This window comes from Oleiphilus sp. HI0079 (assembly GCF_001635105.1).
The window spans coordinates 1-48425 of sequence record NZ_LWFT01000850.1 but is presented as its reverse complement, the minus strand read 5'-3'; the positions used below and the strand labels follow the sequence as shown (position 1 = coordinate 48425).

The 48425-nt window shown below is 48.1% G+C and carries 48 protein-coding genes and 2 pseudogenes; 23 read left to right on the top strand and 27 right to left on the bottom strand.

Features of this window, described 5'->3' with window-relative positions:
• Window positions 1-1991: polyphosphate kinase 1 (gene ppk1 / locus A3750_RS16030; RefSeq protein ID WP_156498646.1), on the top strand; the 1991-nt coding region annotated here is incomplete at its 5' end.
• On the opposite strand, the gene A3750_RS16025 is transcribed toward ppk1, so the two are convergent.
• A complete protein-coding gene (locus A3750_RS16025) occupies window positions 1937-2899 on the bottom strand; it encodes an acyl-CoA dehydrogenase family protein (protein ID WP_068451035.1) in 963 nt (320 codons plus the stop codon). The two genes, ppk1 and A3750_RS16025, sit on opposite strands and share 55 nt — an antisense overlap.
• An 11-nt stretch (window positions 2900-2910) precedes the next feature.
• Window positions 2911-3672, bottom strand: a complete 762-nt coding sequence (locus tag A3750_RS16020) for an SDR family NAD(P)-dependent oxidoreductase (RefSeq protein WP_068451038.1) — start codon at window positions 3670-3672, stop codon at window positions 2911-2913.
• A 206-nt stretch (window positions 3673-3878) separates the two neighbouring features.
• On the opposite strand from A3750_RS16020, the gene A3750_RS16015 reads away from it, so the two are divergent.
• Together A3750_RS16015 and A3750_RS16010 are read left to right on the top strand one after the other, a co-directional pair.
• The gene (locus A3750_RS16015) at window positions 3879-4274 is read left to right on the top strand and encodes a thiol-disulfide oxidoreductase DCC family protein (RefSeq protein WP_068451041.1); all 396 of its coding nucleotides are present in this window, start codon (window positions 3879-3881) and stop codon (window positions 4272-4274) included.
• A 50-nt stretch (window positions 4275-4324) separates the two neighbouring features.
• Window positions 4325-5086: an SDR family NAD(P)-dependent oxidoreductase gene (locus tag A3750_RS16010; protein WP_068451047.1), complete on the top strand. Its 762-nt coding sequence runs from the start codon at window positions 4325-4327 to the stop codon at window positions 5084-5086.
• A gap of 75 nt (window positions 5087-5161) precedes the next feature.
• On the opposite strand, the gene A3750_RS16005 is transcribed toward A3750_RS16010, so the two are convergent.
• Window positions 5162-8089 carry a transporter substrate-binding domain-containing protein gene (locus A3750_RS16005; protein ID WP_197475082.1) on the bottom strand — a complete coding sequence of 976 codons (2928 nt, stop codon included), beginning with the start codon at window positions 8087-8089 and terminating at the stop codon, window positions 5162-5164.
• A gap of 264 nt (window positions 8090-8353) precedes the next feature.
• On the opposite strand from A3750_RS16005, the gene A3750_RS16000 reads away from it, so the two are divergent.
• Window positions 8354-10120, top strand: coding sequence for an acyl-CoA dehydrogenase family protein (locus A3750_RS16000; RefSeq protein ID WP_156498644.1), 1767 nt, complete (start codon window positions 8354-8356; stop codon window positions 10118-10120).
• 127 nt (window positions 10121-10247) lie between these two features.
• Here the strand turns inward: A3750_RS16000 and A3750_RS15995 are convergent, their stop codons facing one another.
• From A3750_RS15995 to A3750_RS15970, 6 genes are all read right to left on the bottom strand, one after another.
• Window positions 10248-11012: an ATP-binding cassette domain-containing protein gene (locus A3750_RS15995; RefSeq protein ID WP_068451744.1), complete on the bottom strand. Its 765-nt coding sequence runs from the start codon at window positions 11010-11012 to the stop codon at window positions 10248-10250.
• Window positions 11013-11097: 85 nt separating this feature from the next.
• Window positions 11098-12117 carry a FecCD family ABC transporter permease gene (locus A3750_RS15990; protein ID WP_369819949.1) on the bottom strand — a complete coding sequence of 340 codons (1020 nt, stop codon included), beginning with the start codon at window positions 12115-12117 and terminating at the stop codon, window positions 11098-11100.
• Window positions 12118-12145: 28 nt separating this feature from the next.
• The gene (locus tag A3750_RS15985) at window positions 12146-13090 is read right to left on the bottom strand and encodes a hemin ABC transporter substrate-binding protein (RefSeq protein ID WP_068451740.1); all 945 of its coding nucleotides are present in this window, start codon (window positions 13088-13090) and stop codon (window positions 12146-12148) included.
• Complete coding sequence (locus A3750_RS15980) at window positions 13090-13506, bottom strand: biopolymer transporter ExbD (RefSeq protein WP_068451737.1); 417 nt, start codon at window positions 13504-13506, stop codon at window positions 13090-13092. Before A3750_RS15980 ends, A3750_RS15985 begins: the two co-directional genes overlap by 1 nt.
• A complete protein-coding gene (locus tag A3750_RS15975; RefSeq protein WP_068451733.1) occupies window positions 13503-14126 on the bottom strand; it encodes a MotA/TolQ/ExbB proton channel family protein in 624 nt (207 codons plus the stop codon). The genes A3750_RS15980 and A3750_RS15975 overlap by 4 nt, the downstream gene beginning before the upstream one ends.
• Before the next feature lie 20 nt (window positions 14127-14146).
• A complete protein-coding gene (locus tag A3750_RS15970) occupies window positions 14147-15085 on the bottom strand; it encodes an energy transducer TonB (RefSeq protein WP_068451729.1) in 939 nt (312 codons plus the stop codon).
• A gap of 217 nt (window positions 15086-15302) precedes the next feature.
• Between A3750_RS15970 and A3750_RS15965 the strand changes: the two genes are divergently transcribed.
• Genes A3750_RS15965 through A3750_RS15955 form a run of 3 tightly spaced genes read left to right on the top strand, consistent with a single transcriptional unit; the run spans window position 15303 to window position 18302 of the window.
• Complete coding sequence (locus tag A3750_RS15965) at window positions 15303-17348, top strand: TonB-dependent hemoglobin/transferrin/lactoferrin family receptor (protein WP_068466320.1); 2046 nt, start codon at window positions 15303-15305, stop codon at window positions 17346-17348.
• Window positions 17349-17359: 11 nt separating this feature from the next.
• Complete coding sequence (gene hutX / locus A3750_RS15960; RefSeq protein WP_068466321.1) at window positions 17360-17785, top strand: heme utilization cystosolic carrier protein HutX; 426 nt, start codon at window positions 17360-17362, stop codon at window positions 17783-17785.
• The gene (locus A3750_RS15955; protein WP_068466323.1) at window positions 17775-18302 is read left to right on the top strand and encodes a pyridoxamine 5'-phosphate oxidase family protein; all 528 of its coding nucleotides are present in this window, start codon (window positions 17775-17777) and stop codon (window positions 18300-18302) included. Before hutX ends, A3750_RS15955 begins: the two co-directional genes overlap by 11 nt.
• A 260-nt stretch (window positions 18303-18562) precedes the next feature.
• Here the strand turns inward: A3750_RS15955 and A3750_RS15950 are convergent, their stop codons facing one another.
• The 4 genes from A3750_RS15950 to A3750_RS15940 form a co-directional block, all read right to left on the bottom strand.
• Window positions 18563-20188 (bottom strand): methyl-accepting chemotaxis protein, encoded by a 1626-nt coding sequence (locus tag A3750_RS15950; protein ID WP_068466326.1) that lies wholly within the window; start codon window positions 20186-20188, stop codon window positions 18563-18565.
• Window positions 20189-20225: 37 nt separating this feature from the next.
• The gene (locus A3750_RS26225) at window positions 20226-20468 is read right to left on the bottom strand and encodes a hypothetical protein (RefSeq protein WP_197466328.1); all 243 of its coding nucleotides are present in this window, start codon (window positions 20466-20468) and stop codon (window positions 20226-20228) included.
• Window positions 20461-20784, bottom strand: coding sequence for a hypothetical protein (locus tag A3750_RS26220; protein ID WP_068544199.1), 324 nt, complete (start codon window positions 20782-20784; stop codon window positions 20461-20463). The genes A3750_RS26225 and A3750_RS26220 overlap by 8 nt, the downstream gene beginning before the upstream one ends.
• Window positions 20785-20875: 91 nt before the next feature.
• A complete protein-coding gene (locus A3750_RS15940) occupies window positions 20876-21388 on the bottom strand; it encodes a MarR family winged helix-turn-helix transcriptional regulator (protein ID WP_068456670.1) in 513 nt (170 codons plus the stop codon).
• Window positions 21389-21694: 306 nt separating this feature from the next.
• On the opposite strand from A3750_RS15940, the gene ectA reads away from it, so the two are divergent.
• The 6 genes from ectA to A3750_RS15910 all read left to right on the top strand — a co-directional run bounded on the left by ectA (window position 21695) and on the right by A3750_RS15910 (window position 27052).
• Window positions 21695-22237, top strand: coding sequence for a diaminobutyrate acetyltransferase (gene ectA, locus A3750_RS15935; RefSeq protein WP_068456673.1), 543 nt, complete (start codon window positions 21695-21697; stop codon window positions 22235-22237).
• 64 nt (window positions 22238-22301) lie between these two features.
• Window positions 22302-23609 carry a diaminobutyrate--2-oxoglutarate transaminase gene (ectB, locus tag A3750_RS15930; RefSeq protein ID WP_068456676.1) on the top strand — a complete coding sequence of 436 codons (1308 nt, stop codon included), beginning with the start codon at window positions 22302-22304 and terminating at the stop codon, window positions 23607-23609.
• Between the two features lie 105 nt (window positions 23610-23714).
• A complete protein-coding gene (locus A3750_RS15925; RefSeq protein ID WP_068456679.1) occupies window positions 23715-24134 on the top strand; it encodes an ectoine synthase in 420 nt (139 codons plus the stop codon).
• 144 nt (window positions 24135-24278) lie between these two features.
• Window positions 24279-24653: a hypothetical protein gene (locus A3750_RS15920; RefSeq protein ID WP_068490246.1), complete on the top strand. Its 375-nt coding sequence runs from the start codon at window positions 24279-24281 to the stop codon at window positions 24651-24653.
• The gene (locus tag A3750_RS15915) at window positions 24654-26123 is read left to right on the top strand and encodes an aspartate kinase (RefSeq protein ID WP_068456686.1); all 1470 of its coding nucleotides are present in this window, start codon (window positions 24654-24656) and stop codon (window positions 26121-26123) included. It begins immediately after the preceding gene.
• On the top strand, window positions 26108-27052 hold the full coding sequence (locus A3750_RS15910; RefSeq protein WP_197466329.1) for a hypothetical protein: 945 nt from the start codon (window positions 26108-26110) through the stop codon (window positions 27050-27052). Before A3750_RS15915 ends, A3750_RS15910 begins: the two co-directional genes overlap by 16 nt.
• Window positions 27053-27061: 9 nt before the next feature.
• Here the strand turns inward: A3750_RS15910 and folM are convergent, their stop codons facing one another.
• From folM to A3750_RS15890, 4 genes are read right to left on the bottom strand one after another with little or no spacing between them, the layout of a single operon-like run.
• A complete protein-coding gene (gene folM, locus A3750_RS15905; RefSeq protein WP_068457704.1) occupies window positions 27062-27778 on the bottom strand; it encodes a dihydromonapterin reductase in 717 nt (238 codons plus the stop codon).
• 14 nt (window positions 27779-27792) lie between these two features.
• Window positions 27793-28470, bottom strand: coding sequence for a GTP cyclohydrolase I FolE (folE, locus tag A3750_RS15900; RefSeq protein WP_082873320.1), 678 nt, complete (start codon window positions 28468-28470; stop codon window positions 27793-27795).
• A 21-nt stretch (window positions 28471-28491) separates the two neighbouring features.
• On the bottom strand, window positions 28492-28893 hold the full coding sequence (folX, locus tag A3750_RS15895; protein WP_068457705.1) for a dihydroneopterin triphosphate 2'-epimerase: 402 nt from the start codon (window positions 28891-28893) through the stop codon (window positions 28492-28494).
• Window positions 28894-28900: 7 nt separating this feature from the next.
• Window positions 28901-29467, bottom strand: coding sequence for a glutathione peroxidase (locus A3750_RS15890; protein WP_068520580.1), 567 nt, complete (start codon window positions 29465-29467; stop codon window positions 28901-28903).
• A gap of 141 nt (window positions 29468-29608) precedes the next feature.
• On the opposite strand from A3750_RS15890, the gene puuE reads away from it, so the two are divergent.
• The 3 genes from puuE to A3750_RS15875 all read left to right on the top strand — a co-directional run bounded on the left by puuE (window position 29609) and on the right by A3750_RS15875 (window position 34967).
• Window positions 29609-30517: an allantoinase PuuE gene (puuE, locus tag A3750_RS15885; RefSeq protein WP_068457735.1), complete on the top strand. Its 909-nt coding sequence runs from the start codon at window positions 29609-29611 to the stop codon at window positions 30515-30517.
• A gap of 432 nt (window positions 30518-30949) precedes the next feature.
• Window positions 30950-33700 (top strand): AAA domain-containing protein, encoded by a 2751-nt coding sequence (locus A3750_RS15880; protein ID WP_068457710.1) that lies wholly within the window; start codon window positions 30950-30952, stop codon window positions 33698-33700.
• Between the two features lie 490 nt (window positions 33701-34190).
• Window positions 34191-34967: a cyclopropane-fatty-acyl-phospholipid synthase family protein gene (locus A3750_RS15875; RefSeq protein WP_068457712.1), complete on the top strand. Its 777-nt coding sequence runs from the start codon at window positions 34191-34193 to the stop codon at window positions 34965-34967.
• A gap of 28 nt (window positions 34968-34995) precedes the next feature.
• Here the strand turns inward: A3750_RS15875 and A3750_RS15870 are convergent, their stop codons facing one another.
• Window positions 34996-35445 (bottom strand): DUF302 domain-containing protein, encoded by a 450-nt coding sequence (locus tag A3750_RS15870; protein WP_068457714.1) that lies wholly within the window; start codon window positions 35443-35445, stop codon window positions 34996-34998.
• Window positions 35446-35560: 115 nt separating this feature from the next.
• Here A3750_RS15870 and A3750_RS15865 point away from each other — a divergent pair, with 115 nt between their 5' ends.
• Window positions 35561-36088, top strand: a complete 528-nt coding sequence (locus A3750_RS15865) for a protein tyrosine phosphatase family protein (RefSeq protein WP_156492512.1) — start codon at window positions 35561-35563, stop codon at window positions 36086-36088.
• Window positions 36089-36139: 51 nt separating this feature from the next.
• Here the strand turns inward: A3750_RS15865 and A3750_RS15860 are convergent, their stop codons facing one another.
• A complete protein-coding gene (locus tag A3750_RS15860; protein ID WP_068457715.1) occupies window positions 36140-36682 on the bottom strand; it encodes a DUF4136 domain-containing protein in 543 nt (180 codons plus the stop codon).
• A 167-nt stretch (window positions 36683-36849) separates the two neighbouring features.
• Here A3750_RS15860 and A3750_RS15855 point away from each other — a divergent pair, with 167 nt between their 5' ends.
• A complete protein-coding gene (locus A3750_RS15855; RefSeq protein WP_068457717.1) occupies window positions 36850-37923 on the top strand; it encodes a hypothetical protein in 1074 nt (357 codons plus the stop codon).
• Window positions 37924-38050: 127 nt separating this feature from the next.
• Here A3750_RS15855 and A3750_RS15850 read toward each other — a convergent pair whose 3' ends face one another.
• From A3750_RS15850 to A3750_RS15840, 3 genes and pseudogenes are all read right to left on the bottom strand, one after another.
• A complete protein-coding gene (locus A3750_RS15850) occupies window positions 38051-38302 on the bottom strand; it encodes a YdcH family protein (RefSeq protein ID WP_068457718.1) in 252 nt (83 codons plus the stop codon).
• A 275-nt stretch (window positions 38303-38577) separates the two neighbouring features.
• Complete coding sequence (locus A3750_RS15845) at window positions 38578-39888, bottom strand: GAF domain-containing sensor histidine kinase (RefSeq protein WP_068457720.1); 1311 nt, start codon at window positions 39886-39888, stop codon at window positions 38578-38580.
• A gap of 9 nt (window positions 39889-39897) precedes the next feature.
• Window positions 39898-40122, bottom strand: a pseudogene (locus A3750_RS15840) (HD-GYP domain-containing protein); the annotation flags it as partial.
• Window positions 40123-40271: 149 nt separating this feature from the next.
• On the opposite strand from A3750_RS15840, the gene A3750_RS15835 reads away from it, so the two are divergent.
• The 5 genes from A3750_RS15835 to A3750_RS15815 all read left to right on the top strand — a co-directional run bounded on the left by A3750_RS15835 (window position 40272) and on the right by A3750_RS15815 (window position 45786).
• Window positions 40272-40928: a methyltransferase gene (locus tag A3750_RS15835; RefSeq protein WP_068457724.1), complete on the top strand. Its 657-nt coding sequence runs from the start codon at window positions 40272-40274 to the stop codon at window positions 40926-40928.
• An 88-nt stretch (window positions 40929-41016) separates the two neighbouring features.
• The gene (locus A3750_RS15830) at window positions 41017-41199 is read left to right on the top strand and encodes a DUF6435 family protein (RefSeq protein WP_068457727.1); all 183 of its coding nucleotides are present in this window, start codon (window positions 41017-41019) and stop codon (window positions 41197-41199) included.
• 299 nt (window positions 41200-41498) lie between these two features.
• Entirely contained in the window at window positions 41499-42125 is a 627-nt protein-coding gene (locus A3750_RS15825; protein ID WP_068457728.1) for a methylamine utilization protein, read from the top strand.
• Window positions 42115-44472: an EAL domain-containing protein gene (locus A3750_RS15820; protein ID WP_082873319.1), complete on the top strand. Its 2358-nt coding sequence runs from the start codon at window positions 42115-42117 to the stop codon at window positions 44470-44472. Before A3750_RS15825 ends, A3750_RS15820 begins: the two co-directional genes overlap by 11 nt.
• 15 nt (window positions 44473-44487) lie before the next feature.
• Window positions 44488-45786 (top strand): hypothetical protein, encoded by a 1299-nt coding sequence (locus tag A3750_RS15815; protein ID WP_068454912.1) that lies wholly within the window; start codon window positions 44488-44490, stop codon window positions 45784-45786.
• A gap of 49 nt (window positions 45787-45835) precedes the next feature.
• On the opposite strand, the gene A3750_RS15810 is transcribed toward A3750_RS15815, so the two are convergent.
• The 5 genes and pseudogenes from A3750_RS15810 to A3750_RS15790 all read right to left on the bottom strand — a co-directional run.
• Complete coding sequence (locus tag A3750_RS15810; RefSeq protein WP_068521039.1) at window positions 45836-46309, bottom strand: hypothetical protein; 474 nt, start codon at window positions 46307-46309, stop codon at window positions 45836-45838.
• 120 nt (window positions 46310-46429) lie between these two features.
• Window positions 46430-46774, bottom strand: a complete 345-nt coding sequence (locus A3750_RS15805) for a zinc ribbon domain-containing protein YjdM (protein ID WP_068521037.1) — start codon at window positions 46772-46774, stop codon at window positions 46430-46432.
• Between the two features lie 80 nt (window positions 46775-46854).
• Window positions 46855-47193, bottom strand: coding sequence for a cupin domain-containing protein (locus A3750_RS15800; RefSeq protein WP_068454920.1), 339 nt, complete (start codon window positions 47191-47193; stop codon window positions 46855-46857).
• A 164-nt stretch (window positions 47194-47357) separates the two neighbouring features.
• Window positions 47358-47972, bottom strand: coding sequence for a histidine phosphatase family protein (locus A3750_RS15795; protein WP_156498643.1), 615 nt, complete (start codon window positions 47970-47972; stop codon window positions 47358-47360).
• Window positions 47938-48425 (bottom strand): annotated as a pseudogene (locus tag A3750_RS15790) (MBL fold metallo-hydrolase); the annotation flags it as partial. The pseudogene A3750_RS15790 and the gene A3750_RS15795, both read right to left, overlap by 35 nt.

Sequence of the window (48425 nt, the reverse complement as noted above, 5' to 3'; positions counted from 1 at the left end):
ATCGTGAGCACTTGACGATGATTCAAGATTGCACACGGAAGCTACAAATACAGTTCGACAAAACCTATAAAGATGTATTGCGTGCGCTACGCCGCCGGAATATCTACATCATCACTGCCGAGCAGTTTGATGAAAAGCAAGGCGCTGAGGCGAAACGACTGTTTCAAGAGCAGCTTCTACCCGAGTTAGACCCACTTTTTTTGAAGAGTGACCGGCCCTTTCCAAAGATTCAGGATGGCATGATCTACCTGCTTGTTCGGGTAGTTAGTCAGGATGATCAGGAGCGATTTGCCGTGCTGGAGGTGCCAACAGATCGATTGTCTCGGTTTGTGCAGCTACCCCCGCGCACAGGACGAACTGCCAAGGTGTTTTCGGTATTGGAAGACATTATTCTGCATAACTTGCCGGATGTTTTTCGTGGCGTTATCGATATAAAAACGGCCGAGGCTTACGTGTTCAAGTTAACACGAGATGCAGAACTTGAGTTTGATGAAGCGATTAACCAGAGTTTGGTTGATCGCATGGCTAAATCGATTAAAAAACGCGCATCAGGGGAGCCTGAGCGCTTAGTGTATGACGGGGCAATGCCGGAATATATGCTGGTCCTGTTGAAGAAGCGGCTCGGCTTAAGTAAATACGACAGCTTAATGCCGGGTAGTCGTTACCATAACTCAAAAGACTTCATTGGTTTTCCAAGTGTTGGCCCCGCTTATATTGATATCAAACCTTTGCCGCCGGTGCCACACGCCTCACTGATCGGTAAAGAGGGTAACCTTTTTGATGTGGTACGTGAGCGCGATCTTATGCTGTATTACCCATACCACTCATTCGATACAGTGATCGATTTATTAAAGACAGCCGCGATTGACCCTGCCGTAAAATCGATCAAGATCTGTTTGTATCGTGCGGCCAAGCAATCCAGAATTGTCGATGCTTTGCTGTCGGCGAAAAGCAATTTCAAAGACGTGACTGCTGTGGTTGAGTTGCAAGCGCGCTTCGACGAGGCGAATAATATCGCTTGGGCGAATCAGCTCACCGATGGCGGAGTAAATGTTATCTTTGGTGTTCCGGGGCTGAAGGTGCATTCAAAGCTCATATCTATTACGCGGAAGGAAGAAGGAAAGCTCCGTTACTACTCACACATTGGTACCGGTAATTTCAACGAGAAAACGGCAACCTTGTATACAGATTTCAGCTTGATCACGCGGGATCAAGAGATCGGAAAAGATGTCGCGAATGTGTTTGATTTTATTAGCTATACCTATCGTCGACATGATTATAAGCACTTGCTGCTCTCTCCTTTGACTCAACGAATTGGTTTGACAGAGCTGATTCATCAGGAGATTCGCAATGCGGAAAAAGGTCTTCCTGCTGAAATCCAAATCAAATGCAACAATCTGGTCGATGAACCTCTCGTAAAACTGCTTTATGCGGCCTCGAATGCGGGCGTAAGAATCCGCATTATTTGTCGGGGTATGATGTCCTTAGTCGCAGGCGTAAAAGGGGTTTCTGAAAACATTGAGGCTATTAGTATCGTCGATCGTTTTCTAGAGCATCCGCGCGTATACGCATTCCACAACAATGGTGAACCAAAATATTTTATCTCATCAGCCGATTTGATGACGCGTAATATTGATTTCCGAGTTGAAGTGACAACGCCAATTTACGACAAATCTCTTCAGCAAATGGTTCAGGATGTTCTCGATATCCAATGGTGCGATAACGTGAAGGCACGCGTGTTGGACCGTGAGCAGAGCAACCAGTATCGAACGTTCAAAATAAATGGTCGGGTGCGGTCGCAAGAGCTGATTCATACTTACTTCAGCGAGGGCGAACTACCTGCTCGTATAAAATCTGCCAGAGACCGGATGCAGCGTGAGCTTCAAAAAGCGGCGAAGACGCGAGCAAAGAAAATTGCCCGTGTTCAATCAGCGGCTCAAAAGTCTCTACGCAAAGAGTCTTCGGCTAAAAAGCGGTCTGACAAAAAGTAATCCCAAGCGTGTTGGGTTCTTATCGACTGTGCTTTTTCAGCTATCGAAAGTAAGGCTTTGTCTCGTCGCCAAGCCGCTTGAAAAGCAGGCATCGACTGCGTAATCAGCGGTTCTTGCAAGGCAACGATGTCCTCGAAAGACGCTTTGACCCCTGCCAATTGTAAGTGGCACGACGGCGCGCTTCGGTCTGCCGTTTCGAGCCCTTTGATCGACGAGACCAGGCTTAGTAAACGCACCGCAATATCTGTTTGCTTCTGATCTAGCGCCACACGGAGTCTCTGGGCTGTGAGAGCGGCAAGGATATGGATATCCTCTTCACTTCGAAATGGCTTGATCATGTCCTTGTACCCATCTCCATCGACGATATCCTCATCGGATAGGGTGACTTGGTTGAGAGCGAGCGCTGCATGGCTTAGCTCGGGAACAAAGGGAAGGGTTGGCAAGGCCTTCGCGTTGATTCCTGTTCGCTTCGCGTCTAACTTTACAATACGCACATGGGCTTGTTCAGCATTTGTTGTTTCACGAAGATCGACAGCGCTAATGAAAAGTACTTCGGCGTCTGTACCACCCGATACAAAGGATTTACTGCCGTTTAGAACAGTTTTGCCCTTGTGGCATGTTAGCGTTGTTTGCATTTCACGCGGTTTTTTCACGCCTTTTTCTGTATGGCACAGTGCAGCGATTGCTTTTCCGTCTAAACGGAACATGGACTCCATTGCGGATTGATACGCAGATGCAAACGCAAAACTTGTTTGTCGGAAGCAAAAACCGCTTAAAAGCGCTTTGTCGATGCTGTTTTTAAGCTCATTGGTTACACATTGATGACGTTCAAACCAGTCGGTCATCGAATTGATATTTTCGCTTAGTGGATCTGACCGGCGAAGCAGCCGGTCGATGATGATGCTCAATTCTGCTCTCTCTATTTTGGCGCCATGCGCAGTGCACAGTCTATTCGAATCACTTCGCCATTTAGTAAGGGGTTCTCGACCATTTCCTTTACAATGCGAGCGTATTCTTTCGGATCACCCAAGCGCTGTGGAAAGGGAAGTGTTGCTGCCAAACTTTCTTGAGCGGCCTCCGGAAGCGCCGCTAACATTGGCGTCATAAACAGTCCAGGCGCAATGGCAAGCACGCGAATACCGTAGCGAGCTAGCTCGCGCGCTGCAGGTAAGGTCATAGAGACGATACCACCTTTGGATGCAGAATAAGCGGCTTGACCGATTTGGCCCTCGTAGGCCGCGACAGACGCTGTGGAGATGATCACGCCGCGCTCTCCATCACCATTTGCTTCACGCTCCTGCATCTCATGAGCAGCAAGGCGCATAATATTGAATGAGCCGCTTAAGTTGACAGCAATGACTTTGTTGAAAAAATCCATTGCCATTGGGCCTTCTTTACCGAGAATCTTCGCCGGCACACCAATACCTGCACAGTTAACCGCGATACCAACGGGGCCATGTTGAGCGCGCGCTTGTTCAAAGCAAGCTTCGGCGCTTGCTGCACTGGTTACGTCGCAGTCAAACGCCAGGCCGCCGATGTCTTTGGCGACTTCTTGCGCCCGCTCCATTTGCACATCAAAGATGCTGACTTTTGCTCCCATCGCTGCGAGCATACGCGCAGCTGCTTCACCCAGCCCAGATGCACCACCCGTCACAATTGCAGGTACTCCGTTAATATCCATTAGTTCTACTTCCTCTCGAATTGGTTTTGTTATTTACATACGAATGGTTGTCGAATGTGAATCGCGAAGGGCATGATAGGGTGATATAGCGCAGCCTATCAAGCCTGAAGATTTGATAGGCTTATTTAAAATGATCCTGCCTGTACATGAGAACGTACCTTACGTGTTTGCGAAGAGTGCGTTTGAACGAGAAAGGACAACAGAATATGAGTGAACTCATCATTTTTTATGACAGTACCTGTCCGCTTTGCGCAAAAGAAATGCGCGCGTTGCAAGCCTATGACACGACAAAGAAGCTGCGTTTGGTGGATTTGCATAGCGAAGAATTCGCAAGCCATTATGGGCATGTTAATTTTGATGAGGCTATGCGCATTTTGCATGCGCAGCAGAATGGCAAGGTTCTGAAAGGGCTGGATGTCACGGCAGCGGCCTGGAGGGCAGTGGGTAAAAAACCGTGGGTACAACTATTGCGCTGGCCAATTATTCGCTGGTTTGCAGACAGAGCGTATGTTTTGTTTGCTGATAACCGATATCGCTTATCATGGATGCTGACCGGGCAGGCTCGATGTAATAATGGTGTTTGCGAAAGTAAGAAGAGTTAGTTTGTTCCCGTTCGGGGATAATCAATCGGCACAAGCAGGATAATATGGGAATGAATAGTTCAAACCGTGTTGCGATCGTTATTGGCGCCTCTGGTGGCATCGGTGGCGGATGTGTCCGTCAACTTTGTGCTGATGCAGACACTCAGACGGTTTTTGCCGTTTCTAGATCTCTTGAAGACGCCTCACCGCTCAACATCGCATCGGGAAAATCCAAATTAAGTTTGTTAAGGTCCGATAGCAGCAAAGCCTCGATGCTTCGAGTTGTTGAGCAAATTCGAACACAGCTTCCTATCGGGGGCCAGCCGGAGTTCGATATCGTGATTGCGACCGGTTTACTCCATAACGGCTCTTTGCAGCCCGAGAAGAGAATCGATACGCTGGATCGAGAGTCCGCGCTGGATGTGTTGGAAACGAACACGTTGATGCCGATGCTTTGGCTGCAAAGTCTATCGAGTTTGTTTGGCAAAAACGTGGTTGCGCGTGTTGCGGTACTTTCGGCGCGTGTTGGTAGCATTTCTGATAACCAACTTGGCGGTTGGTATAGCTATCGCGCATCAAAAGCCGCACTCAATATGATGTTAAAATCTCTGTCGGTCGAGTTTGGGCGTCGTTTTCCGAATGTAAAGCTACTCGCTTATCACCCTGGTACCACGAAGTCCCAACTTTCTGCACCATTTAGCTCAAACGTGCCTTCCAACAAGCTTTTTTCAAGCGACTTTTCTGCTGAGCGTTTGGTGTCAGTCATGCGGGACCAACCGTTGGATAAAACACTCTCCTTTGTGGCGTGGGACGGCGCACCTATCGAGTGGTAATGCGTGTTTCGTAAGCGCTCAGAAGCGAGAGATCATTGGATATCGGTTTCGGTGCAGATACGAGGCAGGTTTATACTAATCCGAACCCAAGGTTTTGTGCTCTTTGAGATAAGCTACTAATTGATCAAATGGCACGGGTCTGCTGAATAAATACCCCTGAACGGTGTCGCAGCGCATTGCGGCGAGCATAGTTGACTGTTCTTCTAGCTCAACACCTTCAGCAACGACTTCCATGCCTAGTTCATGCGCTAAATCGATCGTTGTTTTAACCAGTGTTCTGTCGTCGTTGTCTTCCGTCATGTCCCGGATAAACTCTTGATCGATCTTCAGGCTACCAAACGGGTATTTGCGGAGATAGCTCATAGACGAGTATCCGGTGCCAAAATCATCAAGCGAGATTTTCAAACCGAGTGCGGTTAATTCGTTCAGCGCGGTAACAACGTAGTCATATTCATTGAGAAGAACGCCTTCGGTAATCTCAAGTTCAATGTTTTTGAAATCAATTTTACAGGTCTGAGCGCCAGTGCGAATCCACTCGACAAGTTCTGAATCTCTGAATTGAAGAGGCGAGAGGTTGATCGCCATCGTAAAGTCACGCTTAAACATAGCTTGGAGCTCCGAAAGCTTGGTGAGCGCCTGTTCGTAGACGAACTGTCCGATGGGAAGAATGAGTCCGGTGGATTCCGCGATCGGAATGAAGTCTCTTGGGCTTACTTGCCCTAGCTCTGGATTGTTCCATCGAACCAATACTTCAAAGCCCGTAATGTCTAAGTCGGGAAGGCTTAGTTTGGGTTGGTAGTAGCATTCAATCTCGCCGAGTTGTAAAGCTCTGTGCAGTTGCTCGGTATATTGCCGTCTGGTTTCGACCTCTTGGTTCATGTCTGCGGTAAAGAACGAATAAATGCTGCGCCCCATATCTTTAGAATGGTACATGGCGGCATCGGCGTTACTGAGCAGAACAGAGGATGTTTGTCCATTATCCGGATAAATAGAAATACCAATACTTGCGGATACTTTTAAGCGTCGGTTCTCGATATTGAACGAGTTTTTAAATTCGAGAAGTATCTTATCGGCGACTCGGCTAAAGTTGCCCTCGCGCCCTTTTTCTTTGACGAACACAACAAATTCATCACCTCCTAAACGACCGACAAAGTCATCACTATGGAGTACTGACTTGAGGCGGATCGCTGCGTCAATCAATAGTGCATCTCCGGCTTCGTGTCCCATTGAATCATTGATGCTTTTGAAGTCATCCAGGTCAATGAACATGACAGCGAAGCGGCTGTTTTCCTCTTGCGCCTGAGCGCGCAGCTCGTCCAAATACTCAAGGCAGCGCAGACGATTGGGGAGGTTGGTTAATGAATCGTTATGGGCTTGATGTTGTAACTCCGAGGTTCGCTCTCGAATTTGCCTTTCAAGTACTCTGTTCCAGCAAACGACGAAACAGATTATGGCTAGCGCGATTAGGGCAATCCAGATGATCGTGTTGTAGTTCACTTGATGTTCAAACTTAACCGACATCCAGCGATTAAAAACTTCATCGCGTTGCTCTTCACTAATGCTATTCATCGCTTTTTGCATGATGAGCGCAAGCTCGGGCCAATCATGTCGGATGCCAAGCGTGAGATCATAGTTGAAGTCTGTGTTTCCAGACATGCGAATGTCGCTGATATTATGCTTGTTGATGTAGTAATTGATGATGCCAAGATTGCCTACAAGTGCATCAGACTTTTTGTCTGCAAGCACCTCCAAACCTTGGGAAACACTCTCTACACCGATCAGGAATAAGTCTGGGTAACTCTCTGATAAATATTCCTCGGCGGCTGAACCGCTCAAAACAGAGACCTTCCTTCCTTTTAGATTTTCTAACTTACCAACGTAAGGATTGTCGCTTCGCGTGAAGATACTGATCGGCATAGAAATAAAAGGATCTGTGAAAATCGTAAAGTTTTCGCGGCTCGATGTGCGCGCAAAAGAGCTCATGATGTCGATCTCTTTTCTTTTAAAGGCTTCTAAACCCTCGCTCCAAGGAATAAACGTTTCATACTCAAATTGGACACCAAGCTGTTCCTCAAGCAGTTTCCAATAGTCTGACGAAATGCCTTGAAACCTGCCGAACTGATCTTCGTATTCGATTGGGGCCCATGATGCGTCTACGGCGACTTTTATGGTTTCCTTTGACTGCAGCCATGCGCGCTCCTGTTCTGTTAGCGCAAGCTTTATATTTTTTGACCTATCTGAGACTTGCAGCCATTTCTGTCGAAGATGAATGCGTGATTGCTCAGGGAGCGCGCGTAATGCTTTACGAAACATAGCGTTCAGCTCGGGCCAATCATTACGAACGGCAATGCGAATGGGTTCGCCAACTTCCATGCCAGGAAAATCCGGATTACCCGCAAATTCCAGGTTCGGAAACCCATGAATGTTTATTAGATATGCCGCAACTGCACTGTTTTCGAGAAAGGCGTCCGCTTCGCCGAATGAGACTTTTTTCAGTGCCTCAATTGGCGTATCTACCAACACTAATTCAACTTGTGGGTGGTCTCTAGAGATAATCTCTTCATAGTCGTAACCACGCACAACCGCGACTTTTTTGCCATAGAGGTCGCGATAGTTATTGAGGAACTCGGTTCCTTCGCGAATGATAATGGAGCGGAGCGTGTTGAGATAAGGCTGTGAGAACAAGGCATGTTTTTTGTGCTCGGGTGTAATCTCATAGGCTGTTAGAACATCAAGCTCTTTGTTCTCAAACTTGGTGGTTAGTGCATCCCAAGATTCATCTTGAATAAAGGCAAGCTCAATACCAAGCATGTCGGCAAGTTCGCGCAGTAAATCCATGCTGTAGCCACGCGCCATGCCATTTTCATAAAAATCGAATGGTGGCCACGCGAGATCGTTGCCAACCTTGATAACAGGATTTGCGGCAAGCCAGGCTTCTTCTTCTGGGCTTAGGTCAATCGTCGGCTCAGCATGAACGTGAAACGTGATGAGCGCGAACAGCATTACCATTGCCATAAGCGTTCGATGGCCTAGGCTGCGAACGCATGCGCTTATCGTTAACAAGTCTGTTCCGTTGGGTGTTTTCAATATGGTAACCGGTTGTTGGCGCTCAGCGTGTTGCGCTTACGTCTTTTTTTAAATTATGAACGTCACTTTACCTCTTAAGAATAGCGTAAATTGAGCTATTTACTGAAATTGGCAATTCCACTGACCTAATTTCGTAAACCTTGCGTAATAGCAGTACACAACAACGAATAGAGGTGAATTGTGAATCATTACAAAGCTCCTTTAGAGGACATGTACTTTGTTCTCTATGAGATTTTGAAAGCTGGCAACATAGCCAACATTGAACAGTTTGAAGATGCGACCGAAGACATGCAGCGTGCTGTACTAGAGGAAGCAGCAAAGTTATCAGAGAATGTCCTTCAGCCCATTAACGCGTCTGGCGATAGGGAAGGGTGTCAATATGATCCGGAAACGAAAGCGGTCACTACTCCCGCTGGTTTTAAAGAAGCCTATCAGACCTATCAACAAGGAGGCTGGAGCGGTTTAGCAACGCCTGTTGAACATGGTGGCCAAGGCCTTCCGCATTTTTTGAAAGTGGTCGTAGACGAAATGTGCTGTTCGACCAATTTGTCGTTTGGCATGTATCCAGGCTTGTCGCATGGCGCTATCGATGCACTCACTATCCATGGTAATGAGCATCAGCAAACCTATTTTTTACCGAAACTGGTGGCCGGTGAATGGACTGGCACGATGTGTTTGACCGAACCGCACTGCGGAACAGATCTAGGCTTGATCAAAACCAAGGCAGAGCCAAACGCAGATGGGAGTTACTCGATCACAGGTAACAAAGTATGGATTACCGGCGGCGAGCATGACCTGGCTGAGAACATTGTGCATCTAGTTTTGGCGAAATTGCCGGACGCGCCAGCGGGCAGCAAGGGCATTTCCCTTTTTGTCGTTCCTAAGTTCATGGAAGACGGGTCGAGAAATCCTGCCTTTTGTGGCGGACTGGAACACAAAATGGGGATCAAAGCATCCGCTACGTGTGTGATGAACTTTGAAGGTGCGACGGGCTGGCTCGTTGGTAAAGAGAACGAAGGCCTTAAGTGCATGTTCACGATGATGAATGCCGCGCGCATTATGGTTGGAATGCAAGGTCTCGGCTTGGCTGAAACCGGTTATCAAGTGTCGCTTGCGTTCGCGAAAGACCGCTTACAGAGTCGCTCGCTTGCAGGTCCTAAGAACCCAGACGGCCCAGCCGACTCTATTCTTGTGCATCCTGATGTGCGACGTATGATCTTGAAGCAAAAGGTCTTGATCGAGGGTGGCCGAGCGATGGCGTATTGGTCGGCTTATCAGCAAGACCTAGCGCATGCCGCCGCTGATGAGGCGGAGCGAGAGAAAGCAGATGATTTGTTCCAGATCATGACGCCGATTGTGAAGTCTTTCTTGACCGATGAAGGCTACTTCAGCTGTGATTCTGCCTTGCAGTCGATGGGCGGCAACGGCTTCACGCAAGACTGGCCGGTAGAGCAATTGTTGCGAGATGGTCGAATCGCACGAATCTACGAAGGCACGAATGGTATTCAGGCACTCGATTTGATCGGGCGTAAGCTGACGATGCGCGGTGGACGCTTACCTCGCACTTACTTGGCCGCAATGAATGAGTTGCTCCAAGGGGCTTCAGCTGAACACAAAAAGCTGGCCGAGCAATTTATTGCCAAATTAACCAAAACGCTGATGGGGCTTGCCAAGACGTTGATGGCAGATCTGGAAGAAGCGGGTGCTGCAGCTACACCTCTGTTGCGTATGTTTGCACTCACCTCGCTTGCGGTGTTCTGGGCTCGCATGGCTGAGCAAGCAGATGATGAAGGTACGAAAGGTCGTTACAGTGCAGATTATCTGTCGGGTAAAAAGAAGGCTGCGGATCACTTCTTCCGTTTGTATCTTCCAGAGATGGATGCCTTGGCTGCGGATATTGAAGCGGGCAAAGCAACCTTGATGGACTTTGCCGAGGCCGAGTTCTAAGTTTCTCAGCCCAAAAGTGTAAAAAAGCCCCAGCTTACGTTGGGGCTTTTTGTTTGTGGGCATGCCCCGGTCATGGTGTATAGAGAAAATTGATCACAACAAGGCATACGGCAAGGTCTATCCGAGCTTATACGACGACAGCTCGTCCTTGGCGATTGCTTAGAAACTCGGCTTCATAGTTCCAGCATGTCTTTAATGCCTTCTCATCAATGACCTGAGTCGGAAAGCCAGTGCTGTGGATCTGTCCATGGTGGATGATCATCGTGTTATCGCAATACTTTAGCGCGTGATTAAGATCATGAAGCACGGCCAATATCAGCATCTCTTGTTCAATACAGAGGCTCTTAATGAGCTGTAAAAGTTGATGCTGGTGACCCAAATCTTGCGCAGAAAGTGCTTCATCAAGTAACAGTAGTGGAGTGCGTTCCGCATGACTAATCTGTACCAGTACTCTGGCGAGATTTACCCTTTGCTGCTCGCCGCCAGATAACAGGGGGTATTCTGCGTCAGCGAGATGTTCGCAGTCGCAGCGCTGCATGCAAGCTCGAACCAATTTTTTCGATTCATGATGGTTGAGTGAAAGGGGGGTTAGGCCCAGAGAAACCACTTCTTGCGCTTTAAACGAGAAGGTTAGGCTCGACGACTGAGGGAGTACGCCAATATGACGAGCGCGCTCAACCGAATCCCATTCTTGCAGCTCGATATCGTGGAAGCGTATTTCTCCCTTGTACGCGTGATCGCCGGAGATCGCCTTGAGAAACGAGGATTTACCTGCGCCATTCGCGCCGACTATTCCCCAAAAAGAAGCCTTATCAAACCCCTGTTTCTCTAGCGTGAACAGTGGCTTGTCGATTGTTCCTACAGACAAACGCTCAATTGATAGCATGCTCATATTTTCTCACCCATGTCGTTTTGCTTTGGAATGGTTTGATCTGTTACGTTTGGTCTGTTGCGTTTGAGCGCCCATTCTGCCCATGCTATAGCGCCCACCGCTTGCGTTCGCGTAGCAGTAAAGAGACAAAAAACGGGGCACCAATTAACGCAGTGATCAGACCAATTGGCAGCTCCGATGGTGCGATGAGTGTGCGTGCAAGTAAGTCCGAGAGAATAAGTAATAATCCACCCATTACGGCACTAATGGGTAAAAGAAAGCGATGGTTTGGCCCGCATAACATGCGAACAACATGTGGCACGACCAAACCTATGAAGCCAATAATCCCCGTATAGGCGACGCAAATACCCACACCTATGGCAACCAATACGATGGTGTTTCGTTTAAATCGCTCGACATCAATTCCCATGTGCCGGGCTTCCGACTCGCCAAGGAGCAGCGCATTGAGTGCATTGATGTGCTTTTGGAATAGAATGATGAGTGCGAGACAACACACAAAGACGAGCGGTAACTGCTCTGTTTTTGCCTTTGATAATGATCCCATCTGCCAAACGCTCAGTTCTCGCAGGCTGTTATCATCTGCAAAATAGGTTAATAGTCCGATGGCCGCGCCCGAGAACGCGCTCACAGCAACGCCAGCAAGCAATAAAATAACGACGGATGTTCCCCGGGCTGAGCGGGCCAGTGTATACACTAAGAGTGTCGCGCTGAGTCCGGCGGCAAACGCACAGACCGGCACGCTCCAGGCTTTCCAGTTCGCCGGCAGTAATACGATTGCAATGATAGCGCCTACCGCTGCACCAGAAGACACTCCGATAATGCCGGGATCTGCGAGGGGGTTTCGAAATAGCCCCTGTAACACCGCGCCGCATTGCGCCAAGATGCATCCGACCATCAGTGCGAGGGCGATTCTCGGTATGCGCAGTTCAAATAGCACCAATGTCGAAAGACTAGTTTCACTGTTCACATTTGCAGCTTGGCCGGCCGTTGCGCTCGTAATTGATTGCATGATCGATTCTATCGCGTCGCCTAGACTAATCTGAACGGCGCCCGTTAGCCCAGACAGCACTGAGGCCGCAAGGGTACTAAGCAGTAAAGTGATCATCAGAAGTTGAAAAGGAATCCGCATGGCTCTAATGGGCTTCTGCTATCACGTTAGACAGGAGGGCTTTAACCCGAAGGGCTTCGTCTATGGCGGCTACACTTATTCCTGCGACGAGGCTGCTTGCATCGATGTTGATTGCCGGAATGCCATACACCGAGCCAACCTTGCGCTGAAGGCTCTGATCGTGCTGAAGGCTCTGATTGCGCTGATGGCTCTGATTGCGCTGATGGCTCTGATTGCGCTGATTGCGCTGATCGCGCTGATCGCTCGATATGTTGCGGCTCGCTGTGATAATTAGATCAGGTTGCATGGCGAGTAAGGTTTCTGCCGACGTTTCTCGGTAAGCGTTAAATTGCGCTAGATTGGTCATGCCAAGCAGCTTGATGAAAGCATCGCCGCTGGTACCCATGCCGGCCATACTGCCATTTGCGCCACCCATATCTAATAGGAATACAGCGGTTGAGTGCTTTACCGTCATCGCGCTTAGGCGAGTGTCTTTTTCTACCAGTTTTTCTGCGACGCTTAGCCCCTCATCTTTAAGATGAAATGCCTTGGCAATCTGGAAGATATTGTTGGTTAGCATGCTTAGATTTTCTGGCGTCTCTTGCTGGATAACTTTAACGTGTGTCTCTCGAAGCACATCAAGCGTGCGTTCTGGCCCCATGAGTGAAGAGCCGATCAAGACATCCGCATTTAGGCTCAACAAACCTTCGGGTGACAATTGTCTGTGGTAACCGATATTCGGTAGATGATGAAACGCCTCCTCTCTGGAAGAGGTTAGGTCAATGGCAACAACGTGCTCTGCTAAGCCAAGTGCGCGTAGTATCTGTGTGGTGCCGAGATCAGCACTAATGATACGTGGCGCATTCGTTTGCGCGTATGCTAGGGAATGCATGATAAAAAGAGCGAGAGCCAAGCCTGCTCCGAGCACGATGTTGATGCCAGAGCGCTTCGCGTCAGGTATGAATCGCATTACTGTTTCTCCATAAGTATATGTGTATTAGACATTGAGTGTGTATTTAGGAAATTGAGCAGCGTAAGTAGCGGTGCAACGGGCGTTTTGGCGTCGCTCGCAATGTGCACGGGAATGCTGTTTCCCGAGTGTTTAATGCGTTCTTTTAAGTCTTTTTTAAGCGCTTGAAAATCTGCGAAGCGTTGGTCGGCGATCGCATAGAAGGGCGCCGTGGGATAAATCTGAACGACGACGGCCTTCGCAGGCTCTGCGCGAATCGGAGCCTGCTCTTGCTCCTTGTGTAAGGAAATGGGCAGCTCGATTATTGGGCTATTCATGCAGAGCAGCAGAAAAACAATCACAATGAACACAATGTCGATTAACGGGGTCAGATCTAATAGTGCCGTGTTTCGTGGCTTTGTTTTGAGTGTGATCATTTTGCTTCACTGAGCGCGTTTGCATAGCCGGGTGTCTTGATCGGACTATTTGATGTTTCACACATGCTGTCGTCATTGAGAGTGCTTTTTGCGCTTGATTGTTGAAGTGACAGTGCATTGATCGCGTTTACGGCTCGGTTGGTGATTTTCTCCGCCCACAGCAGAAATAAGTTGGAAAATAACAAACAAGGCAACGCAATTAGCAGGCCGGCTGCGCTGGTTTTCATCGCAATACCAAGTCCGTCTGCAACCAATGCCGGATTCACGCCGGTTGTTGAGTTTGCGACAGCATCAAACGAGGAAATTAATCCGATGATCGTACCGAGCAGGCCCGTGACAGGTGCGAGTGCAGCAAGCATCTGCAAGAGATAGGGGCCCGTCGATAGCCTGTTTAGCTGCTGTTGAAGAAAACGTTCTACCACCGTATCTCGAACTTCTACTGGCTGCGCGGCATGCTTTGTCATTTGCCTGTGCGCATCTTTTACCAGCGTGTTGGTCAGGGAGATGTGAGTCAGACGGACTGTGGACTCAAGTATGATGAGCATGCTGGCTAAGGCCATGATGAGCAAGGGTAACGTGAGTATGTCCAGTTGGCTTTCTAGGTAGATATAGATATTCATGGGGGCTCTGTTTTTCCTTTTTAATTCAATTCGAATCTAACGGGAATGTGCACGCGAGAAGCGATCGCTAGACCTTTCACTTGATGCGGCAGAAAGCGCCATTCTCTGACGGCATTCACCGCAGAATTGTCTAAAAGTGGGTTTCCAGAGCTTTTTTGTATTTTTAGATGTGTCTGAGATCCGAGCGCATCCAAAGACACCTCAATGACCACGGTTCCTTCCACACCTCGGCGGCGAGCCATGGACGGGTAGGTCGGAGGTGTTGGTGGCGTAGCGAAGAGCGGTTTTCTGACCAGCGGCTGCGGCTCTGCATGGGGTCGTCCTAACGCGTTTTGTTCACTGCTCGCAGATGTCGTCTGACTGTCCACTTGAGTATCTAGCTGAGTAACTGCCTTAGAAGCCTCTTTAGAAACCTCTTTGAAAACCTCTTTGGAAGCCTCTTTAGAAGCCAAGTGCGTGGTCTCCACGTTGCGCCCGCTTCGTGTTTGTGAGGCGAGCGGGTTGTTGGTGAAGGTCTCACCCTCTGGTGTTTGGTGTACTTTTGCCTCGTGTGCTTGAGCAGGTGTTGGCTGCTTTGATGCTCTTGGCTTTGAGCTTAAAGGTTTTGATTTTGAATGCGCTGATTTTAAAGGCTCTGAGCGCGAGTCGGATACGCTGCTATTGGCCGTGTCCTTTTTGGCGGTCTGGTTGTGGTCTGTGTGATTTGCCGTGTGATCTGTGACCTTACCCGGTGCGCGAGCTTGAGCCTGATGGGAGGCAAGGTGTTGGTTTTCTGTCAGCTTAAAGCGAGCAAGGCGTAATTGCTGGTGTTGCATTGGTTCAGCTTTGGAATGGGGTGTCGGTTTCGCGTGGGCCGCCAAAGCAAACTCTGCTGGGAGAGGGCTCAAGATAAGAGCGAGCGCGCCCAATATGAAAGCGCCCCGAAGCGTGTTGACCAGTAGGTTCGTGTTTGCATGCATGTTTAGTGCGTCCTTCAGTCGCCTTGCTTGTGCAGAATAATGGTTGGCGCATTCTCTTTTTTGGTGCACCACCAATGAAAGTGAGCAGAGCATAGAGGCTTGGTCATTAAACGTCAATAATAATCTAAATGATAACAATTCGTATTTACAATAAAAATTAGCTCTGATACTGTGCCTCCTGAAAATTCAACAACACACCAGGACAAGGCACTGAAAGATGAGTAAAAGAAGTCACGTCGTTCTACCGTTGGCACTAAGCTTCTCGGCTGAGCTGTTAGCGACAGAGGCACAATCTCCCGAGCTATTCTCGCTAGGCGAGGTCAACGTAACGGCCACTAAAATCGAGGATTCCGAACAGAACACAGCGCGCCCGATGTCTGTTATTCAGATGAGCGAGCCACAAAACAAGAATGTGCAAAGTGTTGCAGATGCCTTGGACTCACAATCGAATATTACTCAGTCGGGCGGGCCAAGGAGTTCGGTAAAGTCTGTCAATATCCGAGGACTTGGCGGCAACAAAGTGCTGCAAACAATCGATGGCGCGCCCCAAGCATTTCAATCTGGTCATCGGGCGAGCTATTTTCTCGATCCGGCATTGATCAAGCGTGTTGAGGTGGTAAAAGGCCCTGCGTCGAGTATTTATGGCTCCGGCGCAATTGGCGGCGTCGTCGCACAAGAAACGATTGACCCTGAAGATCTGCTTGCTGGAGATCGCAAGCAGGGCGGGTTTGTAAAACTTGCGAACAACGCAAATAACCAGCAACAGGATGTTGTTGCGGGTTTGGGGCTACGCTCTGGAGATCTGGACTGGCTGCTATCAGGCTACTACAAAGATGGCGACGATATGACGCTTGGCAATGGCGACACGCTTGAGAGTTCTGCAGAGCGATCAAAGGGTGTTTTGGTGAAGCAAAACTGGTTTGTTGCTGATAGCCAAAGTCTTGGCTTGAGCTATCGAAATGAGCAGCTTGCAGGTCAGGTTCCCTCCAATGGCTCGGCCGCCATCAACGGTACAAGTGTATTTAATCTTCAGAGGGACCAAGTAAACCAAGCTGCAAACATTGATTATGACTGGGTCAACAAAGACGGTAGTAATACGTTCAACGCGAAAGCCTATTGGGACAGCATTGCCATTGACGAATCGCGTATTAGCGACAACAGAGCAGATAAAACAGAGCAAGATAGCGTTGGTCTATCGCTTGATAATGTAACGGGCTTCAATGGGTTTACTTTATTAACCGGTGCCGAAACGAAAGAAACGCACTTTGATGGTGAGCGCTCTGGTGTCGCTGGAACGCGCCCAATCGTTCCTGGTGCGGTTACGACTACTTCGGGTTTATATGCACAGATCGTCGCACCCCTTTATGGATCTAGCGCCAGTGCGCGAGGGGATGGAATCAGCTTGGAGTTGGGTGCGCGCTATGATGATTTCTCATCTGAGGCGAAGAACCTGAATCAGAGCAACTCCGACGATGATTTCTCGGGCTCTGCGGCTCTGGTATGGCGACAAAGTGAACAGCTCACTGTAGCGCTTCGATATGACCAAGCATTTCGCGCTCCTTCAGCTGAGGAGCTATACACCACCGGCGCGCACTTTTGTATGGGGCCGGGCTTTTGTAACACCTTCGTCGCAACGCCAGATCTTGATCCGGAAACGGCAGAGAACAAAGAGCTGCTGGTGAAGTGGAGTGACACGCAATGGCTTGGTGCTGATCGCGTGGGAGTGAGCGCGTCTGTTTTTCGAAATGACGTCGATAACTTTATTTCGCAGATCGTCGAGCCACCTTCATTTGGCATGGGGCCGCCAAACGCGGGGACCACTTACAACACCAATGTAGATAAAGCTCAGCTAAATGGTTTCGAGCTAGAAGCAAGCTATCTTTTGGCCGGCGTTGAAGGTCGGATTGCGTATGGGCAGGTTCGCGGAAAAGACCAGAAAACAGGGGAGGATCTCACGAACATCCCTGCAGACAGCATCACGGCTCAGCTCTCCAATCAATTCTCAAGTTCGGCGCAACTCGGTATGCGCGTTATTCATACCCAAGACCAAGACAAAACCCGCTATTCGGCCAACACGACTCAGCTAGTGTATGACGATTACACCACATTAGATGTTTATGGCTCATGGGCACCGAAGGCGCTGGGCAACATCACGCTTGATATGAGTCTAAATAACCTAACAGACCGCTATTATCGAAAAACTTGGTCGCAGCTTGATGCTGTTGGTCGTGAGGTTATCTTGGCCGCAACGTATACATTCTAAGAGGTGAGGGTATGCAAGCATATAAAGCTATTCATGGTGATCAAGCGCAGGGGCTGCTTGAGATCTTGAGTCGTTGGGGGCCTCTGACGACGATTGTTTTCTCCGGTGGCAGTGTTTTTGAGTTTAAAGGGGCCTTTCCAGAAGGTTCTGTGGCAGAAGGTTTTTACAATTTTGGTCATTCAGGTTCTGGGGGTTTTCAGGGGCATTTGAATTTGAAGCTTGTTCAAAGCATTACTTTTCAGGATAAACCGCATCGCGGTAAACAGAGTTATGCCTTCGTGTTTAGGGATAAAGGCCACGAGTGTATTTTCAAAATCTTTCTGGGACGAGACGAGAACGGGGTGCTAATCCCAAAGCAGGTCGAAGACTTCAAAGAGATGCAAGAGCAAGCAATGGTGTTTGAAACAGAGCAAATGGAGCAAAGCAATGCGCGATGAAAAAATAGTACGTATTCAACATGATATTCAGTCCTTTCTTGAGAATCGTAAGACCTTGCAATTATCTACTGTGACAAAAGAAGGCTTTCCATTTGCCTCTTATGCCCCATTTGGTGCCGGTGATGATTGCTTCTATGTTCTGCTGAGTGATATCGCGCGTCATGCGGTCAATCTCGTCTGTAACCCGGTTGCGTCGGTATTGGTGATCGCTGATGAGGGGGAGTCTAAAGAGCTCTTTGCGCTTGAGCGATTAAATTATACCGTCGATGCTGAGCTTCTGGAGTTTGGAAGTGAAGGTTGGGCGCTTGGTATTGATTGTATGGCTGCGCGTTTTGGAAAGCGGATTCATGATCTTAGCAGCCTTGCTGATTTTAAGCTGTTTCGCCTCCAGCCAAGCGAAGGGCGATACGTGAAAGGATTTGCCAAAGCTTATTCACTAGAGGGTAAGGGCTTCTCTGGCGTTCGTTTGAATCATCTAAGAGAAGGGCATAAAAAGAGAGAAGCGACCCCAGCTTAAACCTTCGACTGTGCGGAAAAAAGGCAAAAAAAGAGCCGCATGACGAGCAGTGCGGCTAAGGGACAAGAACTGAAAAACATCTAAAAGACTGAAATCTTATTAAAGCTTACGGCGCACATTTTTTAATGGATCACTCGTCAAAGGGTTTTCATAAAATAGTGCTTGGAGGCGGAGGGATGGTTTCTTAGCGCATATGTCTGCTACGAAGAGCGGTGCTAGGGCGATAGAGAATATCGCCCCATTTTCGTGCCGGTCGAGTTTTACACTTTAAAAATAGAGAGTTTGGCTTTCAGATCTTCAGCGGCTTGTAGGGTATCCATCGATAGACTCTCAACTTCGTCTGAAATGCCGTGAGCTTCTTGGCCATATGCAGATAGGCGATTGGCATTTTCGCTTATTTCATTTGAGACTGAACTTTGTTCTTCCGCAGCGGATGCAATTTGAATGCTCATTTGCGAGACAAGGCCGATGGCACCTGAAATCTGCTCAAAGGCCTCTTTTGCTTGGCTCGCCTTTTCAACAGACTTCTCGGCAACCTCTTTGCCACTGCTCATGGTCGCATGTGCAGAATCAGCACTGCGCTGAAGCATGTCGACCATTTGTTGAATTTCCTCGGTCGAGGTTTGTGTTCGCGAGGCAAGGGCTCTTACTTCGTCGGCAACAACGGCGAAGCCACGGCCTTGCTCTCCCGCTCTTGCTGCTTCAATGGCGGCGTTCAGTGCAAGTAGATTTGTTTGCTCCGCAATTCCTTGAATAACGCTAACCACTTCGTGAATTTTGTCGGTATCACTTTTAAGCTGTTCAATTTTTTCAGCTGCACCGCCAACATCCGCGGCGAGTTGATTGATGATGGACTGGGTATCAAGCACCACTTGAGTTCCGACAGCACTGTCTGATCCGGCTTGTTTCGCACTTTCAGACGTGTTGCTTGCGCTATGTGCCACCTCAGAAATAGAGGCGGACATTTCGGTGATCGCGGTCGCCATCGAATCCGTTTCGTTCAAAGTGTTCCGAGCGACAGCTTGATTGCTTTTTGCGCTGGTATCGAGCAGTGACGCTTGCTCGCTAACTTGATCTGTTTTGACGATGATATCGCTAATTAATCCACGTAAAGCAGCAATAAACTTGTTAACGGTTTTGCCGAGTTGGCCGAGCTCGTCATTGGTTCTAATGCGAACCTCGGTTCTTAGATCGCCGCCTGCGGTAGCGAGTTCGTTCAATACGTTATTCATCTCTCGAAGAGGGCGAATGACGAGTCGTGGCATTAGCCAGGCAATGCCACCGCAGATCATCAGTGCAATCACAAACACTGCAATGGTGGCCGCCTTTGAGTTCTTCATGGTGCTATAGGTCGCAGACGTTTCTTCGTTGAACGCGGCGTTGGTGTTAGAGATGATGGTATTCATCAAGCCGTTGAGCTTCTCGAAGCTTTCTGCGCCAGAGCCAAAACTCAGATCCATTGCGGTTCGCCTTCCTGCCCGAGTGTCGGCGACACGTTCTTGAATCACTTGCTCGCTGATCGGTTTCCACTTCGAGTACTGATTTATATAGTCACCAAATTGCTCTTTGAGTGCTGTGTTTGCATCAATCTTGCTGAATTCGTCCTTGAGTCTTGCGATGTTCTCTAACGACTCTCTATGTACCGATACATAGTTTTCAAAGTCTGCGGAGCCGGGTTTTAGAAATATGACACTGCGCTCTGCAACCACCGCGCGATACATGTTCCCGTCGATATCTTTAAGTATCTCCAAAGCGCTCATGTCTGCGACCATATGACCGACGCGCGATTGGATCTGCGTAAAGCTAACAACGGATAATATTGATATCGATGCAATGAGAACCGAGAGTATGCCCATTGCAATGAACAGTTTGATGCGCAATGTCATATGACCTTACCTCAATTTAAAAGAGTGATGCCGTCGCTTATTGGGCTTCTAAATCGTCTAGATTGATGCCGATGGTAATCGCGCCGATTGCGGTGCCACCATCCATTACCGGGACAGATACTTGAACTAAGTAAGCTTGAGCGCTTTCATCAAACTCGACGTCACCGATATGCACAGCGCCGGCTCCATCCTTGAACGACTCTTGCCACTTCGCCTCATCGCCTTGCCAGTAATCAGATGTTTTATTCGTCATCGCGACATTGGCACCCTGATTATCCATCAAAAATACTTCGAAAAAGTAAGGCTGTGTTTTTTCCAATTTGGCCAGCTCCTGAGCAGCAGGGCTTTCCATGATTGATGTCATGCCCGCTGCCATCTACGTTTCGCCACTCTGCATCGCGTGCTTTGATGTCATCGAGGGTCATCCCTTGATTGTTTTGCTCTGTGACTGCCGCAATCAAGGTTGCGTTCGTACCCCAAGATTTGAGCTCTGGAACAATATCATTAACGGCGTCAGGCGCTTTCTCAGCATGTACAACGGCGGCAAATGCCAGCATCAAGGTTGCGCAGGTCGTGCGAAAGAAATGTGTAGTCATGGCTGTCCCTCTTAATTGCTTATCAATTATGAATGCGTGAGCCATGACTTTAGTACAGAAAAACGGAAGGTCTAGTTCTTTGTCGGTAGGCCTAGCCTTCAGGGAAAAGGCTATCTAATTCTTTGGATGCGTCCTGTCGATCAATCGTACCGACATCGAGAACTGGTGAGGCATCAATGTGTTGAGCGTCCATCATTTGCGCGATGCGCTGAAGGCTTGATATCAACATGCTTTGTTCCCACTCATGTAAGTCATTGAACTGTCTCGCGAAGTGTTCTTGCAGTGGGGGCGGGGCATTGAGCGTCGCATTCTCGCCATCCTCTGTCAGGTGAACATGCACTTTTCGTTTGTCCTGAGTGGAGCGTTCTCGATAAACCAGTCCACGCTTTTCTAGCCGATCAAGAATGGTTGTTACCGTTGCTTGAGACAGGCTGATGTCGTTCGCGATTTTGCCGATGGTGACTTCATCATTATTGCGAATGGCATTAAGCAGTAGGATTTGAGGTGCTGTCAGTCCGGTGGTTTTAGATAATTGTTTCGAGTGTAAATCCGTCGCTCTGATGACTCTTCGTAAAGCGACGAGCACTTCTTCTACTTTGTTCATGATGTTCTCTCAGTCCATTCGTTGTTAGCTCAAAGCCCGAGCTACGGGGATTGACGCTGTAAAATCTGGGTGGAAAGAGTATAGGGCTAAGGGCGTACTTTGTTAAGCGCTCTAAAGTATCGACATCTAAGTAAAATACAGAGTAATAAAATGATAAGTGCGCCCGACGAGCCTTTGATTTTCTGTTCTCTAAGTATATTTTTGGTGTTAACTTGCTGAATTGAGCACTTTTTTTGACGTTTTGGTTGAATTTTTGATCATTATTCTTTAGTGTTGTAAATAATTTAACTCAAAGCAAAAAGGTGTATGAATTTAACGTTACGTAAACCGACCGCAGAAGACGGTTCGGCGATCCATGAGCTAGTTCAACTATGCTCGCCTCTCGATGAAAACTCTGTTTATTGTAATCTGCTCCAGGCCTCCTACTTTGCCGAGACCGCTGTTGTTGCAGAGGGTGATGGAAAGCTGCTTGGCTTCATTACCGGATTTGTCTCCCCTAAAGATCCTGAAGTGCTCTTTGTCTGGCAGGTAGCCGTCTCACCGGCAGCACGCGGTTTGGGTCTGGCTCTGAATATGCTTGAGCATCTAACGGCGCGTGTTCAAACGCAGGGTGTTCGTTTTATCGAAACAACGATTACCGATGACAACGCCGCTTCCTGGGCGCTGTTTCGGCGCTTTGCCGAAAACCGCAGTGCTGAGCTCGAGCACGCTCCTCACTTTTTATCTGTCACCCATTTTGCCGGGCATCACGAGACAGAGAATCTTCTTCGAATTGGCCCTGTTGCTGGGACTGTTGGCGCTTCTTCATTGTCGTCCGTTGCGGATGCACAGGAACCAGCAAGCGTCTGAGTCTGTTCGGTCGATCTTTATACCTAAATCTTATTTCAACTTTTAAACGATAAAGGAAACTCACATGAATATTTTTCAAGAAATAGAATCAGAAGTCGCAAGTTATGCACGCTCATTCCCAAAGGTTTTTCATAAGGCGAAGCTTGAGCACTTGTACGACAAGGACGGTAATCAATACCTGGATTTTCTGGGTGGAGCTGGAACTCTGAATTACGGCCATAACAATCCTAAGTTCAAGCAGGCACTCGTTGAGTATTTGATGGACGATGGCATTACCCATGGTCTCGATATGCATACCAAGGCCAAGGGTGAGTTTCTTGAGGCGCTGGACCAATACATTCTTAAGCCGCGTGATCTTGAGTACGTTGTTCAGTTTACAGGTCCTACAGGCACCAATGCCGTAGAAGCCGCGATGAAGTTGGCGCGCAATGTAACCGGTCGAGAGAATATTATTTCCTTTACCAATGGCTTTCATGGCGTAAGCCTTGGTGCGCTTGCGGCGACGGGGAATCAACATCACCGCGGTGCGGCAGGTACGAGCCTTCCCGGTGTTACAAGAATGCCTTTTGATGGCTATCTAGGGGACGAGCTTGATACCACCTATTACCTCGACAAGGTGTTAAGTGATAGTTCCAGTGGTATCGACAAGCCTGCAGCCGTTTTGGTTGAAACTGTTCAAGGCGAGGGCGGCATTAATGCCGCCAGTGCAGAATGGTTGCGTAATCTTGAGAAGGTGTGCCGCGCGCATGATGTGTTGTTAATTGTGGACGACATTCAAGCGGGTTGTGGGCGTACTGGACGTTTCTTTAGTTTTGAAGAAGCTGGCATCAAGCCGGATATCGTTACCCTGTCGAAGTCTTTGAGTGGCTACGGCTTGCCGTTTGCCATTGTCTTACTTAAGCCGGAGTTAGACCAATGGAAGCCCGGTGAACATAACGGTACTTTCCGCGGCAACAATCTGGCATTCGTGACGGCAAAAGCTGCGCTCGAGCATTATTGGTCTGACCGCAAGTTTGAACTTGAGGTGCAAACCAAGGGTCAGATTATCTCTCAACGCCTGAATGCGATTGCTCGTCAATACGGAGAAGGAAATTTTTACGTGAGCGGTCGAGGCATGATGCAGGGTTTGAACTGTATTGATGGCGAGCTAGCGAACAAAATTACCCAAGAGTGCTTCAAGCAAGGCTTGATCATCGAAACCAGTGGTGCTGATGGGCAAGTGATCAAAACGCTCTGCCCGCTCGTGATTACAGAAGAAAATCTCATTAAAGGCTTGGACATTATCGAAGCCGCCGTGAAGCGCATTTGTGCTAGCCACGACGAAATGCCTGAGGAAAATTGCTACTTCGATGATATTCGTCACGCCAGCTAATTCCAACATAGGTAATTAAGCCCGTTAAGCGAGGCTTAGACAAAATACACACTGCCGTGGACCTTACGTATGAGAGTGCGCCATGGCAGTCGAAAGGAGCAGAAAATGATAGTTAGAGATTTAGTAAGTGCTGATCAGGAAGGGCGTCGAATTGTATCGCCAGATGGTAACTGGGAGAGCACGCGAATGTTGTTAGCAAGCGACAACATGGGGTTTTCGTTTCATGTTACCAAGATCAATAAAGGTGCTGATTTTTTCATGCATTACCAAAATCACCTTGAAAGCGTGTATTGCATGCTCGGAACGGGTGAGATTGAAGACATTGCCACCGGTGAGGTGCACCCTATCGCCCCTGGCACGCTGTATATCTTAAACAAGCACGATAAGCACTACCTTCGTGCCAATGAAGATATGTATATGGCTTGTGTGTTCAATCCGCCGTTAAAAGGCACCGAGGTGCACAACGCAGATGGCTCTTATGAGCTTGAGGCCGAAGCACTTGTAGAGCCTCAGCTTGTCACATAAAGAGCCTCAGCTTGTTACATAAAGAGCCTCAGCTTGTCACATGAAGAGCATCAGCTTGTTCATAGAGCGTCTCTGCGTGCTACGTGATCAGTGCCTAGAGGTTTCAGAGAAACAGAAAACTCAACCCGAAAAGGTGTGAAGCCCATGAGTGTTGAGAAAAAGACAAGAACTATTCTAAACAGGGCGATGAGTGAAACGCTGGATACCAGCCGTTTTGAGCTGTTAAAAAAACAGATCGTTCAGCGTGCCGTCTTGTTACTGGTTTTGATCAACGAGAATGCGCGCACGAGTGAGGCTGATGCTAAGACAAACATGTTTGTCGTAGACGAGTCTGAAGCAGAGGGCTTAGTGATTGCGAAAAGCGAGCGTGAGCTGACATCGCTAGTACGCGCTCTTGTTTGGCTTGAGTCAACAAGCGCCGGTATGTGTGCGAACTGTTCAGAACCCATCAAGAATTTAAGTTTAGAAAAAGCGATCGACGACCGCTTATGTGAGCGATGCGTCAAGCACGGAGGTTAAATGCTGAAGCAGCATACTGTAGAAAAAATCGGCGGCACGTCAATGAGTGCCTATGAAGCAGTAAGAGATAATATTGTGTTATACCCGCTCAAAGGGCGGCCACTAGACTCTGAAACTGCGAAGGAACTCTATAACCGGGTCTTCGTCGTCTCTGCATATGGTGGGATTACGGACTTGTTGTTAGAGCCGAAGAAGTCGGGACGCCCCGGTCTTTTTCAGTTGTATTCGAGTGACAGTAGCTCCGGACAATGGCGGGAGATGTTGGCCGTTGTGCGTGAGGCGATGTATGCCAAAAACAGCGAGCTGTTTACAAACGAAAGCCAGCTTGAAGAAGCTAACTCGTTTATCGGTGCGCGTTTGGATCAGGCTGAGTCGTGTATGGCAGACCTGAAGAGCCTTTGCAGACACGGCCATTTTTCAATGCCGGATATGCTCGACTCTTTGCGTGAGATGCTCGCCTGCATTGGTGAGGCGCACAGCGCATGGAATACCGCTAAGCTACTTGGTAATGAGGGTATTCATGCCACGTTCGTCGATCTAACCGGCTGGTATGGTGACGAGAACTACGATCTTGATGAACTGATTAACAAGGCTTTTGACGGAGTCGACTTCTCAACAACGATGCCGATTGTTACCGGGTATGCACGAAGCAAAACGGGTTTGATGCAAATCTATGATCGCGGTTACAGCGAGATGACATTTAGCCGGATTGCTGTATTAACCGGGGCGCGCGAGGCCATCATTCATAAAGAGTTTCATTTAAGCTCGGCTGATCCGCGTGTTGTTGGTGAGCAGAATGCTGTTCCAATCGGTCGCACAAATTATGAGGTTGCCGATTACCTTGCGCTACTAGGCATGGAAGCAATCCATCCGAAAGCGGCAAAAGGAATGCGTCAGGCAGACATACCGTTAAGGCTCCGAAATACCTTTGAGCCTGAACACTACGGTACTTTAATTGATGGCGAATATGTCAGCGAGCAACCTCAAGTGGAGATTATTGCGGGTCGAAGCGATGTTTATGCGTTGGAATTTTTTGATCAGGATATCGCAGGTGAGCTGGTGCAGGCGAGTGAAGACTTGGCCTTCATATTAAAAAAATACGAGATCGATCTGCTCACTAAAGACTACAGCGCAAACGCGGTCACCTTGTATCTGGATGGTGAAGAGCAGCAACTAAAACGCCTTGCCGCTGATATTGCGAATCGCTATCCTGAGGCTGAAGTGTCGACGCAACGTGTTTCGATCGTGTCCATTTTGGGAACAGATATGAAAGAGCCTGGTATGTTGAGCAAGGCGGTGAGTGTGCTGGCGAGCAATAAAATCTCAGTACTCGCTGTGCAGCAGTCGATGCGTCAGGTTGGTATTCAGCTTGTTGTGTCGCACGATAAGTACGCGCAAGCTGTGCGCGCCTTGCACTCAGAATTGGTTGAGATACACGACCATGGGAGAGCTATATGTCTAGCATGCTGAGCAGCAAGCTCATCCGCTGCTTTATCGCTGTGAGTGTGTTAATGCTCACGGTGATCGCCTATGCAGAGGAGGCCGCAAACGGCGATCATTCTGCAGCCGATTCGTTTCGTGGCAAAGCGGTACAGGCGCCGGAAGATACAAAGCAGTATGCGAAAACGCTGGATAAAGCGATCTACTCGCCATTTGTTGAGCTGTACGTTCTGGAAGAGTTGAAGCAGCAGCGCGCAGATATGGCAAATATCAAGCACGAGCTTATGCAGCAGATACTGGATCGGGAACACAACTCCGTGGACAGAGCCGTGGCGTATGCAACGGACACCGTGACGTATTTTTTCTACTTAATTGCAGGAGCCAGTACCATCTTGCTTATTGTTGGTTGGAACTCGTTACGTGAAGTGAAAGACCGTGTTCATAGCCTCGCGGACGAAGAAATCTCCAAGCTCATTAATGAATATGAATCGCGGCTTGATATGATCGAGAAGCAACTTCATCAGAAGTCTCAGGTGATCGAAGAAAACAGAGAAGAAATAGAACTAACACAAGGTGTTCAATCGCTTTGGTTGCGTGCAGGGCAAGACCCGAATATCTCGAACCAGATAGAGATTTACGATGAGATTTTGAAGCTCAAGCCCGACGATTGTGAGGCGCTTACGTACAAAGCAGACGCCGTACTTGAGTTAGGTGAGCCGCAGTGGGCCGCGAATCTGTGTCACCAAGCCTTAAAGCTAGACGCCGAGAATGGGCATGCTTTTTATCAACTTGGGTGTGCTTACGCTGCCATGGATCATAAAGAGGAAGCGGTTCGCTACCTACAAAGAGCCCTAACCAAGCAAGAAAGCTATCGCGAAGCGATGTCGGAAGACCCCGCTCTCGCGCTACTGAGCGATTTTCAGCCTTTCAAAGACTTGTTAGACCCCAGCTCGACCTAGTCGCTGCGGCTATTTGAGATGACGGCCGCCGTCCAAATGGATTGTGCGGCCAGTGATATATCGGCTGGCTAACAAATATTCTACGGCTTCGATCGCGGCTTCGAACGAGCCCTCCCATGGTAAAACCGCTTTCTGTACGGCTTTTTTCTTGTAGGCCTCGTCATCGTCTTCATTGAACTTGAGTAGGGCAGGTGCAACCGCATTCACCTTCACCTCTGGCGCGCAGGCGGCGGCAAACGAAAGCGTTAGGTTTTCGAGAGCGGCCTTGCTTGCGGCGTAGGCAAAGTGCTTTTTACTACCTCGTGCTGCGACATAATCTGTAATGTGGATGATGTCGGCTAGCTCGCCTTCGCTACCCACTAGCGTGTCTTTCAAGCCCATGTTCATCAAATAAGGGGCCTTGGCGTGCACATTCATCATTCGGTCAAACACTTCTGCGTTGGGGTAGCCCTTACCCTCGGCCATCCAATCGGAGGCATTGTGGACGAGGGCGCGCAGCTGCAGGTGCTTTGTTCTCACCGTTGAGATTAGATCCTGCACTTCATCCATGTCCTGAAAATCACACTGATAAAGCGTCGCGCCTTTGTCCCAAAGAGCATCAAGTTCCTTACGTTCTGAACGATAGGTACCGATAACTTCCCACCCCGTATCCAAGAAATGATGCGCGAGCGCAAGGCCGAGTCGACGGGAAATACCCGTGATAAAAATACTTTTATTGTTTGTCATTGTGCGTGTGTGCTCTATCCCTGATTCAGAAACTCATTGCGAGTTTGCGGATTTTCCTTGAACGAACCACCCAATGCCGTTGTTGAGGTCGCTGATCCTGAATCCATAATGCCACGCGACTTAACACAATAATGTGTCGCATTTATCGAGACCGCAACGTCTTGCGTTCCAAGCAAGGTTTGAAGGGCGAGCAGAACCTGCTGAGTCAATCGCTCTTGAACCTGTGGACGTTGTGCAAAGAAACGCACAATGCGGTTTATTTTTGATAAGCCAATCACTTTGCCTTTTGGAATATAAGCCACTTTCGCTGTGCCGTCGATCGTGACGAAATGGTGCTCGCATGTACTGGTAACCGAAATGCCAGCTACCGTGACCATTTCATCCACAGACATTTTGTTGTCGATCACGCTGATCTTGGGAAAGTTGCCATAGTCCAAGCCAGAGAAAATCTCACGAACATACATCTTGGCGATGCGGTGCGGTGTTTCGTTAAGGCTATCGTCACTGAGATCCAAGCCTAGAGTACTGACCACATCGGTAAACAAGGATTTGAGCCTCTCGTATTTTTGGTCTGTGGTTAGAGTACTTGGTAAAAGCGGCGTTTCTAGCCCCGCAGCAATTAAAGCATCACGAACCAGGTGGGCTTCTTTACTCATTTTTGGCGTGATGGTGGTGTTTGATAGTGCTTCCATGATGGGCTCCTTGCACGGCGGTTAGCCGCGGTACTCTAAACTAAGTGAAACAGAATCGGCAAAACGCAATGCGTGCGGCTTATCAATTTTGACCTTTGCGTAGCTAACCCATTCATGTTCATGGCATATTTCCAGTACATCGCTAACTAATTTTTCCAAGAGCAAGAACCGTCCTGATTCAACGTGCTTAATAATGCCCTTGGCAATGTTCTTATAGTTCAATGCATTCTCAACGTCATCATTTAAGCAAAGCTTATTGGCCGGATAATGGATCTCCGCATTAATGATAATGTCCTGCTGCTTTTCTTGTTCCTCGGGATTAAAGCCGATGAACGTTCTCAGCCGGAGGTTAGTAATATGAATGACGGCTTGGCTAGCTCGCGTTGCGGTCTGTAGATTGGCAATCTTATTTGCTTGGCTCATGGTTTCCTCACAGAGCGGATTCGATGGCTTGGGTTAGTTGGCGAGACGTTGGGGAGACAGAGCTTCCAAAATGTTCAATTACCTCACCAGAAGACGACACGAGGTATTTATTAAAGTTCCATTGTGGTGCTTCACTTTCTGCGGCCAGGTGTTGAAACACCGGATGCGCATTTGTACCGCGAACATTCGTGGTGCTCGTCATTGGAAACTTTACACCGAAATTGACGTAACAGACTTCTGCGGCCTCGCCTTCATCGCTTGCGGCTTGACGAAAGCTGTTAGAAGGAAAACCAATGATCGTAAAGTTCTGATCCTGATATCGCTCATAGAGTGCTTGCAGTTCTTTAAACTGCGGCGTGAAACCGCACTTGCTCGCCGTATTCACAAAAAGCACAGTCTTGTTCTCGGTTAACGCGCAGAGGTTCAACGTCTCTTGGCTATGCAGTTTTGCAACTTTATGATCGAGCCACTGAGCGCACTCAGCCAAAGCGTCAGTGCTGAACGACAGGCTCAAACACAGCGTTAAAGAAAGGGATCGAAGCGGATGTGCGAACAATGCGGCAGTTTTTTGCATTTGCGTCTATTCTCTTGGCGTTTTAGCTCTCTACGCGAGATCAACGCCCTTTGGTTTACATGCTAAGATAAATATTTAGTTGACCGCTTGGTCAGCTTACTATGGTTTTCTGATCGTTTTATTCTTTTCGTTGAGATTGACATGACATATCCCCGAGATCTAGTTGGCTATGGCCAACACACCCCGAAAGATGTTTGGCCAAACGGCGAACGGGTTGCTGTGCAGTTCGTTATCAATTATGAAGAGGGCGGCGAAAACTGCATTCTCCATGGCGACGCCGCATCCGAAGCCTTTTTGTCTGAGATGATCGGTGCGCCAGCGCTTGAAGGTGTCAGGCACATGAGTATGGAATCGATTTACGAGTACGGCAGTCGTGCGGGTTTTTGGCGATTACACAGGCTGTTTACAGAGCGCAATTTGCCGGTCACCGTTTACGGGGTAACGACCGCCCTAGAGAAGCACCCAGAAGCTGTTCAAGCAATGAAAGACGCAGATTGGGAAATTGCAGCACACGGCTATAAGTGGATCAACTATCAATTTATAGATAAAGACGAAGAGCGCCGTCAGGTCCGCGAAGCCATCAAGAAACATGAAGAAATTACAGGCGAGCGGCCTTTAGGCTGGTACACCGGACGAACAAGCCCAAATACACGTGATCTGGTTTACGAAGCAGGCGGTTTTTTGTATGACGCAGACTCCTACGCAGATGACTTGCCGTATTGGGTATATGACTACGAACAGCCGTATTTAATCGTGCCTTACACGCTTGATACAAATGATATGCGCTTTGCGACAAACCAAGGCTTTAACTCAGGCGATCAATTCTTTACCTATTTGAAAGATGCCTTCGATATGCTCTACGCAGAAGGAGCAAGCGCACCAAAAATGCTGAGCGTCGGCCTGCATTGCCGTTTAGTTGGACGCCCCGCGCGGGCAGCAGCATTGGCGCGTTTCTTGGACTACGTGCAGTCGCATAGCGATGTTTGGGTGGCGCGGCGGGTGGATATTGCCAGGCATTGGCATGAGCATCATCCACCCTCCCAAGCCTAAAAAGCTGCTGCAATTGCAAATTCATCGTTAAAAGCGGGCTCAAAATGCTCATTTACACTCAAGTAAATTGCGCGTTTTCGCCCGTTTTATGCCTCGACTTTACTGTTGGTGAACAATATTGTTGTTAACAAAGTCGATGCCGAATGGAGTCAGCTGCCACACCAAAGCAGACATTGCGTCAGCCGTAAACCTTCACCGGAAATGTGAGAGAAGCGGACCTAATCGGCACAATAAGTTTCGTTCGGTGCTAAGACAAATTACGGACATAACGTCGAGAGAAATCTTAGGCTTTATTTGGTCAGGTTGTCCGAGTTAAGTAGACATACCGCCCCCGGATCAGAGGCGCAGCTTTGATTCGGCCTGCTAGCTAGCTTTATCAGTCACGTATAGACTATAAAAAGCACTCCCTTTTACCTGGATTAAGACACGCATATGGACGAGAGCAAGCATCTAGTTATCAGACATGTCGATGGGTCTTACCAGGATATTACCAAAGATGTAGCAGATATTGTTGATAGAGATGGCCGGTTCTGGGTTCGTTACCAGTTAGGCGGTAAGGAATACGGTTTTCGCAAAGGAAATCTTGAACACGAGAATAGCCCTTCCGAAATAGATCTCAAGGGAGATCTGATAAGCATAAAAGGCGGTAATCCTCATGCTTACGCACAAGTGATTCAGTTCGGTAGTTGGATGAAGCTCTTCTCAGACAGCGGACGATGTTTACTTGCGCGCAAGAACGATTGCAGAAGAATAAAAAATTACGCAAAGGATAAAAGTTCAAATAATCCTTTCGCATATTTTTTTCATTTGTCTGATACCTTCAAGATTGAAAACGACTCTGGGGAGCCGAATGACTATCTCAAAAAGCAGTATGAGTATTGCAGGGTCATCAACCCAAAATCTGCCCTCTACTTCTATCTAGAGGGAGACCAAGAAGCGAGAAAGCAAATATCTGGAGAGGTGATTTTTCCTTTTGGAATTAATCCTTCCCAGAAAGTTGCCGTCGAAAATGCGCTGACGAACCAATTCAGTTTGATAGAGGGGCCTCCTGGTACAGGGAAGACTCAAACAATACTAAATATTATCGCGAACATTTTGAGCAGAGGTCAGACAGTTGGAGTGGTCGCTGGCAGTAACCCCGCAACAGACAATGTTTTTGAAAAACTCGATGCAAATGGCTTTGGTTTTCTGTCTGCCTCCCTCGGAAACAAAGCAAGAAAAGATGCTTTCTTCAACACAGCTCAGTCTGAACCGCAAATAGATTGCTGGGACTTAGGTGAACGCTACAGAGAGCTTTCAACTCGATATCAAGATGTTTACAACAATCTATCAGAAGTGCTTAGTAAGCAGGGTGAAAAAGCTCTTCTAAGACAAGAGCTCAATGAGCTTAGAATCCAGAGAAAGCACTTTGAAAAGAAGTACCCGAAAGCACAACCGGTTTTTCAGCGGTTAAGCTGCAGACGCAGAGCCAAGTCAACAATGGTTCTTCGCTTCAAGCTACTACTAACAAGCCTAAAACAACCAAGTAAGCTCGGTTTGGCACTAGCTTCTTTAAAAGCATTCATCTCGTTTGGTATTTATCGACCAGATCGAATCCTATCTTGTGATTCAGTTTTGATTACGAACTTGGAGAAGGACTACCTGTATCTTAAAGAGCGAGAGCTAGAGGAGCGGATATCAAAGCTCGAAGAAAGTTTGATTGGTTTAAGCAGCAGGGAACTAATGGCCTCTAGTAGAGAGCTCTCCTCAGCTTTGTTTCGTCACTATGTAGCCAGGAACCGGAAAGGTCAGAGAATAAGGTCTTTCACGTCAGATAATTACAAATCTGATTTCGACTCCTTTGTTCAACAATATCCGCTGATATTGAGCACGACCAACTCCTTAAGAAATTGTGTAGAGAGAAATTCGTTGCTGGATTATTTAATCATCGACGAATCTTCACAAGTAGATTTAGTTACCGCTGCAATGGCAATTTCGAGAGCTAAAAATGTTGTGATTGTCGGTGATTTGAAACAGATATCAAACTTCCCTTCAGAGTCTGCGTTACTTCAGAGGGGTGAAATTGAAGCGCGATTTCAAGTACCTCAAGCCTACAATTTCTATACGCAAAGTATTCTTTCCTCTATTTCTGATGTTTTTGGCAGTCGACTAGCTCGCGTCATGTTGCGTGAACATTATCGATGCCATCCCGCAATCATAGGCTTCTGTAACAAAAAGTTTTACAACAATGAACTTCTAGTTATGACGGAAGTAAAAGGTCGAGAGTACCCTTTTTTGGTTTACCGATTAAAAGAAGGAAATCATGCTCGAAAGCAAATAAACGAATCTGGGTTGTTCAGTCAACGTGAGATCTCCGTCATCAAAGATGAAGTATTGCGAGAAGCGCGGTTAGCGAGTGCTGACCCCGAAGAAATCGGCGTTATTGCCCCATACAGGGCGCATGTGAATAAGGCAGTAAAAAGTATGGGTACCAATCGTCTGGATGTAGACACTGTGTATAAGTTTCAAGGCAGAGAAAAGAAAGTAATTATTTTTTCGACTGTGGCCAATTCGATAAATGATTTTATAGACCGAGCCGATACCGTTAACGTTGCGGTGTCGAGAGCGGTAGACCAATTTGTGCTCGTTGCTGGAGATCGTATTTTTGCTGAGCAAGATTCTAATATTGGATCATTAATCCGTTACGTGGATTATCAAACCTTAGGACAGGGATTAGTTCAAAGTAAGAAGTCGTCAATATTTGATCTCCTATACAAGGAGCAAAGCCACCTTCTCCGAAAGGTATTCGAAGGCAGTAAAAAACGCTCTGCTTACGACTCGGAAAATCTTGTGGATGGCTTGCTATTCGATATTTTGGAAAGTGAAGAGTACAACCATTTAACATATGGGCTGCACATACAATTGAATGATATCGTCAAAGAGGCTAGCGACCTGAACCCCGAACAAGCTGCTTTCGTCACAAATCCTTGGTCCCATATTGATTTCTTAGTTTACTCCAAAATAGATTTGCAACCAGTTTTAGCAATCGAGGTAGATGGTTATCAGTTTCATGAGAACAACAAAGCTCAGCAAGAAAGGGACGAAATTAAAAACCAAGTTCTAGACAAAATAGGCTTGAAGCTTCTGAGACTTAAAACAAATGAAAGTGACGAACGGGGACAGATTATGGCGGCATTAAAATAGGCACTATTTTTCATGGTCCGTCTTACCAACACTAGGAATATGCTCTTAGCTCAACGGAGAAGGTCTCCTTTTAGCTCTGGATAGTAAATTACGCGAATGCGATCTCGATAGGTCTGTTACGTCCGCTCTTCATCCAAAACCGATGTACCTTTGCCTCGATCGGCATGTCCGCTATTTGGTGACAGCTGACCGGTTGGAAGCGGAGTTTTAGACTTCTCAGGATAAAGAAGGGAAAAATAGAAGACCTAGAACCTCAAAAGTTAACGACTTTATTGTTCCGCGACGCTTTTGACGAACTCTAAGATTGGCAAACTATTCTGCTCTTGCGTGCGTTTTCGCCTTGTTCAAACTGCTCTCATCACCTCTTTCGCTTAAGCGGATGATGTGTCCAAAATGCGTATTTAGGCGCAAGTAAACTGCGCTCGCCAATGCATGTTTGATCGTCTAGAGTTGTTTCATATTTTGTTGTCTGTTTGGAAATGACGAACGCATGGCCGAGAATACTCCAGAGAAACTTCCTGACGATCTTGAACTACTGATTGATCTTCACAAGAACAACGAGCGTCAAGGCCCTGGTGGCCGATCAGAAACAGAGCTAGCGCTCTATCTTACCGGGCTCGATCTGAATGCGCCTTACAGGATCGCGGATATCGGTTGTGGCACGGGCGCGTCCAGTCTGATTTTGGCAGAGATGCTCAACGCCAAAGTGACTTCGGTAGATTTCCTCCAAGAGTTTCTGAACGAACTGAACGGCATTGCTGAGGAAGTCGAACTCGACGATAAAATCACAAGCTGTTGCGCATCTATGGATGACTTGCCCTTTGAGTCAGAGCAGTTTGATGTCATCTGGTCAGAAGGCGCTATTTACAACATAGGGTTTGAGCAGGGCTTGAAGCAGTGGCGTCATTTTTTAAAACAAGATGGCGTTTTGGTGGCGTCTGAAATTACCTGGACGACCGCAGAGCGGCCAAAAGAACTCGAAGATTATTGGCATGCGGCTTACCCTGAGATCGACACAGCCTCTAACAAAATAAAGGTACTTGAAAGGGCAGGGTACCAGTTACTTGGTTATTTTATTTTGCCAGAGCATTGTTGGATTGATAATTATTACGGTCCACTTGAGCGAAGCTATGATGATTTTTTAGCGCGACACAACAACTCTGAAGTTGCGCAACAGCTCATAGCCGCTGAAAGAGAAGAGGTCGCGCTCTATCGAAAGTACAAAGACTACTACAGCTACGGCGTTTATGTAGCCCGTAAGCTGTAGAGTCGATCAAATGTGTTCACGTAAGGCGCTATTGCGTTGCGGCTTTAGCAAAATTTGCGAGAGCCTTACTCACTTTGTCTAAGACTTGATCACAGCCTTCAATCTCGTGCCGCTCTTTCAGGTAAGCGGGATCGTTATAGGTCAGCGAGACCTTGCCTTCGCTATCTTCCGTTATTAAGGCTTTCTGCGGTAAATCGATACCCACTATCTGTGTGCAGGCCATAAGCGGCGCACCGACCTTTGGATTACCAAAGATGACTAGGGTTGTTGGGTTTAGCCGAACATCAACACTCGCCGCGCCCTTTGAATGCGGGATGGTGGCGAAAATTTTCATGCCCTTTGCTTGGAGCGCTTGGGTAAGTTTGCTGATCGTGGTGTCGAAGTCGTTCGCGCTTGCGACATGTACCATGCCATTGTGCGCCCAAGCAGAACTCGCCATAAACAAAAGTGCTGCGCATAGTGAGCTGAGGCTTTTCATTGTTGTTCTCCTGAGTTTTTGTTTTTTAGTTTGAGCAAGCATAAGGGGGATGTATTGCCGATACAAATCGCGCAAGATGAAGATCCATTTAATGGTGTATCTTTTGAGGTGGTTTATGTCAGTGAATACTCTAAAAACGACATCGGGATACTTGCTGTCGCTCATCCGCAAATATTCGCCCTTGTCGGCTCAGGCTAAGTCTAAGTCGCTTGAGGATATCTATAACTACCTCCCTATTTCAGATCGACTAAGTACCTCCGGGCAGCCGAGTGAAGCACAATTCGCCTTGATCAAAGAGGCGGGTTTTGATTCTGTAATAAATCTCGCACCGCATGATGCCGAAAACTCCTTAGCGGATGAAGCAAACACGCTTAGCGAGCTCGGGCTGCGTTATACGCATATACCCGTTAACTTTGTGCGACCTTCAGAGAGAAAGTTCGAGGCGTTTGTAAAATGTATGTCAGAGTCTGAGGGAGAAAAGGTCTGGTTACATTGTGCTGCAAACATGCGCGCGTCGGCGTTTTTATTTCGTTATCGCACCCAAGTGCTAGGAGAGGATTTAGAGGGAGCAGGTGCGGACTTGCAAAAAATATGGACCCCGTTGGGCGTATGGAAAACGTTTATCAACACGCCCCGAGCTTGAACTCAAAGGACGCGTTGAATGCCGTAATGCTTTTGTCCAACCTTGTCCTTGCTACCACCAATAACGAGCAGGGAAGTTTTCAAACATCTCATGCATGCGATCATGTGCTTTGTTTGAATCGAACTTGGAAACGTCTACCTGAGTCAGGTCGCGATTAGAAGCCGCCTTCCAAATGACTTCACCGGTTTTTGTATCAATCACGTTCACCAACATGCGCGCTTCAAAAACGGCTTCCATTTGTGGTGGATGTCCTGCAGGTTGCGCACCGCCTTGCCAAGCCGGACCGGTCGGGGCCACGCTTTCTATTTCCAAGCGCTGTGATTGCATCGTTTTAAGCGAGTAGCGAATTTCAAAGTCTGCATTCGCGCCATCCACATAGCCTTTTTCTGTCATCACGTCCGCAATTGCCTTGTTGATGAGTTCTTCCGCTTTAGTTGCGATGTCTACATGGCTATGCGAAACCTTAAACGAAATATACTTACCTTCGTTAAAGCCTTCTTTTTGCACATGAACGACCTCAAGTGGCGCGGTTCCGCAGCCAGTGAGGAAAACGATAGTCGTGAATAATAAGCCGGAGGCTAGTCTTGAAAGCATCTTTGATTTCTCTTGTTGTTAGTGGTGAATCTAAAACTACGGTATCCAGAATACCACCTCCTCGGAGCAATTCCATAGCATCTGCTTTATTGCTCAGGTTTTATTTCACGAGACGCTTGGTTTGCGACTAAGCTTTTACAGAAGACCGTTTAACAGTGGATGTTTTTATGTACGTCATGTTTCTGATTTTGATTTGGCTCACTCCGGCGTTCATTGCGGGGGCGCTGGGTTGGTCCGGCATCTGGGGCTCAGGCAGCGCCTTCTTTGAGTATCTTATTCCTTTACCGGTTGCCGGTGGCGTCCTCCACGTGCCGGGATTGATTGTCAGCATGATCGTCATGAAGGTGCTCAATGGCGATGGCGAAGCGTTAACGCGCAAGACGCTATTTAGCTTTGGAGCTGTGGGTGTGTTCGCCTTTGCTCTTGCCTTACATATTGATTTTGATCGTCTGTACAGCGCCATGTTTACCGATTATTCGCCAAGCGGTTCGGCCGTCCGTTTTGATAGCAATGCCTTGTATCTTTTTATCTTAACCGACGCGTTCTGGGTTAGCGTTTATGCGTTTTGTCGAGGTGTTTCATTATCTCGCAAGCATGTGTTCATTTTCTGCGCGGTGCTTTTCGGAGCGCTGTTTGTGAAAGCCATCGGCAAGGGCTTTTCTGGCCCCAGTTTTGAAATTGGTGGCAGTACAAACGGACCGAATCGGGGACAAGAACTGCAAGTTGTGTTCACGAACGCTCAGTATGACGAAGCCGTCTTTAGAAACTGGTTGGCGGAGCGGCCTTATCTTATTCAACCGTGGACGAATCCGAATACTCAGCATGAGTCGCTTGTCTTCACAAATAGTATGCAGATTCTGAAGTGGGGAAAGTACGAAGATCTGAATGACAGTAATATCGTAGCGACCGTATGCGCCTACGAAGAAGACAAATCGCTCGCGTTTTATAAGGGGGCGTTTGATTGTTTTGAGGGTCGACAAACGGTATCTATGCGTATTCAGAAGATTGCTGAGCAAAATCCGACCGGGTTTGTCCCTTGGGTTGATCATTGGGTTGCGACGAGTATTTTATGCGAGAACACTGAGATCCCTGATGAGCGCTATGTACGCGATAGGGCCTTATATAACCTCTGTCTGAATCAGAAAGAAGACTTCAAGCGCGATTTAAAACGGTTTGTGGAATCCTTTGGTGAAGACTCAGACGAAGTAAAACTCATCCGAGAGCGGGCGGCGAGGTTTTAATCGTTAGGCGTAAAAAAGGGCAACCAAAGGTTGCCCGAACCGTTTTCCCTTCAACACAACAAAAGGAAAGTCACTGAGAGTCACTAAACGTCACTACCTAGGTGTAACGCACCAAAAAGGTTCTGCTTTACGCGGTCGCTTCGTGGGTTTTGAGCATTGCAAATAACTGGTCTTTCAATTTTAAACGCACTTTTTTGCGCTCTTCGACGTAATCGTCTGATGGTGTTTCTGCGCCAGTTTCGATCCGGTGCACTTCGTGATCTACATCGTGATATTGGTCGAACAACTTAGCGAAATGCGCATTGTTCATTTTGAGCTCATGGATCTGGTCGCGGTATTCTGGAAGTTCGTGAATTAGATCGTGCTTTTCAATGGTCATATTGTCTCCTCAATGAACCCTTATTTATAACGACTTATGAAACGGGGCGGTCACTGAATCAGATACGTCAGAGGTGACCGATGAATAACTCTGTATGGCTTCATGATGTACTGAAAAACAGCGCGAGGTATTGATTGAGGTCAAATGGATTACGGGTCGCTCTTGAGGAGGGTAGGTTTTCTCTTTAATCACCGACGAGAGGTGCTTAAGTCTTCACGCGAATCTTAACGCGTTAGTTGGTCTTTGGTCTTGGTGGTGCCAATAGAAAGCGAGGCCTATAGCTCAGGGCAATAATATTCCAGAACAAACCCTTGGTCATTATCACCAAGATGCACTCGGCCCCTGAGTTTTTGCGTAATCAGGTTGTATACGATGGACATCCCTAATCCCGTTCCGCCTTCCTTGCGAGCGGTCGTGAAGAAGGGAGTAAAGATATTCTTGGCTTGCTCCTCTGTTAAGCCTGTGCCGTTATCCTGATAAACGACTTTTAAGGCGCCATTCTCATTGAACAGCGCTATGTGAATCTGGTTACCCGGACGCGCTTTAAATCCATGTTTAACACTGTTGGAGATGAGATTCGTGAGAATCTGTGCGTGGACACCTGGGTATGTCGTAAAGCGCGTCATAGCATCTCCTGACACTGTTACCTCAGCGCTTTTTTCGTTCAGCAAGGGTTTTAATGTTGATAAAACTTGTTGGTAATACGCTTTCAGGTGAATGCTCTCTAACTCAGATTCATGCTGATCAGAGGCGGTTTTTTTGAAGTTTTCAATCAACCGCTTGGCGCGATCCAGATTGGTTTGCTGTAAAGCCAAAGATTCTCGCATGTCGTCTTGAAACTTCGACATATCCTGAATGCTGAGTTCGTCGCATTGTATTTTCTTGCTCAGCTCATTAAAGCGGTCAGCCATTACAGAATGGGCGGTAATCGCGATGCCCAAGGGTGTATTCACCTCATGCGCAACACCGGTTACTAAACCGCCCAATGCCGCATTTTTTTCTGACTCTATAAGCTGCTCTTGTGTGGATTTGAGTTGGTGCAGCGTCTCCGTTAGCTCGGTCGTTCGCTCGACGACCTTTTGTTCGAGGCTTTCATTCAACGCCAGTAGCTTATGCTCATAGTCTCTGCGTTCTAGTTCAGCAGAGATTCGTCCGGAGAAAATTTGAAACAGGGTAGAGGTCCGCTTTTCATCTTCGATTGGGGTCTCATACAACGCGACAATTAAGCCAAACACGTTTCCTTTAGAGTCGTGTAAAGGTGTTCCCAAATAGGCCTCTATCCCCATATCAATCAGCAGTTGGTCTTCAGGAAAATATTCGACCACTTTGTTGGGGTAGCAGCAAACAGAATCGTCAGCCACGTTGGCGCAGGGCGTACCTGCGAGGGAATATTCCATGTTATCGGCTTTGCTGCCTTTTACCACCATGGACAGTGTGCGAGAGAGATAGTTATCGATATCCAGTTTAGCGACAAAGGTGTAATCTGCTTTCACCACTTTTGCGAGCTGCTCCGTGATGCTTTGGATAAAGTCCGTGCCTTGCGTATTGGATACGCCCTCGATAATTTCGCGAATCTCGAGTTCCATAAACTCTCCCTAATCCGGATATTGTTTTCTAATATCCATGAGCGTCGTAAAGTTTGCTTCAACAAGTTCCACTAAGGCTGGGTCAAATTTTTTGCCTTTTTGTTCGAGCACGAAGGCAAGAATTTCTTGGTTAGACCAAGGTTCTTTATAGCTGCGTTTCGCGCCCAAAGCGTCAATCACATCAACAATGCCCATGATGCGTGCTTCGATAGGAATATGCTCGCCTTTGAGACCATCCGGATACCCGAAGGGCGCACATGCGCCGGATGTAGCGCTAAAACGCTTGCCTTATCAGCGCAACGCTATACTCTTAGCGAACATTCTCGTTTTGTCATTTATCTATCTTCGGTAGTTGGCTCAGCGCCCAACTATCAGGCTTTAAAATGACAGATCTCCGCTTGCGTTATCAAACTGTAGAGTTTGGTGAAATCGACGTACACCTTTGCACACTTAGGAATAATCAAGAGTTTCATGACCCGGACGGAGTTGCCGAGAAACTCGGTATCAGCTCTGCGACTTGGCCGTTGTTTGGTATCGTCTGGCCTTCGGGGCTCGTGCTTGCGCATCATGTTTTGGGCATGGAAACGGAGTCAAAACGGATTCTTGAGGTAGGTTGTGGAGTAGGGCTCTCCAGCTTGTTGTTAAACAAGCAAAGTGCCGACATTACGGCCACCGATTATCACCCTGAAGTAGATGCCTTCTTGCAGCGTAACGCCCTGTTGAACGGGGATAAGCCGATCGCATTTGAGCGCATTGATTGGGCCGAAAGCGAGAGCGACATGGGTAAGTTTGATTTGATCATTGGCAGTGATCTTTTGTACGAAGATGAGCATGCTCCGTTGCTTGCTGAGTTCATCGATGCGCATGCCAACCCAGACTGCGAAGTCGTGGTGGTCGATCCAGGTCGGGGACGAAAAAACAAACTGAGAGGCCAGCTTGAGCAGCGCGGTTTTAGTTTTTCAGAAGAAAAGCCAGTTGATACAACGTATCTCGATAAGGAATTTAAAGGCTACGTGCTCACATTTAAACGTGTCGTTTGAATGTGTTTGGGAATGAACCCGTTCTTGGCGCTAGAACGTAATGTCCTCTATAAACCGATTATTTTCGAGTAAAGGGAGTAGAGCACAGATGTTTTCACTTTTTAAATCAGACCCGCGAAAGAAGCTAAAGAAACAACATGCCGCCGTGTTGGAAAAAGCGATGCATGCACAACGCAACGGCGATATTAAAAGCTACTCTTTGCTGACCGTAGAGGCCGAAAACCTCTACAAACAGCTGCAAGACCTTGAGCCTGAGCGCGCTGGCCGCTAAGCGCGTTTAGCTAATGCTCGGGTAAGTCACGATCACTCTACGCTCAGGCTTGCCTCGCTAGCTTGGCCGTCAACATATTTCCTAAGCTCTTCGCTACATGGTGCGTTCGTTGATTAGCGAATAGAGACTCTACACGTTTTCGCAACAGCCAAAACCCATGCACATGCATCGTAAGCGACCATGAGGAATCCGCGGTCGTGAATAATGGCCCGAATTGATGATCGTCCCTTTCGAAATTTAAAATCGAACCTAAACTAAAAGCATGGTCTAAGTACTTTTTGGGAAGTTTGTAGGAAGATATGTTGAAAGCGTTTCAGCGTGCATGGCAGATCGTGCTCTTTGTATTGCTCAGCCCGACAGCATGGGCACTTGAGGTGGTGGTTACCGATCAGCATGGCAAAGCTGTCGCCAATGCCTATGTTGGCGTTCCCGAAGGAACCGCAAACCCTGCAGGCAAACCTCCTGCCGTGATGGATCAAGTGGACGTTCGCTTTGTCCCCCATGTGCTTGCGGTGGATCAAGGCCAATCGGTTATTTTTCCCAATAGCGATAATATTCGCCACCATGTTTACTCCTTCTCTGAGCCAAAGCGGTTCGAAATAAAGCTCTATGCAGGTGTGCCTGAAGAGCCGGTGGTGTTCGGCGAGGCAGGTGTTGTGGTGTTGGGATGCAACATTCACGACGCCATGCTGGGTTATATCTTTGTCTCACCTTGGCCAAGCTATGGTGTGACAGATGAGTCTGGAACACTCCGTTTTTCCGAAACACCTGAAAAAATTGCGGTTTGGCATCCATGGTTGGAAAACATCAATGCGCCAATCATGTTCGAGGTGGACGATAAAGAGACAATGACGGTAACTCTCGATCTTATTGCGCCGCAGCCGATTAAAAAGTTCTCGCGTTTTAGAAATCGATATGATGACTAATATTGGACTAAGATCAAAAATACTGCTGTCGTTCGTAGGGTTGATCTTTCTTTCCTCGTTAACGACGATTTTAGCGGTCATTCTCGCCACTAATTCTAGCGTTGAGGCGCAAGCAAAAGACAAACTGATTGTTGGTCAAAACGTATTTGAACAACTGCTGGATATTCGATCTGAGCAGTTGTTTGAGTCAGCTCAAGTGCTGACGGCTGATTTTGGTTTTAAGACCGCGGTGTTAACGGGTGATGAGTCTACCATTGTGTCTGTGCTGGCAAATCATGGTGCCCGTATTGGTGCGGATCTGATGATGCTGACCTCGCTCGATGGGCAGCTGATTGCAAGTACGGGCAGTATCGTAAAGCTGACACATTTTCCGTTTCAATCGTTGTTAAGTGCCGCGGCGGAGCAGGGCGGCCTGGCTAGTACGGTTGTGCTGCAAAACAAGCCCTATCAAATACTCATGTTGCCGGTTAACGCGCCGATCACGAAAGCTTGGGCCTTGGCAGGCTTCGAGATGGACCTATCACTTGCAAGCCAGCTTAAAGAGCTAACGAGTCTTGAGGTTGGATTTATTGGTTCTGGGGAAGACGGTTCGGGTTTTGAGTTAACCACACTCGCGCTAGAGGATCTTGGTCAGTATCCAAGCTCGGATTTAGCGAACGACTGGAAACTCTTCCAAAAAGACGACGAGCGCTTTTTGGCACTGGTTACAACTTTGGTGGATGAGAGCGAATATCGTGTGGTGGCTCAGCTGAGTACCTCTCTTGAGCAAGCGTTGGAGTCTTTTGAACCGCTCAAAATCCAAATTTTGTCCATCGCCATTCTCGCGCTAGTTATGTCTTCTATTGCGGGTTTTGTTATGTCGAAGAATATAACGCGCCCGGTCAATAACTTGGTAAAGGCCGCAGAGCGAATCGCCGATGGCGACTATCAAGTAGAGATTACTGATCAACGCTTTAAACAGAATGAGCTTGCGACATTGGCCAACAGTTTAGACAACATGCAGCGCGGTATCGCGACACGCGAGGCGCAAATTCTTTATCAAGCGCATAACGATCAACTCACCGGCTTGGAAAATCGCAGTGCCATCACAAAGCGAATGACGGCCTTGATTCAGGATTCACCTCGACGCTCCGGAAATATTGGTTTGATGCTGATAGACATCCGGCATTTTAAACAGATCAATGACACACTGGGTTATCAAGTGGGTGATGCGTTGCTGGTTGCGATTGCCCAGAGACTGAAGGCACACAAGACAGGCGATATTGTGCCTTCGCGTATTGCGGTTGATGAGTTTTTGGTTATCGTGCAGGGCGCATCCGGTAAAGAGGTGGAGCAACAGTGTCAGTCTTTGCTTGGTGAGCTCTCTGAGCTATTCCAGATTGATGAACTCACTATTAAAGCAGACTTTTACTATGGCTTGGCTATTTATCCCGAGCACGGTTCGGATACTGAGCAGTTGCTGCGTCGCGCCGATATCGCGCTCAACAAAGGGAAGGACTCGCGTTCTCGGTCCCAGGTGTATGAGGTCGGGCTGGACGAAAAGCATCTGAAGCATCTTCAGTTAATCAACAACCTGAAAGAAGCGATAACGAGTAACCAGCTTAGCGTGCACTACCAGCCAAAAGTTGACTTGAAACAAAGAAAGGTCACGCAGGTTGAGGCTCTGGTACGTTGGATTCACCCAGAGTTTGGGTTTATTTCTCCCGGTGAGTTCATTCCTCTCGCAGAGCAATCTGGATTGATGCCCTTGCTGACTCGATGGGTGATTCGAGAGACGGTCATGCAGGGCGCGCAATGGAAAGAGCAGGGTGTACACCTGCAAATTGCGGTAAACCTCTCCGCGCACGATTTATCCAATGACGACCTACCGGACTACATTGCAAGTATGCTCAAAAAGCAAAGTATGCCTGCAGATGCCTTTATTTTTGAGGTAACCGAAAGCGCAATGATGGAAGACCCTGAGCAAGCGCTCTCGGTGCTTAATCGACTCAAAGCACTCGGCTTTTTGTTGGCGGTTGACGATTATGGCACAGGTTACTCTTCGCTAAGTCAGTTAAAAGGGATGCCTGTCGACGAGTTAAAGATTGATATGTCTTTCGTTCTAAATCTAGATCAAAGTGCATTTGATCAGGCCGTCGTGCAATCGACGATTGAAATGGGGCATAAGCTGGGATTGACGATTGTGGCAGAAGGTGTTGAGACCGCGGAGGCTTGGCAGATTTTAGAAAAATGGCACTGTGACAAATTGCAGGGGTACTTTATCGCTAAACCTCAACCAGCTGCAGAGTTTATAGCTTGGTTGGATGCTTACAGCTTGCCTGATTGTCGTGCTGATGCTGAAACATAAGGAAGGGCGCTTAGTGTGCAACTACTCTTTTCTGACGCTTTAAGCTCTCGGATCAGACTAGCTTCTTTCTGCCCGTGCTGGCTGCAAGGCGCCGCATTGTGCATATGGCTAGCGAGTAGTGGGCTGGTTGCAGCAGAGCAAGCGCATCGGTTCGACACAAGTCTCACCTTGATTGGCAACTACAACGACAGTGATATGAGTTGGCTGAACTATGGCTTAGGTCGTTTTGCCTATGGCCAGTCTGGCCCAGACAACGCGGCGGCAGCGGAGGCAAACTTCGAGTATCGGTATCAATTTGATGCGCAGTGGCGTTTTCGTGCCTTTGTTCAAGCTCAAGCGTACTCAAACAATGCAACCGCGCGCGAGATTGGACTGGTAGAGGTCGAGTTGCGGTATCGCAATCAACTTGATTTTAATCAGCAAGTCTCCACTCGAATCGGCCAGTTTTTTTTACCGACATCACATGAAAACATCGAGCAGTTTTGGGATTCGCCATACACAATTACATACTCATCGCTCAACAGTTGGATTGGAGAAGAGTTTCGTCCCATTGGTTTGGATGCGCATTATCGTTACGACACCGATAGCGGGGAGCGATTTACGCTTGGCGCTACGACATTTGTTGGCAACGACAGTATGGGCGCCTTGCTTGCGTATCGAGGTTGGAGCTATGGCCGATTGCGCACCGCTTACGATGACGTATTGTCGTTGCCGCAAACGCAGGCGCTATCAGACTCCGGGATGTTTGGCGCGCAACGCGACGATGGCACTAAACCATTTGGTTCTGATCTAGATGGAAGACCAGGTTACGCCCTGCGTTTTAACTACGACAACGAGTGGCTTTCGTTGAGTGCCGCGTGGGTTGATAATCTAGGCGATACGGAGTTGCACCGGGGAGAATATGCGTGGCGAACTCGGTTTGCCTTGCTCGGCGCCTCGTGGTTTATCCATCCGAATCTGGAGCTTATATCTGAAGCATCAAAAGGCAGTACTTCGATGGGCAGCTTGCCTGCTGTTGATGTCGATTTTTACTCTGCGTATAGCATGCTGTCTTACTCCCTAAATGCATACCGTCTTACCTATCGGTACGATGTATTTGGTGCCAATGATGTGGATCGGGTAGACGATGACAACAATGATTTTGGGCGGAGTCACACGGTTGCATTGATGTGGTCTCCTGATGCGTCTGACTATCGCTTAGGTGTGGAGGCCCTTTATCTTCAAAGTGATAGACCGAGAACGCTTGACACGCTGGAGCTCGTGAATGAAAAGCATGCGGTCAGTGTGAGCCTTCTGGCGCAACTTCGCTGGTAGTTATTTGGCGTCGCTAGATGTTTGGTTAAGAAGCTTTTGGGATATTTCCTCAGCTAAAGGCCACGTAAGCGGTTAACGAGGCGAGATTTAAGGCAAAAATCGGGAATGCAAAATATCTGACGATGGTTCGTTTGATAAGCGATATCTTGGTCGGCGGCACAAATGGTGACGAAAACGCGGGGTCTCGGTGGGCATAGTAGAGCGGTATTTCAGTACCCATCGGATGCTTTTCAATGAATGCTTGCAGGTTTGTTTTTGGTTGTGCCAGATGCCCTTTGAAGTGTTTGCCGTTAACCGTGTAGGTATAAATCACAAGAGCCTGTTTGCGAGCATGCCCATCAATGCATACTTCTGAGAAAACCACCCTTGCATCGGTTTGATGCAAACCGGTAATAGCGCTCCAGCGTTTAGCGTATCGATCGTAGGTATACAGTAGTAAGCCAACTAGGATAAAGATACTGCTCCATAAAGCCCAGCCACTATGTGCGTATTGATCCAAGATATTTGGTTCGATTGGATACATGACTTCTTCCTCCGCCTATGGATGTACACGAACTCGTGGCGAAAAGATTAGTTCAAAATGAAACGCCGATTTAGAACGATTCAGAATGTTGAAATGACACTTATGCTGTTGCCTTTTAAGCTAGGCTTTTTTTACAAACTGAGCCGTTACGAGCATCTCGCCTGCGCCATTGACGCGACAGTCTAGCTGGTGGTCTTTGCCCTCTTTGATGTGGCGAATTATCGCTTTTGTGCCTACTTTTAAAACCTGTGAGCTGCCTTTTACCTTTAAATCCTTGGCCAATGTTACCTTGTCGCCCTCAGCGAGTAGCGTTCCGTTAGCATCTTTCACTTTTGGATTGTCATCATCTGCCGCTTCGACCGGATCCCATTCATAGCCGCACTCAGGGCAGATCAAAAAGCGTTGGTCTGCATAGACATAGTCAGATTTACAACTCGGGCAGGGGGGTAGTTCAGCTTCAGGCATGTTCGGTTTATTTCGCTTTGTATTAGGGTTGCTGTTAGGCGTAATGGCTTGGGCGAAGCATAGCCTAGTCGGCCAAGAGCTCATAGCTCTTGATAATTCTCGGGTAAAAAGCGCGGTGTGCAAATTGCCAAGAATATCAAATCGTCATTGCCGATATTGGTAATACGCTGGCGCTGCATGGCCGCGATATGCACTACATCACCGGCGTTCACTGTGCGAGGCGCTGCATCGCCAATTTCTGCGAGTCCGGTGCCGGAGAGAATCACATAACGCTCGATGGTGTTTTTTAGCTGGTGCCAGGAAGTCGTATTTCCCGGCTCGACGCGCGCTTGTGCAATGGAGACGGCAGGATCATCCGCCGAGTTTGATAGCTCGCGGATGTAGCAGCCCTCCGCTGCGAAGAAGTATTCAGTGCTCATGTGTGCAAGTGCGTTCAGTTAAGGTGTAGAAAAATCATAACAGAGGGCAATGTTAGCCACTAGCGAGCAGGTGGTCGTGCGACGGGTTTTGCGCCGCAAAGACCTTCCTATCACCATGACTGCGAGCGATGAAACTAGTGCGCCGGGAATGAACCGCGCTCTATTTAGCGCGGATCGATTGACGCAACGTGCCGAAGATCGCCGTTCGGTTTTTGCTGCGAGACAACCATCTCACCTGATCTCGGAAAGTGGCCTGTGAGTGCAGTAATGTTGACTTGGTGAGTCACTAGTAGGATCACCTCGCCATCGGCTTTTGTCTTCAGCTCTTTGGCGATCCAGGCTTTGGTCTTGTTCGTCGCTTCCTGCTTCATTTCCCAATTCTGAAAGAAGGAGTTTAGGGATGCGAGTTGTTCGGGTTCGCCTAGCGCTAATAACTGAGCTGTTTCCTTGCACCGACACCATTGGCTGGTGATAACGCGCGCGTCGCTATAGCCTTTTGCGCGCAGCTTTTCGCCCGTCTGTTGCGCTTGGTTTCGACCTGCCTGCGATAAGTTTCGTTGGCTGGCACAGTCTGAGAGGTCAAAATTCTCGGGATCGCCTGTGCCCGGCGCGAGCGTATGTCGCATTAGAACAACATGCCCGGGTTTCGCCATCATTACCCAAGGGTCGGAGACGTTGCCGTTGGCGTAGGTTTCGCTTCCCCAGCTCAATCCTAAAGATAAGTACAGGAGGTGCGTTAAGCCTCTAACACCCATTTTTGCACTGGCCGTCTGCGTCAAACTCCATGGTCTTGCCGCTCAGGGGTATGTGCACCGGAACATTGCTCGCATTTGTAAAGGCTGCTGTGCGGGTATTATCGAGCACCTTGCCATTTTTTGTCGCAGGCTCATTCGCATGTGAAGCGATCACCGAAATGGGCTTCACCATCTCGTTGATGACGTAGGCGGCTTCTGTAGGCCCCGTAGTAAAGGTACCGCCAATATTCATAACCGCCAGATCTGGCTGATAGTGGGCTCCCACTACTTCTTTCTGTTCGGCGGTCATGCCTGTGTCGCCAGAAAGGTAGACCACAAGCCCGTTGCTAAACTTCAAAATATAACCAGTGGGCGGCCCAACATAGGCTGTGACCCCTGCATCGGCAAGGTGCTCTGCAAAGTCACCTCGCAGAAACCCGGGAGCCAATCCATTACTATGTGCCGCCGGAACGGTTGTGATTTGAACGCCGCCTTTAC

Coding starts and splice junctions, on each gene's coding strand:
- A3750_RS16020 (WP_068451038.1), bottom strand. CDS start 3,672: ATGGATATTAACGGAGTACCTGCAATTGTGACGGGTGGTGCATCTGGG.
- A3750_RS16015 (WP_068451041.1), top strand. CDS start 3,879: ATGAGTGAACTCATCATTTTTTATGACAGTACCTGTCCGCTTTGCGCA.
- A3750_RS16010 (WP_068451047.1), top strand. CDS start 4,325: ATGAATAGTTCAAACCGTGTTGCGATCGTTATTGGCGCCTCTGGTGGC.
- A3750_RS16005 (WP_197475082.1), bottom strand. CDS start 8,089: ATGCTGTTCGCGCTCATCACGTTTCACGTTCATGCTGAGCCGACGATT.
- A3750_RS15995 (WP_068451744.1), bottom strand. CDS start 11,012: ATGAGCATGCTATCAATTGAGCGTTTGTCTGTAGGAACAATCGACAAG.
- A3750_RS15990 (WP_369819949.1), bottom strand. CDS start 12,117: ATGATCACTTTACTGCTTAGTACCCTTGCGGCCTCAGTGCTGTCTGGG.
- A3750_RS15985 (WP_068451740.1), bottom strand. CDS start 13,090: ATGCGATTCATACCTGACGCGAAGCGCTCTGGCATCAACATCGTGCTC.
- A3750_RS15980 (WP_068451737.1), bottom strand. CDS start 13,506: ATGATCACACTCAAAACAAAGCCACGAAACACGGCACTATTAGATCTG.
- A3750_RS15975 (WP_068451733.1), bottom strand. CDS start 14,126: ATGAATATCTATATCTACCTAGAAAGCCAACTGGACATACTCACGTTA.
- A3750_RS15970 (WP_068451729.1), bottom strand. CDS start 15,085: ATGCATGCAAACACGAACCTACTGGTCAACACGCTTCGGGGCGCTTTC.
- A3750_RS15965 (WP_068466320.1), top strand. CDS start 15,303: ATGAGTAAAAGAAGTCACGTCGTTCTACCGTTGGCACTAAGCTTCTCG.
- hutX (WP_068466321.1), top strand. CDS start 17,360: ATGCAAGCATATAAAGCTATTCATGGTGATCAAGCGCAGGGGCTGCTT.
- A3750_RS15955 (WP_068466323.1), top strand. CDS start 17,775: ATGCGCGATGAAAAAATAGTACGTATTCAACATGATATTCAGTCCTTT.
- A3750_RS15950 (WP_068466326.1), bottom strand. CDS start 20,188: ATGACATTGCGCATCAAACTGTTCATTGCAATGGGCATACTCTCGGTT.
- A3750_RS26225 (WP_197466328.1), bottom strand. CDS start 20,468: ATGGATAATCAGGGTGCCAATGTCGCGATGACGAATAAAACATCTGAT.
- A3750_RS26220 (WP_068544199.1), bottom strand. CDS start 20,784: ATGACTACACATTTCTTTCGCACGACCTGCGCAACCTTGATGCTGGCA.
- A3750_RS15940 (WP_068456670.1), bottom strand. CDS start 21,388: ATGAACAAAGTAGAAGAAGTGCTCGTCGCTTTACGAAGAGTCATCAGA.
- ectA (WP_068456673.1), top strand. CDS start 21,695: ATGAATTTAACGTTACGTAAACCGACCGCAGAAGACGGTTCGGCGATC.
- ectB (WP_068456676.1), top strand. CDS start 22,302: ATGAATATTTTTCAAGAAATAGAATCAGAAGTCGCAAGTTATGCACGC.
- A3750_RS15925 (WP_068456679.1), top strand. CDS start 23,715: ATGATAGTTAGAGATTTAGTAAGTGCTGATCAGGAAGGGCGTCGAATT.
- A3750_RS15920 (WP_068490246.1), top strand. CDS start 24,279: ATGAGTGTTGAGAAAAAGACAAGAACTATTCTAAACAGGGCGATGAGT.
- A3750_RS15915 (WP_068456686.1), top strand. CDS start 24,654: ATGCTGAAGCAGCATACTGTAGAAAAAATCGGCGGCACGTCAATGAGT.
- A3750_RS15910 (WP_197466329.1), top strand. CDS start 26,108: ATGTCTAGCATGCTGAGCAGCAAGCTCATCCGCTGCTTTATCGCTGTG.
- folM (WP_068457704.1), bottom strand. CDS start 27,778: ATGACAAACAATAAAAGTATTTTTATCACGGGTATTTCCCGTCGACTC.
- folE (WP_082873320.1), bottom strand. CDS start 28,470: ATGGAAGCACTATCAAACACCACCATCACGCCAAAAATGAGTAAAGAA.
- folX (WP_068457705.1), bottom strand. CDS start 28,893: ATGAGCCAAGCAAATAAGATTGCCAATCTACAGACCGCAACGCGAGCT.
- A3750_RS15890 (WP_068520580.1), bottom strand. CDS start 29,467: ATGCAAAAAACTGCCGCATTGTTCGCACATCCGCTTCGATCCCTTTCT.
- puuE (WP_068457735.1), top strand. CDS start 29,609: ATGACATATCCCCGAGATCTAGTTGGCTATGGCCAACACACCCCGAAA.
- A3750_RS15880 (WP_068457710.1), top strand. CDS start 30,950: ATGGACGAGAGCAAGCATCTAGTTATCAGACATGTCGATGGGTCTTAC.
- A3750_RS15875 (WP_068457712.1), top strand. CDS start 34,191: ATGGCCGAGAATACTCCAGAGAAACTTCCTGACGATCTTGAACTACTG.
- A3750_RS15870 (WP_068457714.1), bottom strand. CDS start 35,445: ATGAAAAGCCTCAGCTCACTATGCGCAGCACTTTTGTTTATGGCGAGT.
- A3750_RS15865 (WP_156492512.1), top strand. CDS start 35,561: ATGTCAGTGAATACTCTAAAAACGACATCGGGATACTTGCTGTCGCTC.
- A3750_RS15860 (WP_068457715.1), bottom strand. CDS start 36,682: ATGCTTTCAAGACTAGCCTCCGGCTTATTATTCACGACTATCGTTTTC.
- A3750_RS15855 (WP_068457717.1), top strand. CDS start 36,850: ATGTACGTCATGTTTCTGATTTTGATTTGGCTCACTCCGGCGTTCATT.
- A3750_RS15850 (WP_068457718.1), bottom strand. CDS start 38,302: ATGACCATTGAAAAGCACGATCTAATTCACGAACTTCCAGAATACCGC.
- A3750_RS15845 (WP_068457720.1), bottom strand. CDS start 39,888: ATGGAACTCGAGATTCGCGAAATTATCGAGGGCGTATCCAATACGCAA.
- A3750_RS15835 (WP_068457724.1), top strand. CDS start 40,272: ATGACAGATCTCCGCTTGCGTTATCAAACTGTAGAGTTTGGTGAAATC.
- A3750_RS15830 (WP_068457727.1), top strand. CDS start 41,017: ATGTTTTCACTTTTTAAATCAGACCCGCGAAAGAAGCTAAAGAAACAA.
- A3750_RS15825 (WP_068457728.1), top strand. CDS start 41,499: ATGTTGAAAGCGTTTCAGCGTGCATGGCAGATCGTGCTCTTTGTATTG.
- A3750_RS15820 (WP_082873319.1), top strand. CDS start 42,115: ATGATGACTAATATTGGACTAAGATCAAAAATACTGCTGTCGTTCGTA.
- A3750_RS15810 (WP_068521039.1), bottom strand. CDS start 46,309: ATGTATCCAATCGAACCAAATATCTTGGATCAATACGCACATAGTGGC.
- A3750_RS15805 (WP_068521037.1), bottom strand. CDS start 46,774: ATGCCTGAAGCTGAACTACCCCCCTGCCCGAGTTGTAAATCTGACTAT.
- A3750_RS15800 (WP_068454920.1), bottom strand. CDS start 47,193: ATGAGCACTGAATACTTCTTCGCAGCGGAGGGCTGCTACATCCGCGAG.